General features: G+C 69.4%; 41 protein-coding genes (2 of these 41 cut by a window edge). 28 read left to right on the top strand and 13 right to left on the bottom strand.

The window, feature by feature from the left end; genetic code table 11:
• Nucleotides 1-92, bottom strand: partial view of an APC family permease gene (locus KIK09_RS30270; RefSeq protein ID WP_214322798.1) — the beginning only. It extends 1348 nt beyond the left edge of the window; the window shows 92 of its 1440 coding nt (coding positions 1-92); its start codon is at nucleotides 90-92; its stop codon lies beyond the left edge, outside the window.
• Between the two features lie 113 nt (nucleotides 93-205).
• Entirely contained in the window at nucleotides 206-1066 is an 861-nt protein-coding gene (locus KIK09_RS30265; protein ID WP_250573971.1) for a MurR/RpiR family transcriptional regulator, read from the bottom strand.
• Nucleotides 1067-1390: 324 nt separating this feature from the next.
• Here KIK09_RS30265 and KIK09_RS30260 point away from each other — a divergent pair, with 324 nt between their 5' ends.
• Nucleotides 1391-2866, top strand: coding sequence for a purine-cytosine permease family protein (locus KIK09_RS30260; protein WP_214322796.1), 1476 nt, complete (start codon nucleotides 1391-1393; stop codon nucleotides 2864-2866).
• A gap of 24 nt (nucleotides 2867-2890) precedes the next feature.
• Entirely contained in the window at nucleotides 2891-4057 is a 1167-nt protein-coding gene (locus tag KIK09_RS30255) for an agmatine deiminase family protein (protein ID WP_214322795.1), read from the top strand.
• A 165-nt stretch (nucleotides 4058-4222) separates the two neighbouring features.
• On the opposite strand, the gene KIK09_RS30250 is transcribed toward KIK09_RS30255, so the two are convergent.
• Together KIK09_RS30250 and KIK09_RS30245 are read right to left on the bottom strand one after the other, a co-directional pair.
• A complete protein-coding gene (locus KIK09_RS30250; protein WP_214322794.1) occupies nucleotides 4223-5317 on the bottom strand; it encodes an ABC transporter permease family protein in 1095 nt (364 codons plus the stop codon).
• Nucleotides 5318-5575: 258 nt separating this feature from the next.
• On the bottom strand, nucleotides 5576-7081 hold the full coding sequence (locus KIK09_RS30245) for an alpha/beta hydrolase (RefSeq protein WP_214322793.1): 1506 nt from the start codon (nucleotides 7079-7081) through the stop codon (nucleotides 5576-5578).
• Nucleotides 7082-7316: 235 nt separating this feature from the next.
• On the opposite strand from KIK09_RS30245, the gene KIK09_RS30240 reads away from it, so the two are divergent.
• Nucleotides 7317-8537 carry a sensor histidine kinase gene (locus tag KIK09_RS30240; RefSeq protein ID WP_214322792.1) on the top strand — a complete coding sequence of 407 codons (1221 nt, stop codon included), beginning with the start codon at nucleotides 7317-7319 and terminating at the stop codon, nucleotides 8535-8537.
• Complete coding sequence (locus tag KIK09_RS30235; RefSeq protein WP_214322791.1) at nucleotides 8534-9241, top strand: response regulator; 708 nt, start codon at nucleotides 8534-8536, stop codon at nucleotides 9239-9241. The genes KIK09_RS30240 and KIK09_RS30235 overlap by 4 nt, the downstream gene beginning before the upstream one ends.
• A 294-nt stretch (nucleotides 9242-9535) precedes the next feature.
• Here the strand turns inward: KIK09_RS30235 and KIK09_RS30230 are convergent, their stop codons facing one another.
• The 5 genes from KIK09_RS30230 to KIK09_RS30210 all read right to left on the bottom strand — a co-directional run bounded on the left by KIK09_RS30230 (nucleotide 9536) and on the right by KIK09_RS30210 (nucleotide 28780).
• A complete protein-coding gene (locus KIK09_RS30230) occupies nucleotides 9536-11698 on the bottom strand; it encodes an MMPL family transporter (RefSeq protein ID WP_214322790.1) in 2163 nt (720 codons plus the stop codon).
• Between the two features lie 22 nt (nucleotides 11699-11720).
• Nucleotides 11721-12269, bottom strand: coding sequence for a TetR/AcrR family transcriptional regulator (locus KIK09_RS30225; protein WP_214322789.1), 549 nt, complete (start codon nucleotides 12267-12269; stop codon nucleotides 11721-11723).
• A 238-nt stretch (nucleotides 12270-12507) separates the two neighbouring features.
• On the bottom strand, nucleotides 12508-24540 hold the full coding sequence (locus tag KIK09_RS30220; protein ID WP_214322788.1) for a hypothetical protein: 12033 nt from the start codon (nucleotides 24538-24540) through the stop codon (nucleotides 12508-12510).
• Nucleotides 24537-28019 (bottom strand): hypothetical protein, encoded by a 3483-nt coding sequence (locus KIK09_RS30215; RefSeq protein WP_214322787.1) that lies wholly within the window; start codon nucleotides 28017-28019, stop codon nucleotides 24537-24539. The genes KIK09_RS30220 and KIK09_RS30215 overlap by 4 nt, the downstream gene beginning before the upstream one ends.
• A gap of 56 nt (nucleotides 28020-28075) precedes the next feature.
• The gene (locus KIK09_RS30210) at nucleotides 28076-28780 is read right to left on the bottom strand and encodes a hypothetical protein (RefSeq protein WP_214322786.1); all 705 of its coding nucleotides are present in this window, start codon (nucleotides 28778-28780) and stop codon (nucleotides 28076-28078) included.
• Between the two features lie 652 nt (nucleotides 28781-29432).
• On the opposite strand from KIK09_RS30210, the gene KIK09_RS30205 reads away from it, so the two are divergent.
• Nucleotides 29433-30056, top strand: a complete 624-nt coding sequence (locus tag KIK09_RS30205) for a dihydrofolate reductase family protein (RefSeq protein ID WP_214322785.1) — start codon at nucleotides 29433-29435, stop codon at nucleotides 30054-30056.
• 407 nt (nucleotides 30057-30463) lie between these two features.
• A complete protein-coding gene (locus KIK09_RS30200) occupies nucleotides 30464-30838 on the top strand; it encodes a chorismate mutase (protein ID WP_214322784.1) in 375 nt (124 codons plus the stop codon).
• Between the two features lie 12 nt (nucleotides 30839-30850).
• Here KIK09_RS30200 and KIK09_RS30195 read toward each other — a convergent pair whose 3' ends face one another.
• Entirely contained in the window at nucleotides 30851-31789 is a 939-nt protein-coding gene (locus KIK09_RS30195; protein ID WP_214322783.1) for a LysR family transcriptional regulator, read from the bottom strand.
• A gap of 100 nt (nucleotides 31790-31889) precedes the next feature.
• Here KIK09_RS30195 and KIK09_RS30190 point away from each other — a divergent pair, with 100 nt between their 5' ends.
• Complete coding sequence (locus KIK09_RS30190; protein WP_250574047.1) at nucleotides 31890-32708, top strand: TIGR03619 family F420-dependent LLM class oxidoreductase; 819 nt, start codon at nucleotides 31890-31892, stop codon at nucleotides 32706-32708.
• A gap of 106 nt (nucleotides 32709-32814) precedes the next feature.
• Here the strand turns inward: KIK09_RS30190 and KIK09_RS30185 are convergent, their stop codons facing one another.
• Nucleotides 32815-33624, bottom strand: a complete 810-nt coding sequence (locus KIK09_RS30185) for an SDR family oxidoreductase (protein WP_214322781.1) — start codon at nucleotides 33622-33624, stop codon at nucleotides 32815-32817.
• 101 nt (nucleotides 33625-33725) lie between these two features.
• Here KIK09_RS30185 and KIK09_RS30180 point away from each other — a divergent pair, with 101 nt between their 5' ends.
• From KIK09_RS30180 to KIK09_RS30160, 5 genes are all read left to right on the top strand, one after another.
• Nucleotides 33726-34145, top strand: a complete 420-nt coding sequence (locus KIK09_RS30180; RefSeq protein WP_214322780.1) for a MarR family winged helix-turn-helix transcriptional regulator — start codon at nucleotides 33726-33728, stop codon at nucleotides 34143-34145.
• A gap of 94 nt (nucleotides 34146-34239) precedes the next feature.
• A complete protein-coding gene (locus tag KIK09_RS60170) occupies nucleotides 34240-35436 on the top strand; it encodes a sensor histidine kinase (protein WP_443678881.1) in 1197 nt (398 codons plus the stop codon).
• Nucleotides 35433-36104, top strand: coding sequence for a response regulator transcription factor (locus tag KIK09_RS30170; RefSeq protein WP_214322778.1), 672 nt, complete (start codon nucleotides 35433-35435; stop codon nucleotides 36102-36104). Before KIK09_RS60170 ends, KIK09_RS30170 begins: the two co-directional genes overlap by 4 nt.
• Before the next feature lie 163 nt (nucleotides 36105-36267).
• Nucleotides 36268-37515, top strand: a complete 1248-nt coding sequence (locus tag KIK09_RS59445) for a bifunctional glycosyltransferase family 2/GtrA family protein (protein WP_214322777.1) — start codon at nucleotides 36268-36270, stop codon at nucleotides 37513-37515.
• 26 nt (nucleotides 37516-37541) lie between these two features.
• Nucleotides 37542-39632, top strand: a complete 2091-nt coding sequence (locus tag KIK09_RS30160; RefSeq protein WP_214322776.1) for an ArnT family glycosyltransferase — start codon at nucleotides 37542-37544, stop codon at nucleotides 39630-39632.
• A gap of 105 nt (nucleotides 39633-39737) precedes the next feature.
• Here KIK09_RS30160 and KIK09_RS30155 read toward each other — a convergent pair whose 3' ends face one another.
• Nucleotides 39738-40529 (bottom strand): SDR family NAD(P)-dependent oxidoreductase, encoded by a 792-nt coding sequence (locus tag KIK09_RS30155; protein WP_214322775.1) that lies wholly within the window; start codon nucleotides 40527-40529, stop codon nucleotides 39738-39740.
• A 451-nt stretch (nucleotides 40530-40980) separates the two neighbouring features.
• On the opposite strand from KIK09_RS30155, the gene KIK09_RS30150 reads away from it, so the two are divergent.
• Entirely contained in the window at nucleotides 40981-41547 is a 567-nt protein-coding gene (locus tag KIK09_RS30150; protein ID WP_214322774.1) for a TetR/AcrR family transcriptional regulator, read from the top strand.
• A gap of 386 nt (nucleotides 41548-41933) precedes the next feature.
• Here the strand turns inward: KIK09_RS30150 and KIK09_RS30145 are convergent, their stop codons facing one another.
• Complete coding sequence (locus tag KIK09_RS30145) at nucleotides 41934-42689, bottom strand: GntR family transcriptional regulator (protein ID WP_214322773.1); 756 nt, start codon at nucleotides 42687-42689, stop codon at nucleotides 41934-41936.
• Between the two features lie 170 nt (nucleotides 42690-42859).
• Here KIK09_RS30145 and KIK09_RS30140 point away from each other — a divergent pair, with 170 nt between their 5' ends.
• From KIK09_RS30140 to KIK09_RS30070, 15 genes are all read left to right on the top strand, one after another.
• Complete coding sequence (locus KIK09_RS30140) at nucleotides 42860-44056, top strand: amidohydrolase (protein ID WP_214322772.1); 1197 nt, start codon at nucleotides 42860-42862, stop codon at nucleotides 44054-44056.
• Nucleotides 44057-44229: 173 nt separating this feature from the next.
• Nucleotides 44230-45672: an ABC transporter substrate-binding protein gene (locus tag KIK09_RS30135; RefSeq protein WP_214322771.1), complete on the top strand. Its 1443-nt coding sequence runs from the start codon at nucleotides 44230-44232 to the stop codon at nucleotides 45670-45672.
• Nucleotides 45669-46706 (top strand): ABC transporter permease, encoded by a 1038-nt coding sequence (locus KIK09_RS30130; RefSeq protein ID WP_214322770.1) that lies wholly within the window; start codon nucleotides 45669-45671, stop codon nucleotides 46704-46706. Before KIK09_RS30135 ends, KIK09_RS30130 begins: the two co-directional genes overlap by 4 nt.
• On the top strand, nucleotides 46706-47593 hold the full coding sequence (locus KIK09_RS30125) for an ABC transporter permease (protein WP_214322769.1): 888 nt from the start codon (nucleotides 46706-46708) through the stop codon (nucleotides 47591-47593). Before KIK09_RS30130 ends, KIK09_RS30125 begins: the two co-directional genes overlap by 1 nt.
• Nucleotides 47590-48453, top strand: a complete 864-nt coding sequence (locus KIK09_RS30120; protein ID WP_214322768.1) for an ABC transporter ATP-binding protein — start codon at nucleotides 47590-47592, stop codon at nucleotides 48451-48453. Before KIK09_RS30125 ends, KIK09_RS30120 begins: the two co-directional genes overlap by 4 nt.
• On the top strand, nucleotides 48450-49277 hold the full coding sequence (locus KIK09_RS30115; protein ID WP_214322767.1) for an ATP-binding cassette domain-containing protein: 828 nt from the start codon (nucleotides 48450-48452) through the stop codon (nucleotides 49275-49277). Before KIK09_RS30120 ends, KIK09_RS30115 begins: the two co-directional genes overlap by 4 nt.
• Nucleotides 49274-50332, top strand: a complete 1059-nt coding sequence (locus KIK09_RS30110; protein WP_214322766.1) for a sugar phosphate isomerase/epimerase family protein — start codon at nucleotides 49274-49276, stop codon at nucleotides 50330-50332. Before KIK09_RS30115 ends, KIK09_RS30110 begins: the two co-directional genes overlap by 4 nt.
• Nucleotides 50311-51729 carry an FAD-binding oxidoreductase gene (locus KIK09_RS30105; protein WP_214322765.1) on the top strand — a complete coding sequence of 473 codons (1419 nt, stop codon included), beginning with the start codon at nucleotides 50311-50313 and terminating at the stop codon, nucleotides 51727-51729. Before KIK09_RS30110 ends, KIK09_RS30105 begins: the two co-directional genes overlap by 22 nt.
• A complete protein-coding gene (locus KIK09_RS30100) occupies nucleotides 51726-52784 on the top strand; it encodes a sugar phosphate isomerase/epimerase family protein (protein WP_214322764.1) in 1059 nt (352 codons plus the stop codon). Before KIK09_RS30105 ends, KIK09_RS30100 begins: the two co-directional genes overlap by 4 nt.
• Nucleotides 52781-54010 carry a M24 family metallopeptidase gene (locus KIK09_RS30095; protein ID WP_214322763.1) on the top strand — a complete coding sequence of 410 codons (1230 nt, stop codon included), beginning with the start codon at nucleotides 52781-52783 and terminating at the stop codon, nucleotides 54008-54010. Before KIK09_RS30100 ends, KIK09_RS30095 begins: the two co-directional genes overlap by 4 nt.
• 112 nt (nucleotides 54011-54122) lie before the next feature.
• Entirely contained in the window at nucleotides 54123-54464 is a 342-nt protein-coding gene (locus KIK09_RS30090; RefSeq protein WP_214322762.1) for a hypothetical protein, read from the top strand.
• 124 nt (nucleotides 54465-54588) lie between these two features.
• Nucleotides 54589-55032, top strand: coding sequence for a DUF305 domain-containing protein (locus KIK09_RS30085; protein ID WP_214322761.1), 444 nt, complete (start codon nucleotides 54589-54591; stop codon nucleotides 55030-55032).
• A 99-nt stretch (nucleotides 55033-55131) separates the two neighbouring features.
• Entirely contained in the window at nucleotides 55132-56832 is a 1701-nt protein-coding gene (locus tag KIK09_RS30080) for a bifunctional copper resistance protein CopD/cytochrome c oxidase assembly protein (RefSeq protein ID WP_214322760.1), read from the top strand.
• Nucleotides 56833-56973: 141 nt separating this feature from the next.
• Nucleotides 56974-57453 (top strand): hypothetical protein, encoded by a 480-nt coding sequence (locus KIK09_RS30075; RefSeq protein ID WP_214322759.1) that lies wholly within the window; start codon nucleotides 56974-56976, stop codon nucleotides 57451-57453.
• A gap of 89 nt (nucleotides 57454-57542) precedes the next feature.
• On the top strand, nucleotides 57543-57671 hold the start of the coding sequence (locus KIK09_RS30070) for an ABC transporter substrate-binding protein (RefSeq protein ID WP_214322758.1). It continues 933 nt past the right edge of the window; the window shows 129 of its 1062 coding nt (coding positions 1-129); the start codon lies at nucleotides 57543-57545; its stop codon lies beyond the right edge, outside the window.

Genomic DNA, 57671 nt, shown 5'->3' with positions numbered 1-57671 from the left:
GCCATGGCGAGCGTGGGGCCCATGAGCCCGACAGACAGGGCGAGCGCCTCCCACAGTCGTAGCTTGCGAGGCGGGCGCAATTGTTCCGGCATGGCACCTCCCGAGAGGGGGCGGAGACGGGCCGGCGGTCGCGCGGCCCACTTCCCGACATGAAATAGAACATTCATGACACCCGTCAAGGGTCAACCATGAAATTTTTGTTTCACTAGTCCATCGTGACGTGCCCCGCGATCTCCTCGACCTGTCGCAGGCGGGTCTCGCCGACCTCGCCCAGCCGTTGGGTCACGCCCGCGACCACCGTCTCGACCTGTGCCATCGCCGGGACGAGGCTGTCGAACGGGCTCGGCGCCTCGACGCGGGCCGGGATGACGAGGTCGGCGACGTCCGAAGCGGGCGACAGCCAGGGATCGGTGAAGAGCACGATCTTGGCGCCCCGATCGTGCACGCGCCGCGCGAACTCCACGATGTCACGCTGGTAGCGGCGATAGTCGAACACCACGAGCACATCCCGGCGCCCCGCGTCCGCGCAGAACGCCGCCATGTTCTCCGGCCGCGCGTCGAGCACCCTGGTCGCCGGGCGGAGCAGTCTCAGGTGCAGGTCCAGATACTCGGCGAGGATGTACGAGTAGCGGCCGCCGATCATGGTGATCCGCCGCGTCGAGTCCGCCAGCAGCGCGAGGACCTCGTCGAGTTCGGCGTCGGACAGCGCGGCGAACGACTCGTCCAGCCGCTGGCGGAAGGCCGCCGCCGCGGACAGCCTCAGGGCCCCCTCCCCGACCTGCTGGCCGAGCGTGAGCGGCGACGCCCGCCGGGCCTCGATCTCCTCGCGCAACGCCTGCTGGAACGCCCGGTAGCCGGCGAAGCCCAGTCCTGCCACGAACCGCACGACCGTCGGCGCACTCACCCCCGCGCGCTTGGCCAGCCGCGCGGCCGTCTCCAGCCCGGCCGCCGGATAGTTGGCCAGCAGGGTCCGGGCGACCTGCCGCTCTCCCGGTGACGCGTCCGCGAGGCTCCGTCTCACCCGCTCCGCGACCGAGACGAACACCTCCGCGCTCTCTCCAGTCATCGACGCCTCTCGATCAGGGTTGTCCCGCCCATCATTCTGGCCGGTGACACCTCCGCGGGTCATGCAAGGTCGAGGCCGCGAGCGGCCGACCGCTCCGCAGCGGGAGGTCGATCAGGAGGTTACGAGCCTGCCGGGCGCTCCCCTCGATATCCCCACAGCGGGTTTCCCACCAAACGAATGATCAGAGGGCCGGCAGCGGAACCCGTCATAGATGACTGAAATTTTAGTCAGCGTACTCATTGTCTTTGACTGAATTTTCAGTCAGGATGCGGTCCACGGCACAGAGGGTTCCCGCCTGTGTGCGGGCTCATGCAGGGAGGCGTCATGACGGAGGCTGCGCAGGACGCGCGCGGGTCGTTACCGGCGGGCGAAGGGCCGGGACGGCATCGCCGGGACATCGAACAGCATTCGATCGACTGGGTACCACTGTCGGAAAGGCACGGCAGGGTCTCCAGCCTGGGGGCCATCTGGTTCGTGGGCAGCCTCAACCTCACCGGTTTCGCTACGGGCGTGGTCACGCTGTCCATGGGTGCCTCGCTGCTGTGGACGGTGGCGGCGACCGTACTGGGCTCGCTGTTCGGCACCTTCTTCATGGCGTTCCACTCGGCGCAGGGCCCGCAGCTGGGCCTGCCGCAGTTGGTGCAGTCACGGCCCCAGTTCGGATACATCGGGGCGGCCGTGACGGTGTGGGTGTTCGCCCTGGTGAATTACATCGGCTACAACACCTCCGACGCGTTGCTGTCCGGCGACGCGATGAACACGTTGTTCTCTGTTCCGAACTGGCTCGGATACGTGGCCTCCGCCGCGATCGCCACCGCGATCGCGTTGTTCGGCTACGACTGGATCCACGCCGTCAACAAGTGGCTGACCTGGCCCTTCGTCGTCATCATGGCGGTCATCAGCGGGGCGGCGCTGTTCGCGGGCGGGCTCCCGGCCGGGGTATGGGATCCGGGCCCGTTCGACCTGGCCCGCTTCATGCTGGTGTTCATCTTCGTCGCCGGGTTCCAGCTCGGCTGGGCGCCGTACGTGTCGGACTACTCGCGCTACCTGCGTCCCGACATCCCGGTGCGCAACACCTTCTGGTGGACCTACCTGCCCAGCGCGGTCTCCGGGATCTGGGTGTTCGTCCTGGGGGCAGTGGTGTCGGCGGCCGCACCGGCGGGAGCCACGCCCGTGGCCGCGCTGCGCCTGGCGGCCGACCGCCTGGTGACGGGGTTCGGCGTCATCGCGATCGCCACCCTGCTCGTCGGCCTGTTGTCGATCATGGCGATCAACCAGTACGGCGGAAGCCTCACGATGATCTCCATCGTCGACTCCTTCCGTCCAGTCAGGCCCACCAGAACGATCCGGGCCGTGACGATCGGCCTCATGCTCGTCACGGTGGGCACGATCGCCAACTTCGTCGGTGTCGAGCAGTTCAACTGGTTCTACGCCAACGTCGTGGTCATCCTGACCTACCTGTTCATCCCGTGGACCGCGATCAACCTGGTGGACTACTTCTTCGTCCGCAAGGGCCAGTACGTCGTCCGGGAGATCTTCAACCCGCACGGCATCTACGGCCGCTGGGGCTGGCGCGGCAACCTGGCCTACCTGGCCGGCCTGGCGGCGATGACACCCTTCGTGGTCATCGTGGGCCTCTACACCGGCCCCGTCGCCGCTGCTCTCGGCGGCGTCGACTACTCCCTGTTCGTCGGGCTGCCCGTGGCCGGCGGCCTCTACCTGCTCTTCGCCCGCGGCCTGGACCTGGCCGAGGAACACCGAATGGTCCAACAGGAAGGCCTGCTGAATCCTCCGCACTAACCTCCGCCGAAAGGAAGAACGACCATGGGTCAGACCGAGGACATCAAGCCCGTCATCACTCGCAGATCGATGCTGGCCCGCGCCGGCTTGACCGCTGCCGGCCTGGCGACCGCGCGGGTGCTCGGCGACGCCGCGCCGGCCCGCGCCGCCGCTTGGCGCGTGCCCGGCGAGGACGAGGCGCACAAGCGGACCTGGATGTCCTGGCCGCACAGCACGACGATCTGGGGCAACCTCCTGTCCAAGATCCAGGCGGATATCGCCAAGCTCGCCAAGGAGGTAGCCAAGTACGAGCCGGTGATCATGTGCGCCAACGGCTCCACCAACGCCTCCAAGGCCCGGACGATGTGCGGGTCCACCGTCACCGTGATCAGCTCGGTCCCGGTCTCCGATTGCTGGATGCGCGACACCGGCCCGCTGTTCCGCGTCGACGACGCCGGTGGGCGCGACGCGGTCGGCCTGAACTTCAACGCCTGGGGCGAAAATGCCACCAGCTTCTACGGCATCCCCGCCTCCGCCTACGACAACGACCGTACGCTCGCGCAGCACCTGACCGCCTACCTCGGCCTGCCGTTCACCAGAGCGGGTGTGGTCGGCGAGGGCGGCGGGATCGAGTACGACGGCGACGGCACACTGATCGCCACCGAGAGCTGCTGGGTCAACAACAACCGCAACCCCGGCAAGACCCGCGCTCAGATCGAGGCCGAACTGCTGGCCAGGTTCGGCGCCGGCAAGATGATCTGGGTGCCAGGTGTCACCGGACAGGACGTCACCGATGGCCATATCGACGGCACCGCCCGCTACATCGCGCCGGGCGTGGTGATGGTGCAGCTGGCGGGAGCGGTACGGCCCGACGTCTGGACTGCCAACGCGCAAGCCATCCACGACACCCTGGTGAACGCGACCGACGCCCGGGGACGCAGGCTGCAGGTCCTCACCATCGAGGGCCCTGACACGCTGCCCCGCATCCCCTCCGGTCAGCGCAAGAACTTCCTCAGCTCCTACATGAACTGGACGGTGACCAACCAGGCCGTCATCACCGTGCAGTTCGGCGACACCGCCAAGGACGCGGCGGCCAAGACTGCCATCGCGAACGCCTTCGGCCGCCCGGTGATCCAGCTCAACCTCGACAACCTGTACGGCAACGGCGGCGGCGGGGCGCACTGCGTCACCATGCAGGAGCCTCAGCCCTGACAACGGCCTCAGGGGCGATCGAATGCGACGTCGATCGCCCCTACCGGCAACCGCTGCGCCCGATGGTGCCGTTCGGCCGAGTCCATCGGCTCCGCCTTCGCCGAAACCGGACCGGCGGCGCGGCCTCGGAGATCAAGGCGGCCCTTACGGGTTTCGAGCCAAGCGTCAGTCGCCCCTCAGGGAGGGGAACTTTGGCCACCATGGCGGCTGATCACTCGATCGCGAGGATCGGCACTTGCGTGCGAGCACCACCACGGGCGCCGTGGAGATGGCCACGGAGAAGGCGATCACGGGCAGCAGCGTGGTGACCAGCGAGATGGAGTACACGCTGGCGCAGGGCAGGTCGGCTCCCATCATCGACAGCAGCACCAGGACCCCGGCCGTCAGCGCCATCCCGGCGATGATCGCGGTAACGAGGCCGACGACCCGGTCGAAGACGAGCAGCTTACGGATCTCGGCCGCGCCGTACTTGGCGATGACGTGGGACGCGTCGAGCTGGAAGGTGTCATGAATACGGCCGAAGGTGGCGCACGCGACCGCCATGGAACCCAGCAGCGACGTCACCCCCAGCGTGGCCAGCGCCAGCGTCAGCACCTGCGAGTCGGCGCTCCTGTGCGCGGCCACGTCCTGCAGGCTGAGCACGCTGTAGCGGTCGCCGACCACCGCTGCGATGCGGTGCCTGACCGGGGCGAGCGCCTGGGCGGGGTCGAGTGTCACCTGCAGGCTGTCCACTGTCAGCCGGCCGACGAGCCGCTGCGCCAGCTCGGGGCCGACGCCGAGGACACCTCGGTACAGCAGATCCTGGTTCGTGTCGACTTGGATGATGCCTGACAGACGCAGCCGCACTGGTGTGCCCGCCTTGCCGTCGGCTATCAGCGTGCTGCCGACGTGGACGACAAGCGTCTTGGCGGTCACCTCGTCCAGCACGGCCTCGTCGGGGCGGTTGGGCAGATCGCCCTCGATCACGTGGATCAGCGGCAGGCCACCTTTGTGCAGCATTGTCGCCTCCACGACGGTGGCTGAGGAGCCCTCGGCCTGTATCTTGACCGGGCCACTGAGGACTGTCCGCACGGAGGCGACACCGTCGATCGCGGCGACCCGCTTGAGCGGAAACTCGGGCAGCGACGGACGGGTGGTGGCCATGTCGGCGGGCACCACGGCAAGGTCGATCCGTTGCCCGCCGAAGCACTGCAGGAAGCGGTCCTCCGCGGCGCCGCCGCTGTGGACCGCGCCGCCGATGAGGAAGGCTCCTGCGAGCATGCCAAGCGCGCAGAGCGTGAGTGCCCAATAGTGAGCTCGGACCCTGCTGGTGCCCATAACGCTAACGTTCCGTGAAACCTTCGGGGATCTTCGCATAGCGGGTCAAGAAATAGCGAAATGTCGGCCTAGATAACTTCGCACTTACCGAGGTAGGAGTACATCGAGGAACCGCCGCGCCGTTGATTGCGACCGAGGCGAAGTTTGCGCGCTTGGGGTTGTCGTCGCGAGCTCGTCCGGCAACAAGTGGTGCTGGTCGTGTCAGCCGGCCGGGCGGCTGCAGGTGACGTCCGCCTCAGGCAGGTGGCCGTCGAGGAGGTAGCAAGTCACCTTGGTGTCGACGCAGGTGTTCTTGTCCGCGATGTAGACGGTGTGACGGTAGGCGCCGGTCAGTGTGATCATGCGGGAGCCGGTCAGGGCGTGGTGCATGGCCTGCTGGCCCGGATAGGGCGTCGCCGGGTCGCCTTCCGCGCTGACGATCAAGGCCGGTACGGAGTTGCCGATCGTGGTGGGCGCTTCAAGCGGCTTGACCGGCCAGAACGCGCACGGGGAAATGTTGCGGACGAGCGGCCCGAACAGGGGTTCCGCGCTGCGGTGGCGCTGGATGTCGCGGTAGTAGATCTCCGGGTCACGGGGTGCGGCCCGGTCGGCGCACAGGATCGCCGTGCCCGCCCGGTCGGAGGCCTCTCCGGCGCCGGTGAACAGTCCATCAAGGAACTCCTGGAAAGAGGCGGGCGGTGGCGTCTTGCCGGCGTGGCTCAGCGCACGCGCCTCCTTGGCGAGGGTGGCGGAGGCCTGCGGCCCGTCGTCGTAGAGGCGCCCCATCAGCCAGAGCGCCACGACACTGGAGTCGACGCGATATCCGCCGATCGTCACAGGCTGCCGGTTGATCTTCTCTACGGTCGCCAGGACGGCCTCGCGTGTGCTGCCCAGCCCGTACTCCTTGTGACGTGAAGCGGCCCAGGACGCCCAGCGACGGAGCGCGGCGTCGATCGCGGGCGCGGCGCGCGACAGCAGGCGCGGGCCGTACACCTGCGGGTCGACGGCGCTGTCGAGCACGACCCGGTCGGCCCGCGAGCCGAACATCTGCAGGTAGGTCGCGCCCAGGTAGGTGCCGTAGGAGTAGCCGACGTAGGACAGCTTCCGCTCGCCGAGCGCGGCTCTGATCACGTCCATGTCCCGTGCGGTGTTCCTGGTCGAGGCGTACGGCAGGGCCTGGAGGTTGCCCGCGACGCAGCCGGCCGCCAGGTGTCTGGCCAGACGTACGCTCTTGTCGAAGGTAGGCCGGTCGGGTCCCGCCGAGCGCAGGTAGGTGTCGGTCCGCCACCGGCAGCTGATCGGTGTGCTGCGGCCGACGAATCGGGGATCCATGCCCAGCAGGTCGTAACGGGCCCCGACCTCGGGCACTTCCTTTCCCAGGAGCGGCATCTGGAGGCCGGAGCCTCCCGGCCCGCCGGGGTTGAACAGCAGGACGCCGCGGCGCCGGGAGGCGTCGGTGGCCTTGACCCGAGAGATCGCGACCGAAACAGTCCGCCCGTCCGGCCTGCGGTAGTCCATCGGGACCAGGACGGTGGCGCATTGCGCACCGGCGGCATCGAGCGTCTTGCCCACCCGGTCATCGGGTCCGGTCGTGCAGGCGCGCCAGGTGATCGTCTGATGGTGAAAGCGATCCATGGGCGTGGCCGCCTGCGCCGGTCCAGCGGCGAACACTCCGACGGTGGCCATGAGCACTGCTGCCGCGGCTACTCCACGCTTGGAATCGGGCATGCGTATATCCCTTCGGGAAGGTGGCGGATGGCGCCTATGAGAGATTCCGGCTCGTGCGATGGCCGGAGGTAACTGAACGCTAGGGGCGCCGGTGCCCCTCGGGCATCGAGCGGAATGCTGATCTGCGCCTTGCGACCCGCACGCCAGCCGGCCCTGCTCTTACGACTGCTGCCCTAGCGACGAGCTCCTCCTCGAGGAGGACAAACCAGATCAGGTTGCTGGATACCGTCATTCCATGAACGTGGCGCGACGATGGGGCCGCTGGTGGCGTGGCTTGCCCGTGATGGTCACGGACAGCGTGCTGGCCGGTGTGCTCACCGCCCTCGCGGTGACGCAGGCCATCTTGTCCGCCCACAGCCCGGTCGCGCTGGCGTACCTGCTGGCGGTGCTCACCTCCGCGCCGCTGGTGCTGCGCAGACGCCATCCCGTCGCCGTCCTGGCAGTGATCACGGTGAGCCTGATCGGCTGCGGCCTGGCCGACTACCCCAACGGATTCCAGACCCTGTCGGTGCTGGTCGGCCTCTACACCGTCGCGGCCTACCGCCGGGAAGGCTACCGCGACGGCGTCCTGGCCCTGGCGTTGATGGCGAGCATCCTCGTTCCCGACCTCATCGGGTCCGGGCTGACCTTCGCGGCCGTCAACAACCTGTTCGAGAACGTGCTTCAGCTCGGGGCGAGCTGGGCGATCGGGGAGGTGGTACGCAGCCGCCGCCTGCGCCACCAGGACCTGGTCGAGCACGCCCGCCACCTGGAGATCGAACGCGAGGAGAAAGCCCTGCGCGCGGTCGCCGAAGAACGCGTGCGCATCGCCAGGGAACTGCACGACGTGGTCGCCCACCACCTGTCGGTCATCTCGATCCAGTCCGGCGCCGGCGGCCGCCTGATCGCCACCGAGCCCGACACCGCACGCGAGGCATTCTCCGCGATCGCCACCACCACCCGCGAGGCGCTGACCGAACTACGGCACTTGCTGTCGGTCCTGCGCCTCACGCCCGAGACCGGTGAGGACTCCTACGCCCCGCAACCGGGCCTGGCCCAGCTGGACACGCTGCTGGAACGCGCCCGCCTGTCAGGCCTGTCGATCCAGCGGGCAACCTCCGGTCAGGTACGCCCGCTGCCGCCCGGCGTGGACAGGTGCCTGTACCGCATCGCTCAGGAATCGCTGACCAACGTGCTCAAGCACGCCCCGTACGCCAACATGGCCCTTACCCTGACCTACCACCCTGCCGCGGTCACCCTGCAGGTCACCGACGACGGCCCCGCCACCACCGGCGCGGGCTCGCCCGGGCACGGGCTGATCGGCATGCGCGAGCGGGCCGCCCTCTACGGCGGCACCCTCACCGCCGGGCCACGCGAGCACGGCGGCTATACCGTCACCGCACATCTGCCCGCGTCCCCGCTCGCCGAGCCCGTCCTCGCCACGGCCCACCAGCAGCAGAGCGGGGTGCCCCGATGACCGGCCTCGACACTGCTACCAGGGCCATCCGCGTCCTGATCGTGGACGACCAAGCGCTGGTCCGTGCGGGCTTGGTCGCCCTCGTCCGCACCGACGCCGATCTCGCGGTCGTCGGCGAGGCCGCCGACGGCCACGAAGCCATCGCCCAAGCCGAGGCGACCGCTCCGGATGTCATCTTGATGGACATCCGCATGCCCAACCTGGACGGTGTCGCCGCCACCCGCCACATCCTCGCCCACGCCGACGACCCGGCACCGAAGATCCTCATCCTGACCACCTTCGACCTGGACGAACACGTCTTCGCCGCCCTGCGCGCCGGCGCCTCGGGGTTCATGCTCAAAGACACCCCCGCCGACCAGATGCTGGCCGCGATCGCCACGGTCGCCCGCGGCGACGTACTGCTGGCACCCAGCGTCACCCGGCGCCTGGTCCACCACTTCGCCACCACACCCGAACCCACCCGGCGCCGGCCCGCCGAGCTTGCCCAGCTCACCAGTCAGGAAACCGCGGTGCTCCGCTTGGTCGGCCAGGGCCTGACCAACCAGCAGATCGCCACCCACCTGAACATCGCCCAGGCCACCGTCAAGTCCCACCTGGGCCGCCTCATGACCAAACTCCGCCTGTCCAGCCGCGCCCAAGCCGTGGTCACCGCCTATGAAACCGGCCTGATCACCCCCGGAATCAGTCACCTGAGCCGCGGTTGAGCGGCGTGGCGGTATTCGCTGATCGTGCCTGCGACGACGGGTCTTCGCGCAGGTCTTGAGGCGGCTCACGTCGCGGGCGGGCCGCGTTCGCCGAGGATCAAGATCCGGTCCAGAAGTTCGCAGCGCAGGGTGCCGATGACCCGCTCGCAGATGGCGTTCATCCTCGGCGTCCGCGGCAGCGTGGTGATGGTCCGGAGCCCAGATCCTGCGCCGTGACTTGATCATTGAGGGCTGGCGTCGCCCTGGACCGAGCTGTGGGCGAAGCCCGTGCGGCTTCGCCCACTCGATGGGATGTCAGATCTTGACGGCGTCCCTGGAGTCGGCGCGCTGCCGGACGGCCAGGTTCGCGTGCAGACTCTCGCCTTCGATGTCGAGATTCGGCAGGACCCGATCGATGGGGCGGGGCAGCCACCAGGCCGCGCGGCCGAGCAGGGACATCGCTGCAGGCACCAGGGTCAGACGGACGACAAATGCGTCGACGAGCACGCCGACGGCCAGCGCGAAACCGATGGACTTGATGATCGGATCGTGCATGAACACGAATCCGCCGAACACGGCCGTCATGATCAGCGCGGCGGCGGTGACGACGCGGGCGTTGTGGCCCAGGCCGTTGACGGTGGCCTGCTTCGGGCTGTCGCCCAGAACGAAGTCCTCACGCATACGAGAAACGAGAAAGACCTCGTAGTCCATGGCCAGCCCGAACAAGATCCCGATGAGCAGGATCGGCAGGAAGCTCACCAGCGGCCCCGGAACGTCGACGCCGAACAGGTCGGCCAGGTGTCCCTGCTGGAAGATGGCCACGGTGATGCCGAACGTGGCGCCGACGGTGAGCAGGAAACCCAGCGCCGCCTTGAGCGGCACCAGTACTGAGCGGAAGACCAGCATCAGCAGCAGGATCGACAGCCCGGCGACGAGCAGCAGGTAGAGGGGCATCGCCTCGGCGAGTTTCGCCGACACGTCGATGCCGATGGCGGTGGCGCCGGTCAGGGCGATGGTGGCGCCCCGGATACCGGCCGCGCGCTCCCGGATGGAGTGCACGATCTGCTCTGTGGCCGCGTCGGTCGGACCGGTCTTGGGGATGATGGTCATCAATACGGTGGTGCCCTGCTGGTTGGGCTGCGGCGGGGAGACGTGGAGCACGCCGTCCGTGGAGTCGATCAACTGCGCGGCCTGCTTGGCGGCCGTGCCAGTGGCCTGGGCGTCCTCGCCGGAGACGACGGCGATCAGGCGGCCGTTGAAGCCGGGCCCGAATCCCTCGCTGATCAGGTCGTAGGCCTTGCGGGCCGCCGAGCCGGACGCCGCGGTGCCGGCGTCGGGCAGGGCCAGGCGCATGTCCTGGGCGGGCAGGGCCAGCGCGCCCAGCCCCACAACGCCGACCAGCAGAATCGGGACGCGCAGCCGGGTGACGAACCGGCCCCAGCCGTACCCGAAGCCCTCGCGCCCGAGGCTGGGCACCCGCCCGTCGCGCTGTCCGCGAGGCAGAACGCGGGCGCCGGCGAAGCCGAGCATCGCGGGGAGCAGGGTGAGGGCGACCAACACTGCCAGGGCGATGGTGCCGGCCGCGGCCAACCCCATGACGCTCAGGAAGGGAATACCGACCACGGAAAGGCCGGCCAAGGCGATGACGACGGTGACACCGGCGAAGACCACGGCAGAACCCGCGGTGCCGATCGCACGCCCCGCGGCCTCCTCTGCCGCCATGCCCTCGGTGAGGTATTGCCGGTAGCGGGAGGTGATGAACAGCGAGTAGTCGATCCCTACAGCCAGCCCCAGCATCAACGCCAGGATTGGCGCGGTGCCGGTCAGCTCCAGCACACCGCTGAGGGCGAACAACCCGGCCATCCCGGCCGCGACGCCGATCAGCGCGTTCAGCAGCGTCATACCGGCGGCGACCAAGGACCCGAAGGTGATGAGCAGGACAACGGCGGCGACCAGGACACCGAGCGCCTCAGTGGAGCCGATCTCTCCTCCGGCCTTCATGATCTCGCCGCCGTGCTCCACCCGAAGCCCGCGCACAGAGGCGCCGACCTGCTCGTACGCCGCGCGCTGGACGGCGGTGACCTCGTCGGCGGCGGTGTCGAACGGGACCTGGACCAACGCATGGCGGCCGTCTGGAGTGACCGAGCCGGCTTTGAAGGGATCGATGGCGGCGATCACACCGGGAACTCCGTCGGCCTCCCGCACGACGGCCGCGACCGAGGCCTTGTCGAGCTCCCGCCCTTCGGGTGCGGCGAGGACGATGGTGCCGGTCACGCCACCGGCCTGCGGGAACTGCTCCCGCAGGGAGTCGAGCGCCCGCTGGGACTCCGTACCGGGGATCGAGAAATTGTCAGTGGTGGGGCCCATGAAGGCGGCGGCCGCCCCACCCAGCAAAGCAAGCAGGACCAGCCAGACGGCGAACACACGCCCTCGGCGGCGGAAGGAGAGCCGGCCGAGCCGATACAGCACAGAAGCCATGAGGGATGTCTTTCTTCGAAGTTCAGCGGGGTTCGCGGCCGAGCGTGCGCAGGGCGCCATCGATCAGCTCGGTACGCAGGTCCTCGTCCGGCACCGGCACGTCGCTGGCGCAGGTGACAGAGACTGCGCCGATGACCATGTAGGCGGTGACCAGGCCCCTGGACTCAGTCGAGCCGTCCACCATCGCGGCCATCAGCCGTGCCACGACGGCGGGCACAGCGCCCAGAGCCGGATGTCCGGCCAGCACGGGAATGTCCTGGAAAAGGACCTTGACCTCGCGCCGGAACCGCATGGCCAGATCGACGAAACCAGTGACGGCCGCATCCACGGCCTGGTCGCCTTCCAAACCGGAGAGCCGGGCGTCCAGCTCGCCCAGCCCTTCGCCGGCAGGGGTCAGCAACTCGGCGAGGATCGCCTCTTTGCTGACGAAGTAGTAGAGCAAGGATGCCTTTGAACAGCCGACCACCTGAGCGATGTCGTGCAGCGAGGTGCCCTTGTAGCCACGCGTGGCGAAGAGATCCAACGCCGAGTCCAGGAGGTGGCCGCGCAAAGCAGAAGCAGGACGTGCCATACAGTCACAATAACTGTCCGATCGGTCAGACCTGACCGATCGGACAGGATTCGATTGTGGCCTTCCTCACGGCGCCATAGGCGATCCATGCGTCATCCGTGATCGCTGGAGTCGCCGCGGGCACGGTTCATGCGCTCGACCAAGCGGGTACGGCATGGGCCTCATCCATATCGAGCTGTCGGACGGACGACCTGCCGACGCATCGCCGGCGCCGGGCCTCCCCCTCTGTGACCGCCGGTCAACGGGTGGGCAGGGGCGGTACCACGTTCTTGACGGCCAAGGTGAGGTTCCGCAGGCGTAGCAGTGGCATGGGGTGGCGGGTGAGGTTCGACATGATCGTGAGATCGAACCGCAGCGTGCCGTCGGCGCTGTTCGGTGGCGCTTGTGTGAACCAGGAGAGGAGGGCCGTGTCCCAGTTGATGATCATATGTTTCAACGTGTGGTCAGGAACGTCGCCGGCCACGACCACGCTCAGCGGAGCCTGGAGAAAGATGGGCAGCTCGACCGGCTCCAGGCTCGGATTCAATCGATAGGTATAGACGGCCTCGACCTGGATCGTCACAGTGTCGACCCCCTCCGGCAGATCGGCGAACAGCGCGGAGAACAGGGCGCTGAGGTGCTGGTCGAGCGTGCGATCTGGTCCGCCGGAGCCGATCTGGGCGATGTCGACGGGTGTTGCGGAGTCGATGGTCGGCAGCAGGGGATCCGCGAAGCTGACATCGGGCGTCGTGTAGACGAACGGCGCGGCCGATGGCGGCCGGTCCGGCAGAATCCGCTCGTTACGGGTGATCCAGACACTCGACCAGGCGTCCTGCCGCTGGAGGATGTCGAGGCCGGGCACGACCACGGTGCGGCCGGGGACCTTCTGGCCGTCGGCCTGGGAGAGGTACTGCTTGGTCTTCGGGTCGACGTAGTAGTAGCTGAACGAGGGGACGGCGTCGTCCGGCTCTTCCGGGATGTACCTGCGCGGCTCGTACCGGTCGGGGGCGACGAGGACCAACGGAGTCCCCATGCCGTCCGGCACCGCGCCGATGATCGTGACGAGCAGGGCCGTGACCGTCTCTCCGGGATCGTCGGGGTCGGGCAGGTCGATGGAGCCCTCCTCGACCTGGAAGGAGTAGGTCAGCTCGGCCCGCCCGGCGAAGGGCCGGACCGGCGGGTCGAGGGTCAGGCCGGCCGCGAACCCGGGCGCGGAGGTGACGCGCTTCAGCAGGTCCGCGAAGGAGGTGAGGGCGACGTCGGCGTCATGGATGATCTGCTCGTCTTCGGTGGTGGCGTCGATTCCCGCAAGGATGGCGTCGAGGTCGGCCCGCACCTGCGGATAGACGGTCACGAACTCGGCCATGGAGGGGAACCAGTCAGCCCCCGAGGCGGCCGCCTCCGTCTGGGCGAGGTTGAACTCGACCTGGCCGTACACCTTGTCCTGCACGTAGTGGAAGGGCAGCGACCAGGTGAAGGCGTAGGTCCACTTGGTGAGCTCGGAGAGGTCCTGTGAGGCCGGATCGTCCGGAGTCCCGCTCTGGCCCACCATGGTGGGGCTGGCCGGGAAGGACCGCAGCACGAGCGGCACCGGGAAGGCCCCGAGTGGCCGGGTCAGCGGATGGGTGTCCCCGGGTACGACGAAACTCAGCCAGCTCGACGCAAGGTAGCCGTTGATCCCGTGTGGCTGGGCTATCTGGTGTTCGATCATGCTGGCGTTCCAGGCCAGGTCAAGGTCGATGGAGCCCACTACGGCCCCGTGTTCGCTGACGGTCTCGGGAGCCATGAGGAGGAACGGCAGTGCGGCGTCCTTCGCGGTCGTGAGCGGAAGCTTGGGCGAGGTGAGGGCGATCTCGCCGCGCCGCTCGCCTTCGGCCATCCTGTCGACGATGTCGCCGAACAGCCGTGGCGCCGTGGTCGCCAGCGGATCCTTGATGTCCGCGTCGACGTCGGCGGTGAACTGGATGCCGGCCCTCGTGGTGTAGGCGTTGGACAGCCGCGAGAGCAGGTGCTGGTAGAACTCGGCCTGTACGGCGGCCGGGTCAGGTGTCCGGCCTTCGTAGAGCGGGATCATCCAGGTGCTCACCGCGGTGGCCAGGAGCTTCTTCTGGTCGAGGATCTCCTGGAGGTGGTCGGTGCCGCCGGTCCTGGCCGTCACGATCCGCATGGCCGAGATGAACTCGGGGATGAGCGTGTCGTCGACGGTCGCGAGGAGCGTGCGGCCCCAGACGTCCATGTCGATGTCGACGAAGTCGAGATGGCGGGAGGGCGTCGTGGAGATGCCCTGGCCCGTCGTGTAGTCGTAGATCGCGACGCCGGTCCGGGTCTGGAGCTGGTTGGAGATGGGGCGGGGCGCGAACAGGTCGGGGTCGCCCACGTCGGTGACGGTGTAGGAGATGGGTTCGCCGGTGCCGGTGCCGACGCGTACCGCCCACAGGGTCGCGCCGTCGCGCGAGGTGGACGCCTGTGCCCGGTCGACGCCGACGGCCACCTTCAGCAGGTGCGAGCCCGGCACCGAGAGGGCGGCCTCGAAGTCCTGCGCGAACGCCGTCAGCCCGAGGGCGTCTCCGCCCGAGCCGAGCGGGGAGGACATGGGGGCGACCTTCGTGCTGGCCGACCGGATGCCGGGCATGGTCTCCAGGCCGCCGAGCACGGCGCCGCCGGTGCGGCGCAGTGTCAGTTCGACCGAGAGTTCGTAGATCTGAGACGGGTTCAGGTCTGCCAGGGGCCAGGAGATCGTGTGCGGGGACGGCGGCACCGGCACGTCGGTGGCACCGGCTGCCCGGCTCCGGAGGAAGGCGTAGACGGCGCCGACATCCGTGAAGAGCCAGCCGAGCAGCGCCGTCCACTGCGCGCTGTCGACGTCGACGGGTTTGTCGAGAAGCGAGGCGGTTACCGTGGCCGCCATGCCGTTGCGATCGGTGAGCTGGTAGTAGAGCGCGCTGTAGACGCTCACGTCCCTGGCCGCCGCGTCCGTCACGGACGACGAGTGGTCGCCCTGCTCGTCGGGGAAGCGGAAGGTGGCCGTACCCGTGTAGGAAGGCTGCGCCGTATCGCCGGACCGCACACCGAGCACGTTCGACACCGCGAGCCGGTACCCGAGGTTGGACAGGGGACGGTCGGTTGTCAGGGTGACGGTACGGCCGTCGCCACCGAGGGCGGCCGAGACGATGCTGACACCGCCGTCGAGACGGTAGTTGTCCACCCGGGTGGCCGAGGCGGGGTCGAGGGCGTCGGTGAAGGTCGCCCGTACGGTGTTCGCGTCGGTCGCCGTCGCGGAGATCAGGCCGCGGTATCGGCTCGGATCGAAGCTCAGCCGGAGGTCGAGTCGCGGCGCGTCGGACTGGCCCGTGACCTGCCACGCCGACGAGACCGACGGCCACTGGCTGAGGCCGATCAGGGTGTCGGTGTAGCCGACCCGGATGGGCGGTTGGTTGACGAGTCCGTTGCCGCTGACCGGTGGCGTGGTGAGCGTGGTGACCAGGGTGTTGCCGTAGTGGTCCTGCCAGGAGAAGTCGACCTGGAGAATCGAGCCGAGACCGCGGTAGGGGTCACCGTCCGCCGGCGGCAGGCCCGCAGCTGCCTCGGCCGGGGCGATGGCGAACCCCGGATACGGCAAGGACTGGCGGTACTCCCAACGTTCGCTGACCTGGGCGACCCGCACCTTGTCGTGAGTGGGCTGGGCGTCGGTGGGCGGTGGCGTGGGCCCGGCGGGCAATCCCATGTTGCTGGCGGAGAAGTACACGTTCTGGGCCACCCGGTAGCCCAGCAGGCTGAAGGTGTTGAGCAGGAACAGCTTCGCGTAGTCGCCACCCGGTTTGACCGGCACCTCGCCCGGTTTGTCCCGGGTGGCTGTGAGCGCGGCGACGCCGGCTTGAACGGTGGCGTCGCGCACCGTCGGCCCGCCCGCGACCGTGATCTGCTGCCCATCGGCGAACAGCCCCGTGACGTCGGCGTTGTGGGCGGCCAGGGCGGCGAGCTCCTCACCGTAGTAGCCGGCGATGTCGTCGAGGGTCGCGGTGTGCGGGCTGCTGCCTACGGTGACCTCCATGGCGGGCAGGTTGACCGCGGCCGGGAAGGGCAGCGGGTCGGGCAGACCACCGGTCCAGCGGGGGTTGGCCGCCTGCAGGGCGGCGAGGTCGGGGAGGTCGAAGTCAGCGACGATCGTGGCGAGGGGGATCCCGCCGGGCGGGGCCTGGAACACCCCTTCACTGATCAGCAGGCGGACCCCGGCGCGCAGTCGAAGCTTCCGGTTGTCGACGGCCAGATCGGCCACGTCGGAGTACGTGCGCTCGGCGAGGAGAGCGAGCGACAGGTCGGCCTTCGCGGTGACGGGTGCCTCCATCGGGGCGGCCTCGGCGAACACGACGGACCGCGAGGTGTCGATGCTGTCACCGGTGACGACGGCCGTCATGTAGTCGGTGACCCGGTCGCCGGCGGCTTCGGTCGACGGCTTCGCGTACAGCACGATCAGCGAGACCTTCGCCTCACCGCGGTCGTTGAAGATCCGCTCGGGCAGGCCGCGGCCGCTCCCGCCGTCGTAGTAGTAGAGGTAGAAGCCGCCGGTGCGGGTGATGCTCGCCTCCCACAGCAGCCGCACGAAGGCCGACGGGGTGTTCAGCAGCCCGCTGGGGGCGGCGATCTCCGCGCCGGTAAGGGGCGCACCTGTCGGCGGTCTCGTCTCGGTCGAGAGGTTCACCTGGGAGATGCCCATCGTGACGCCGTTCGGCGCGTCGCTCTGCACACCGCTGGGCGCGGACGTGGTGGCGTCGGGCGGATAGGCCAGCAGGAGCTGGGCGAACGCGCCGTCGTCGGCGCCGATCTCCTCGACGATCCGCTCGAGCAGCACCACGTCGGCACCACCGGCACCGACGATCTCGTAGGTGGTGGCGGTGGCCGGGCTCGTCGCGACGAGCGGCACCCGCTTGACGGTGAACTCGACGACCGTGGCCCAGCCGTGCGAGGCCACCGCCGACGTGGTCGTGCCGCCGGTGGCCTCGTCGTAGGTGGCCACCCGTACGGCGAAGCGCGGCGTCATCCCCCGACGGGGATCGGGCAGGTTCACGAGCGCGTCGGGCAGCGTCCAGACGCGCAGCGCCTGTACCCGGTCCCCGCTCGGGGGCGGGCCGTAGGGCAGGGTGACGCTCGTCGGCGCCTGCCAGACGGCGACGGTGGTGAGCGGGTAGGTGGCCAGGTGCCGCTCGTACATGGGGTCGGCGCCGAGAGAGGTGAGCCCGATGTCGAACGGCCTCGCCGTACAGGTGGTCACCAGGTCGCTGAGACGGGTCGCGTCGGAAGAGCCCGGCTTGACCTTGATCGACAGCGTGTCGGCCCCGCCGGCGAAGGCCAGCCACGTGGGGCGGCCGTCGCGTCGGAAGGTGACGGTGAAAGCGCCGCCGGCCTCGTCGACCAGGGGGACGTTGATCTGCTGACCGGTCAGGGCGTAGAGGCCCGCCTCCGGAGGCAGGGTGAGCTTGCCGTCCACGACGTCGACCCAGATGCCCTTGGCCTTCGGTGTGATGCCGGTGGTGGGCAGGCGGGTGCCGTGCATGGCGTAGCGGCCGGCCATCCGGGAGAGCTGGCGGATGGCCAGGGTGCGCTGGGTCTCGGCGATGATCTCGTCCACCCGGTACTGCGCCAGGTGCGGCACGTCGATCCACGGGGCCGGCCGACCGTCGACATCCACCGTGGCGAACAGGTCGGAGACGGCTCCGTTCGCCTCGGCCATCCCGAGCACCTCGACGGGGATCGCGAAACGGCGGGCCACCGAGGTGAGTGTCTCGTTCGCGCCGGTTTCGTAGCCGAACGGCGGCAGGACGACGAGGGCCACGTCGGCCAGCAGCCGCGGCTGGGTCAGCACGCCGCTGTTCTCCAGCAGGTCGGTCACGCTGATGGTGAAGTGCATGGCCACGTCGGCCAGGGTGTCGTTCGCCTGGACGGTGTACTGCCTGTCGCCGTAGCCGATCTTCTCTCCGATGCGCAGCACCGGGCGGCCGGCGTTCTGCAGCGCCAGGGCGGTGCCGGTGAACCCGGGTGAGCCGCCGGAGGAGTAGGCGGGCAGCGCGGCGATGCCGGCGAACGTGCTGTCGGTTCTGGCCTGGTAGGTGACGAGCGGTGCCGTCAGCGAGGCTCGGTCCGCGAAGAGGGCGCGGTCGGTCAGCAGGCCGGCGGCACCGCTGAGCAGCTCGGCGAGGCGTGCGCCGAAGTGGCGGGCCACCGTGATGAGCGTGCTGCCCGACGGGAGCAGGTAGGCGGTGCCCTTGTAGGTGATCGTCGCACCGGCCCGCAGGAGCCCGTCGGCACCGGCGTTGGCCATGGCCAGGTCGGTGGGGCTGACGACCGACTGCAGGGGACCGTCCGACACGCTCTGGAAGGAGTCGGTGCCGCTCACCGCGAGCTGCGCGCCGATGGTCAGACGGCGGTCGGCCTTCAGCGGGTGCGCCGGATTGGCTGCGAAGAGACCGGCAAGCGAGATGCGGTCCTCGCCGGTGAGTTTCCCGGTGGCGTTCACGTCCGCGACGATCCCGGCCGGTGAGGTCCCGTCGATCACGTACTTGAAGTCGCGCAGCGACTCCAGGGCCGCCTGCACCATCTGGCGGGCCAGCAGCAGGAAGTAGTCCGACTGAACCCACTCGGCCATCGACAGCGTGCCGCCCGGCGTCAGCCGCGAGGTGGCGGCCTTCTCATCGCCGACCTGTACGGCGAGCTGGTCGAAGTACGCGCGCAGGTCGGTCAGCGTGGCGTCGTCGACCTCGTTGTAGGCGGCCAGCACGTAGTCGTAGCCCGGATAGGACGAGCCGTAGGCGGGTGCCGTCAGCCGGAGGGCGGGCGGCATCGGGAACGCGGTGGCGCTCGCCTTCCCGGCGACACCGCCGTCGGGAACAGCGGCGGTGAAGGTGAACTGACGGCTGAGGAAGGAGTCGACGTCGTCGGGTGTGATGGGCAGCGGTGCGCCGTCGGTGCTGACGAGTACCTGTTCAAGGAGGTGCGCCAGATCGGCCTGCGTGACCACGAGCCGGTCGACCTGCTCGGGCGTCAGGTCGTCGGTCTGGCCTGCGGCGACGACCCAGCGCAGCACCATCTTGGCCAGCAGCTCGAAAGGCGTGTCCGAGGTGGCGGCGGCGGTCGCCGCCACCATCTCGGACACCGTGCCCTCAGTCTCGGGCACCGTGTCGATGAGCAGCAGGAACACCTGGCATGGCAGCTGCTTGGCAGGGGCCTGCGTCGTGTCGCGTTCGTCGTGGGCGACGGTGATGCCCGGCGCCAGCCAGCCGGTCAGGCCGGCTGTACCGGACGGTGACGGCTGCAGGCGCCGCCAGCGGTCCGGGTCGGTCGCGGCAGCGATCAGTTCGGGCCGGGGCGCGCGCCGGTGTCCGAGGCGGCGGTCGGCGGGCCCCGCGAGCCGATGCCCGGAGGCGGGCGCCGTGATCCACGGCGGGGTGCCCGCGTTGTCGATGGTGAACGTCTCCTTCAGCCGCATGGAGAAGCTGAAGGAGATCTTGATGGAGAACAGCCCGAGGTCGATCGCGATCGACACCGACACGTCGACCGCCACGATCACCGAGATCGCCATGGACACGTATGACTCGTAGCTGAGCTGGAGCAGCAGCTTCAGCGTCACGTTCACGTCGGCCTTCACGACGGCGAAGTCGACCCTGCCGTAGAGCCGGCCGACGATGCCGAACGTGCCCCGCAACCAGAAGTAGTAGAGGTCCTGGATCTGCGCGGGGTCCTGCGTGCCCTTGGCGGGCAGGTAGGGGTTGAACTTGCCGAGCACGCCTTCGGTGATGCCGACCGCCGTGACGCTGAAGCCGGCCTGCAGCACGCCGTACTCGATCGACTTGCCGAACCCGATCCGCATCCCGAACCCGAACACGAACACGGGGTTGAAAGTGCCGTTGAGCGCCTTCGGCACCTTGTCGGTGGTGGCGCTCGACAGCTTGCCGAAGTAGAAGCCGGCCGAGCCGAGCACGGGGATGCCGGGGGCGATGATCCCCTCGATGGTGAAGGATCGGGAGAAGTCCGTGTTCCACGGGAACCCGACGTCGACCTGGAAGTCGCCGTTGGTGTACACGGCGAGACCGAATACCGGCAGCGTGATCGAGTAGGCCCCGATGCTCAGGTGCCGCATGGCGTCGGGCAGCGTGATTTCGGCCTGGTAGACACCCACGGTGTCGCTCACCTGGCGGTACATGACCTGGAAGTCGAGGCCCTTGAGCACCTTGGCCGCGTCACCCGCCAGGGCGACGCGCAGCGCGTACAGGTAGGGGTCGTTGAAGACCAGTTGACTCGTCACCAGGTAGCCGACGGCGTCGGCCGTCGGGGATGTGGTGCTCTCGCCGAACCGCAGGATTCCGAGGTCGGCCCCGATGATCCAGCCCACGGCCGGGTCGAACGTGACGTCGGGGATCTTGCCGGGTTCGGGGTCCTTGAGCTTGGCCATCAGCTCGATGGCCTTCTGCACCGTGGTCGCCGAGGTGAGTCCCTGTATGGTCACGTGCTGGCCGAGGGCCAGCAGTCGCAGGTCGAGGTACTTGTTGCCGGAGCCCGGCGCGGCGGGGGCGGTGCCGGGTTGGCTGGCGTCCCACGGCCCGAGCGTGCCGGTGTCGCCGTTCGCGCCCTCGCCGACGTTCCACGGGAACGAGCCGATGAGGGTTACGGCGACCTTCTGGGCGGCCTGTGAGTTGTAGACGACGCTGATCTTGTCGATGCGGGCGAAGCCGAGTTCGATGGGCCCGACGTCGACGTTGAAGGCGACCTTGTCCCGGCTCGGATAGGTCTTGTTGAAGGTGTAGGTGAGTGACAGACCGCTCAGCGGGATCGAGTTCAGGACGCTCCACGGCGCTTCGAGCGCGAACTTGGAACCGGTCGCCCACGACACCATGGTCTCGATCATGCTGCCGACGCTCGTGTTCTTGGTGAACGTCAGCGTGGCGACCCAGTCGCCCTGCTCGCCGGGGCCTTCGACGGTGCCCTGGAGCCCACCCCACACGATGCCGTAGCTCTGCTTCGACGGGCAGTAGTCGAAGAAGACCTTCACGTCGATGTCCTGCCACGTCCACTCGGTCTCCAGCCGGGTGAACCACCCGGTGCCCTCGCAGCCGCCGGCGGCCTGGTCAAGCGGCACCGTCGAGCCCGACATGCCGGGGAGGGCGGCCAGCGACGCGGCGGTCCCGCCGTTGTAGCCGAGGGTGAGCGAGGCGGACACCTTGAGCCCGGAGATGAACGGCACTTCCCAGGGCTCGGCCGTCTGCCCGGTGAACACCCACGAACCCTTGTCGACGGCCACGGTGAGGCCGAGTCCGGTGATCCCGTAGTCGTGCTCGATGTGCCATGACGGCGGCAGGAACTGGTTGGCCAGGGTGGAGAGGTTCACGACCGAGTCGGGCGCCTGGACGACGGAGAACGTCCAGCCCGCGCCGGTGGCGTAGGTCGCGGTCAGTTCAAGTGGTACGGCGGACGAGCCCGAGCCGACGGTGACGTACCCATTCAGCGAGCCCGTGACCATCTGGGAGAACCGGCTGGCGGCGAACTGGATCCCGTCGATCGAGAAGATTTGCCGCCCGGCCACCACGACGGGCCAGTCGATGTTCAGCGCGCACGCCACGCTGTAGTCGCCGGTCGCCGGCGTGAACGAGCTCTGGAACTCGGTGACGGCCGGTTCCGACGGCGGGCGCAGTGCGACGCCTGGAGCGAAGGCGTTGATGATGTCGCTGATCCGCAGCACGCCGGACACCAGACTGCCGGTCAGCACCAGTTCGGACCCGGTCGCGCTGAGCATGATCGTCCCGGCGTCGTCGCCGGTGCCGAGGGTGAAGGTGCCCCGCACCGTCCAGTCGACCTGCCGCTCCTTCAGGTCGGCGGGTCCCTGCACGGCCACGTCGACGGACACGTTGTCGACCTGGACGTCACCGACCAGCTTGAAACCGGCGCTCGTGCTGAAGCGGAAACCGATGACCTCGACCTGGCCGGCCTTCGTGTCGTAGACCAGATTGACGTTCTGAAGCCCGAAGCCGGCCAGGCCGTCGAACGGCGCCGGAAGCGTCCGCACCAGGTCGACACCGCCGGCGAGCTGGTAGAAGCGGGCGATGCCAGGGTACGGCGGGGCGAAGGAACCGGCCAGCTGCCACTTGCCCTCCACCACCGGGAGCTGGAACGCCAGCTCCACGTCGACGCCTTCGAGCGTGCCGCCGACCGACCCGGCGGGCGCGGCGCCGCTGTCGATGACGCACAGTTCCACGAACGGTGAGCTGAAGCCGATCCAGGGGATCTCGTCGAGCGCCCAGCGTTGGTCGTGGGTGTAGCGGCCGTTGGCGATCACGACGCCCTCGGGGGCCGTGAATCTGATCTTCGCGGTCAGCGGCACACCGAGGAACGAGGTGGCTCCGGTGGTGAGGATGGCGGTCAGGGTGCCGTCCGTGTATTCGGGCGTGATGGTCGAGCCGGTGAGGACGAGTCCCGGATCGGTGCCGAGGAAGCCGGTGTAGAGGTCGTGGATCCCACCCCGTGAGAGGGCGCCCGGCGCGACCCGCAGGGTGCCGTCGACGGTGTTGTCCCGAAGGGCGGTCAGGAGGGTCTCCAGCACCAGGGGCGCGGCGAGGTCCCGCAGCTCGGCCTGCTGCGCGGCATGCAGGATGTACTGCATGAACCCGGCGCCGACCCGGAGCTTGTCATTGTTCGCGATGCGGTAGAACTGGCGGACGGAGGCGAAGTACTCGTGGAGCGGGCCGTTGGCGGGTTCGGCGTTGTAGGCGCGCGCGAACGCGCCTGCCTTCGCGGCCGGGTTCTCGGCGGCGACCGGGGTCCACTTGCTCACCGGGACGGTGAGCTGGTTCGCGGCGTCCTGGATCTTGCGGGGCAGCCGGGGCAGGACGACCACCGGCACGCCGGGCTCGTTGACGTCGACGGTCTCCCACGCCTCGTATCCGATGATCGTGGTCGGATACTGGACGCCGTGGCTGGTCGGCCGGGCGACGTGGAAGTACGGGTTGCCGATGTTCAGCGCGACGGTCGCGGTGCTCTGCCCCTCGAAGACGGGCGGCCACTTGCTGGCCTGCATCGACCAGATGAACAGGGGTTCGGGGATCTTGCCGAGATGGACGAACAGCACCCGGTCCGTGGTGCCGGTGAGCCAGGGTAGTGCCTGCTGGACGTCGTCCAGCGAGTCTCCCCATAGGAGGCCGATCCGGTCGCGGGCCCCGATCGACTGCAGCCATGCGGCCCGGAACGCCTGCGCCTTCAGGAAGTTGCGGTACTCCGCCTTCTCCCGGTCCGTAAGCGGCCGGTCGCCCCATTTTCCACCACGGTTCAAGTCCAGCAGACCCTTGTACATCTGCTCGGTTTCCGAGAGGCCGCCTCGGATGAGGCGGACCAACCCGGTCCTGTCCGGGGCGGTGCCGAAGACGTCGCAGGACAGCACCACGATCGACCTGGCGTTCGGGGCGGATCCGCCGCCAGGGGTGCGCTGGGAGGCCAGCACCGCCGTGAGCACCTCGAACATCCGCTCGTAGGCGGGCTTGGACAGCTCCATGTTGCCGCTCGACCGGATGCTGTACACCGGGCACACCCCCCACCGCGCGTCGTCGGGGGTGAGGGCGCGCACGATGGACGCCTGGACCGCGTAGGCGCCTCCGGCGTAGAGGTTCCAGTCCGGCTCCGGCACCGGTGTCCGTATGTAGTAGGCCCGCTGCCTGAAGCTGTCGTACCCGAGGACGCGCTGTTTCGTCAGGGTGATGAAAGGCCGGGTCGCGTCGGAGAACTGGATCTGGTCCGGGGCGGCCCAGAGGTACGGCTGGAGCCGCAGGAAGTACCGAGCGCCCACCCTCGCCGCGAAGTTCGGCGAGCTGATGTGCCCTCCCTGGTCGATGTCGTCGGCGCCACCGGTGAAACCGAGGTTGACGAGCGCCGGAGTGACCCCCTGACGCCACTCGATGAGCTGTACCTGGGCTCCGTCGACCGTACCTGCTGTGCCGCCGTGGACCTCCGGCAGGAGGCGCTGGAGCTTCGGCAGGGTGGGGTCGCGGTGGTCTCCTGGGTGGTAGTACACCTCGATGGTCCCCGCGTAACCGAAGCCCTTGCCCGGGTCGACGGGTGCGGCGAGCTGGCGCAGGATGCCGGTGGTCGAGGCCTGGTGGCCCGATCCCGGCGCGCTGTCGACCCACATCCGGATGATGGGGTTCTTCGTACCGTCATTGAGGTAGGTGCGGAAGGCCGCCAGGGACTGCGCCTGGCGGAAGTCCCAGTGGGGGTTGAAGTAGCGGTAGAGGCTGTCGTAGAGCGCGGTGAAGTTCATGCCCCGCTGCCTTTCTTGCGGTACATCGCATACCAGCCGAGCCCCGACGATGAGCCGGCGGCGGGGTTTCCGTACAGGTAGAACAAGGACGAGCCGGGCGGGATGGTGAGCAGCCCGAGCAACTTGAGGCCGATCTCGGTGAAGAGCAGCAGGAAGCCGTTCTTGTCCCGGTCGTACTTCAGCCAGATCTGCCCGAGCGACAGCTTCAGCACGGTCTGCAGGCTGATCAACTTGGCGCCCCCTCCGGTGCCCGGCAGCCGCAGGCCGATCGCGGCCCGGTAGGCGCCGGCCGTGCCGCTGGGCTCGGGTGCCCACGCAGTCACGAGATGGGAGACGAGCCCGGTCTTGCCGGCCAGGTTGCCGGGGGTTCCCATGGTCAGCTGATAGTCGATGCCCCACCAGGGGCCGCCGTCGACGCCGGTGAGGCGCGCGTCGGTGACCGCCGGGGCGTAACCGCTTTTCGACGGCGGGGTGCCGGCGCCTCCGGACACGAGTCCCTGCAGGTCGAGGGCGTACTGCTGGAACAGGCTGCCGGGCCGGGGCGTGCTCGTCGAGAGGTCGAAGCGGATCTCGCTCGCGTCGAACGTGAACTGAGCGGCGGCCGGGTCATCGGGCGGGAAGCCCATGGCGATGCCGAGGTTCGAGAACGCCAGTCCACGGCGCAGCTGCTCGCCCTGCACCGTGGGGTCGCTGCCGAATGAGAAGACGTCGAAGTCGAACGTCACGGGCGTCTTCCCCTCGGTCGCGGTGCCTTGGACGACCTTGAAGTCGACGAACCCGGACAGCCCGAACCAGGAGGAGACCTTGCCGCCCTGCTGCGTCCCGGTGCTGCGGGTGGACATCACGGCATCGGTGATCTCGACCTTGTTCACGACGTCGTTGGTGAAGTAGAAGGTCGTGTCGGTCGTGCTCGACAGGCTGTACACCGGCCGGCCGTTGTTGGTCTGCAGCGAGCCGTGGAGCACGATGGCCGCGTAGGGGTTTCCGCTCGCGCCCATGTGGTCCACGGGCATGCCGAACCAGGTCGTGGTCGTCAGTTGCGCGTAGCTGGTGAACGTGCGCACGGCCGTGTTGCTGAACAGCACCTTCAACTGCAGGAGCCGGAACTCGTACTCGGGGTCACCGGCCGGAGCCACCGGCTGCGCGGGCTTGCCGACATCGGGCGGGACGAAAGCCGGGTCGACATAGTCGATCAGCCCGAACATCGAGCTGGCACCGTCGAGCCGCGGCCCCGGCGGGACGCCGCCCGCGCCGCGTTCGCTGGTCATGGGAGAGATCTCTATGCCCAGGTGGTGGGCGTTGAAGCGGTCCATGTCGGTGATGCCGGCCGTGATACCCGCCAGGTCGTCGGGCACCTTGGAGATGTCCATGCGCAGCACCAGCACGCCGGTCCAGTTCTCGTCCGCGGCGATGGCGTTGAACCGGGCCAGGTCGTCGCCGCCGGAGCGCCAGGCGGCGTCGAAGTAGTCCTGGAGCCACTGCGACAGGACCACCAGCTCCGCGGAAACAGCGGACGACGCCGCATTCGGCCCGGGACCGGCGGGAGAGGAGAACACCTCCTTCTGGGTCCACCGCTCCGGATTCGACACGAGGCTGCCTGCGATGTCGGCGGCATCGAAGAGCTTGCCCTTGCGGCCCTTCACGATGAGCACATTGCGATAGTCGCCGTAGCGGTTGCGGGTGCCGACGCCCGCAGCCAGTCTCCAGCCGCCTATCTCCACGGTGTTGAGAAAGGTGGGGGCGATGCCGGAGCAGGTGCCGTCCCCGCTGCCCGCCGTACCGATCTGGTCGGCGTTGGCCACCACGAGGAAGAGCTGACCGGTCTGGAACGCCTGTTGAAGCGCGAGGGTGGGATTGCAGAAGCAGAGGGCGAGGGCCGGGTTGAGGGTCTGGCCGAGCAGGATGCGCGTCCAGCGCCCGTCCTCGACCGTTGCCAGCTGCCCGCTCGGCGTGGTTGTGGTGTACGGTCCCCCGTCCGCCTGACGCCGGGAAGCTCGCCCGTTGTCGGCGCCGATCAGCCGCCGCCTGGTGGGGCCGATGATCTGACGCTCGAAGTCAGCCGTGTCCGACGGCGAGAACCAGCGGCCGAACTGCCCGTGCGTGGTCTGCGGAAGCCCGGCGTACGGCGCGAGGGGCACGGAGACGCCGTCCGGGAGCAGGTTCGCCGGGTCCTTCCAGCCCATCAGCTGCGTGCCCTGATTCCAGATCGGGTTGTCCCAGCCGTAGAGCGCGGCCCCCTTCGGCTGAGCCACGTAGGGAACCGGGGTCGCCGGGTCGCCGGAAACGACCGTGGCCCACGAGGTGGTGTATGTGGCGTCGAGCAACGGCGCCGCCGTGTCCACCGGGGCGGCCACCGGCGACACCTGCTGGAACGGATAGCGGGGCGCGTATGCGGGCTGGTACGGGGTGAACCTGATGCGGTCGCCTGGCCAGGCGTCCCGCCTCGGCCTGAAGGTGATGACCTCGGTGCCGTGCAGCCCGCACAGGAGGTCGGCCGACTGGGGTTCGTCGGCGGTGGTGAGCACGAAGTCACCCATGGGGGCGAGCTGAAGTTCTTGGTCGGTGTCGGAGGTCGGTACCCCGCCGTTGAACACCAGGGCGGCGGGGTGCGGCTCCTCTGCGCCGACCACCGGCACGAAGGTCACGCCAGTGCCGCGACCGGTGCGGTACTGCGAGACGAGCGTGGTCGCGGAGCCGTCCGCGTTGCGTCCGGTGAAAGCCAGCACGGACCGGATCGAGTCGCCGTCGTTCGCGCGGTTCGCTGGGTTGCTCGGGTCGATGGTCGCCTCGAAGCCGAGGGCGTCGGGTGGGGTTCTCGCGGCCAAGGGCAGCCACTGGTAGGCGGCCGGCTGCGGCCCGCCGGTCACCGGGTAGAGGAACTGGAACCCCCACGACGAGGCGTCGTGCAGTGACGGACGGCTGAGGAAGATCCGGAAGGCGAGTGTGCCAAGCGCGGCCCCGTCGAGGGAGAGGACGGCCGACGCCGCGGGGGGCGCGGCGGTTGGTGCGCGTTCTCCGTCGAAGGAGACCACGCCACGGACCGTCACGCTCGTTTCACCCAACAACAGGGTCGATCCGTTGGCCACGGTCAGTCGCACCCCGGGCAGGATCGGTGCCACAAGACCCGTTTGTACTGTCGTCCCCGCCTCGTCCATGCCGAGCAGCGGTGCGTTGTCACCGTCGAGCGGCGGGTTCTGCCACGCGAGAGACTCGTTGAGCCAGACGAACCCCCTGGCCGGCCCCGCGGACACGACCCGGTTCAATATCGCGGAGACGAACGTCCCCGCAGTCCGTTCGCTGATGCCGGGGTCGGCCGCCGTGTACACGAAGTTCCCGAACAGCGTGGTATCCGACCATGCCGCCGCGAGGGTGATGGTGTCCTTCTTCGTGCCGGTCGGCAGGACCAGCAGGAGCCGGCCCGGACCGGCAGGTGAGGCGAACAACTGGTCATTGTCGAACTGCTTGAGAAACGCGGTCATCGCCGGCCCCTTCGGAGCTCGGGCGGGCCTTCGCCCGCCCGAGGCTCATCTACTGGTCAGCCTTTGCCCTGGGTGAACGTCAGCGAGGAGGCGAGCACCTTCTGGTTCCTGCTCGCCGGGTCGGTGGACCAGCCCGAGGCGAAGAAGCCGACGGTGTAGGTGAGCCCGACACCGATCGAGACGTCGTTGAACGCGGCGGTTCCGAAGTTGGAGTCGATCGTCACCGGGGTGACCCAGTTCGGCGGCTTCGTGTACGAGGCCACCTCTCCGCGCCACAGCCCCATCCACGCCAGGTTGGTCTCGGCGAGGTAGCCGGCCAGGCAGTCGAACTGCACAGCGACGGACGTGGGGCCGACGAACTTGAGCGACATGAAGTCGTGCTCCAGCTCCGCCGGGTCATTCGGGCTGGGCACGAACGCCGAAGCGACCACATTGCGGGCCTTCTGCGAATCGGTCTTCATGGGGCCGACCGACAGTCCGATGATGTAGGAGTTGTCCTGCACGCTCAAGCCGGAGAAGCTCAGGCTCCCGTGCTGCTGGGTACCGATCGGCTGGGTCGTCTTCGGGGTGTTGTCCCACGGGATCTGGTTCTGGTCCTGCCAGATGGCGACGACGCAGCCTGCGTCGGCGGGTCTGGCCCCCGGCATCAGGTTGTAGGTGAGGCCGATCGTGTCGGCTGTCACATAGTCGACCAGGAGGGTCGTGACCCGCTGGTCGTGGTCGGAAATCTGGCTGATGAGGTTGTTCTCGACGGTGGTCATGATTCTCCCTGGGTGAATGCCCCTTCAGCAGGCGGCCGAAGGAATCGGTGATCTGGTGATCCGGCTGCCGACCGTGCCCTGCTGTGCAAGGTTGTGGCGGGCGGACGGACGGCAGGAGCGGTGCCATATGCGTCGGGCAGAGCGGACCACGCTGCTCACTGAGCGAACATGCGTTGAATCGGGCAGCAAGCGTGGTCCGGGCGAGCACTCTCCATTTCCGATCTCATCCTCGATCTGCACGGAGCGATCCCGAGAAGAGGGCGGCCGACTGATCGGGCATCAGGTGATGCCCCTGTTGTGGTACCCGGCAACCTGGGAGTTCGACGGCGACGTACCGTTCTACCAGCAGGTTTTGGCCTTCACCACACAAACGAAGATCATTGAGTCGGGGTGGATCGAGCTAGCGCCACGGGCCGACAATTTCTCCATCATCCGGACGTGTTCCAGCCCGGACGGATCGGCGCCGATCATCTTCCAGCGGCTTGGCAGCGTCCGCGACGAACCGATGGACCCCTCAGGCGACTGCAGCAGCTACCCAGTTTGGACGCGGCCTGTGATCTATCGTGACGCTGGGTGCCGTCGCAGCGATGAGTCTGCCGGCGGCCACAGGTCTACCTTCCGACCGAGACGACCAACTCATCGGGAGTACGGCATGGGCCTCATCCATATCGAGCTGTTCGCAACCCTCGACCTCGTCGGGCAGGCGCCCGGCGGCCCCGACGAGGACCCGGCGGGGTTCCCGTTCGGCGGCTGGCAGGCGCCCCTGCTGGACGAGGTCGCCGGGGCGCAGGTCGGTGCCGCGTACGAGGGCACGGACGCCCTCCTGCTCGGCCGGCGGACGTATGACATCTTCGCCGCCTACTGGCCGCACCAGGAGGGCGGCGAGATCGCCACGCTTTTCAACAGCGTCCCGAAGTACGTGGCCTCCCGTGGCAGGCCCGACCTCTCATGGGCCGGGTCCACGCAGCTCGGCCCGGATCTGGCCGGCGCGGTGCGCGAGATCCGTGACCGGCACGAGCACGTGAAGGTCGTCGGGAGCCTGAACCTGGTGCAGACCCTCCTGCGAGAGAAACTCTTCGACCGTCTCGACCTCTGGGTGCACCCGATCGTGCTCGGCGTCGGGAAGAAGGTGTTCGACGGTGGCGCGGTGCCCACGAACGTCACACTCCTCGAACCGCCGGTAGCCAGTCCGAAGGGCACCGTGTACCTGCGCTACGGGCTCGCCGATGGCACGCCCGCGACGGGTGACATGAGCGCACCCGATCGCGGCAACTGAACGCCAGCTGGGTCCCTGAGCATGATCTGCCTATGTGAGGCGGAATTCTCCAGAATGGCGGCCGCATAGGTGGCCGTCCCCTGGATGCCAATGGCGTTCGGAATGTGACGGCCGGCCCGCGTATTTCAACCGCATCTCAAAATGGGAGCCCTCGTGAGGAAATATGCCGTGCTCACCGCGGCCCTCGCCTTGTCACCTCTGCCCGTCGCGGGCCTCCTCCGTGCAAGCCGCTGTGGTCCTCCTGTACCGCGCAATCCCCCGGCGCGCTGCTCTCCGTCCAGGGCGACGGCAACCTGGTGGTCTACAGAGCCGCTGTGGTCCTCAAGGACCTGATCCAGCTCAGCAGGCCGGGCGCTGCGTCTAGACATTTGATAACGATGAGGGGCTTGAGGCTAAGATGGAGCGGCATGAACGAGTTTGACGAGCAGCCTGCGGACCAGGAATCGATTGACCACCAAGTCGACGCTTGTGCTGCTAAACGAGAATTGCAGCGACTACGAGGAAGCATCGACAATCTCGATGCCGCCCTGGTCCACCTTCTTGCGGAGCGTTTCAAGTGCACCAAGAAGGTCGGTCGGCTCAAAGCGCGATACGGGCTTCCTCCGGCAGATCCCGAGCGGGAAGCGCAGCAGGTGCAGCGACTGCGCGCCCTGGCCGAGGAATCAAAGCTCGATCCCGTCTTCGCCGAAAGGTTTCTGGAATTCATTATCGAAGAAGTCGTCCGACACCACGAGTTGATCGCCGCCAGTGCATCGTTGGACACCGAGCTCCGCACAGATTGAAAGACCAGGGCTTCATGGACGAGCGCGAGGCGGGCTCGACCCTGGTAGCAGGCCGGCGCCACCGCAGGGATCTGCTGATGACCACCTTCCTGCGACGGAGGTCTCCCGCAGGCACCGGATGAACTCCGACTGGAGCGGCGCCACGCCCTTCCTGGTGGCCGCGTAGACGGTCCTGGTCGGCTCGTCCTCCAGGGGCACCAGCGTGATGTCGGGGCGGATGGCGCCCGCCGCCAGTGACGGCACCAGCGCCAGCCCGAGCCCCGCGGCGACGAAGCCCTGCTTGGCAGTCCACTCCCTGGCCGCGAAGGCGATGCGGGGCCGCAAGCCGGTGCGCCGATGGAGGGCGATCAACGTCTCCGAGCCTTCGGGGAAGCCCTCGATCCAGGACTCCCCCTCCAGTTCGGCCAGGCGCAGGCTCGTCCTGCCCGCCAGCCGGTGCCCTGCGGGCAAGGCCACCAGCAGCGGGTCGTCCAGGAGGTGGTGCAGGGCGAACGGGCCCGCCTCCAGCGGCCTGCCCGGGTAGGCGCTCACCACCGCCAAGTCGATCTCGCCGGTCCGGAGACGGGCCAGCAACGGGTCGGTCGTGCTTTCCACCAGCGACAGGACGACGCTCGGGTGTGCCCGCCCGAACGCGGCCATGGCGCCAGGGACCAGATCGGCGTCGGCGGTGTCGAACGCTCCGACGCGCAACTGGCCCACGTCGTGCACATCGTGCCTCGCCGCCGCCAGCCGGTCCAGGATGGCGATCGCGTGCTCCAGCAGGCGGCGGCCCTCCTCGGTGAGCTCCACACCGCGCGGATGACGATCGAACAGCGCGACGCCGAGCTCGCCCTCCAGGGACGCGATCTGGCGTGACACAGCGGACTGGGTGTAGCCGAGTGCCTCCCCTGCCGCCGTGAAGGACTTCCTGGCGGCCACCTCGGTGAACACCGCCAGCCAGGAGACATCCATGACGCCTTCCCCCAACAGTGGCTCGGTATGCGAGTTTCGCATGTTAGCCATGCCAGACATTCGCTGGTCACATCGCCAAGGAAAACCTACGGTGATCCGCATGAAGATCGGACTCTACGGGCTGCACCGCGGCGAGAACGTCGACCCGGATACGCTGGCCGGCCGGGCGCAGCTGGCCGAGAAGATGGGCTTCGAGTCGATCTGGGTGGGCGATCACATCGCGATGCCTCCCTCCTCGGACGAGCAGGGCCGCCTTGAGGCCGTGGTCGCCCTGGCTCATCTGGCGGCCCTGACCACCACGATCAAGCTCGGCCTCGGCGTCCTGGTGCTCCCCCAGCGCCAGCCGGTGCTGCTGGCCAAGCAGCTCACCTCTCTCGACCTGCTCTCGCGGGGGCGCCTGATCGTCGGCGTCGGCGCAGGGTATGTGGAACAGGAGCTGGCCGCCATGGGTGTCTCGCTGGACAGCCGCGGTGCCCGTACAGACGAGTATCTGGCCGCCATGCAGGCCCTTTGGGACGATCAACCGTTTGCCGGAAATTTCGTGGCCTTTGCGGATGTCGTACAGCGGCCGCGCCCGCAACGGCGCCCGCCGATCGTGGTGGGCGGCCACTCCAGGGCGGCCATGCGCCGGGCGATTCAGTCGGCCGATGGCTGGTACGGCGTCTACCTGACCCCGCAGGAGGCGGCCCGCTCGCTGTCCGACCTCCAGGACGCGGCCAAGCTCTACGAAAGGCCTGCGGGCCTGGGTGAACTAGAGATCACGATCACCCCGCCCCCGGGCCCCGTCGATCGGGACACTGCCCAGCGCTACGCGGCATTGGGCGTCCACCGGCTGACAATCCAGCCGCTGGATGCCGAAATGGAGGCCACGGTCAGAGCCGGCTCGGGGTTGGATGACGGCTTCAGACCGCGGTCGTGAGAGGCCGCCTGCGAGGTGCGCCGTCACAAGCTCACGAAGGATGCCGTCCGACAGGCGGGGTGCAGGGGTCGGGGACCTGGGGGGCAGAGTGCCGGCCGTACCGTTCCTAGGCGACCCACGCGCTGGTCAGCGTCTGCACGGCCGAGCCGTCGAGGTCCTTGAGCTTCGTCCCGGCGAAGGCGCGCGCGACATCGGAGGTGAGCACCCGGAAGGCGGGCCGCTCGGCCGCGAGCAGATCGACTATCTGCGCCGCCACGTCCTGCGGCGTCTGCGCGGCGGCGAAGGCGCCGCGGGTGCGCTCCAGATAGGCGGACAGGGCCGGCGCGTACGGCCCGGCCTGCTCCAGTGCGTTGTCCGCGAGGCCCACGTTCCTGACGAACTCGCTGGCCACCGCGCCCGGCTCGACCACACTGACGGACACGCCGGCCGTGGCCGCGACCGGCGCGAGGGACTCCATGAAGCCTTCGACCGCGAATTTGGCGGCGCAGTATGCCTCGTTGAAGGGCTGGCCGATCACTCCGCCGACGCTGGTCACGGTCACTACACGGCCCTTGCTCGCCCGCAGCAGGGGCAGTGCGGCCTTCGTGACGTTCAGCACGCCGAAGAAGTTGACCTCCATGACGGCACGCACGTCCTCGACGCTCTCCTGCTCCAGGGTGCCGACGTGGCCGGCGCCGGCGTTGTTGACCAGCGCGTCCAGCCGGTCGAGGCCGGCCAGGCAGGCCTCGACCGAGGCCGGGTCTGTCACGTCCAGGGCCCGGACGTCGACGGTGACTCCGGCTTCCAGCAGCGCGCCCGCCTTGGCGGTGTCGCGCATGGTGGCGATCACGTGCCAGCCGCTCCGCGCGGCGGCGACGGCGGTGGCCAGGCCGATGCCGGAGGAGGTGCCGGTGATCAGAACGGTCTTGGTGCTCATCCTTGGTGACCTCTCACTTACTTATGAGACATAACTAATATTAGACATAACTATGAGCCCAGATATTTTCGTTTGTCAAGCACATGGGTACGCTGGTCGCCATGCCGAACCCGCCGGACGAGCTCACCAGGGAGATCGTCAGCCTCTTCGCGGCCGTGAACCGCCGCTACACCCAGGAGTCCGAGGCCGCCGCGGCAGCCCACGACCTGACCCCGCTCCAAGCCAAGGCACTGCTCGCCATCGAAGGCCCGGTCCCGACGCGCCACATCGCCGACCGGTTGCACGCGGAGCCGTCCAACGTGACCGCGATCATCGACCGGCTGGAGTCCCGCGGCCTGGTCGAGCGCAGCCTCGACCAGGCCGACCGCCGTGTCAAGCGCGTCGCCGCCACCGCGGCCGGCCGTACCGTCGCCGCCGACCTCCGGGCCCGCATGCCCTTCGCCGCCGAACCCCTGGCTCGGCTGACCACGCAGCAGCGCGAGAGCTTGCGCGAGCTGCTGCAACTGATCCTGAAGGCATGACGGCAGCCGATAGTCATGCGTACCACGGTCGCAGTACAGCGGACCAGTACCACGGGATGAGGGAATGCGCCCAGGTCAGACCTAACGTGTAGGGGTGCGTCCGCTGACCTGGCTGAGACAGGAACTCCTTTCCCGACCTTATGTGGCGGACACGATCCTGGCCGTGTGCGTGTACGCGATGACGCTGCTGGCGCCGCTCCCACCGGGAGTTGGGCCGGACGGCCGGATACAGCCCCTCACCACGTCCGGCCTCGTGCTGGCTTCGGTAGTCTGCGGCGCTCTGATCTTCCGGCAGCGGTGGCCCCGCGCCGTTCTCGCCGTCACGGTCGCCGGGTTCGTCGCCTCCGTCGTGATCGACGGCGGGCGCGGCCCATTGGACCTGGGGCCGGCGATCGTGGTGTACACGGTGGCCTCGCGCTTCCCGCGCCGGAAGGCCTGGGTCTGCGGAGGGCTCGTGGCGCTTGTGGTCACCGTGACCAAGGTCGTGTTCGCCGGGAGTGCGTGGCTGGCACCGGAAGTGCTGGCACCGATCGCCTCGATCGGCATGGCCACCGCCGTCGGGGACGCGCTGCGCAGCCGGCGCGCCTACGTGGCCGCCGTCGAGGAGCGGGCGCGCAGGGCCGAGGAGACGCGCGAGGAAGAGGCGGAACGCCGGGTGATGGAGGAACGGCTGCGCATAGCGCGCGAGTTGCACGACGTTCTCGCCCATCACATCGCGCTGATCAACGTGCAGGCGCAGGTCGCCGCGCATGTGCTGGCGACAGAACCCGAGCAGGCCCGCGCGGCGCTGGGCCATGTCCGCACCGCGGGCAAGGAGGCGCTGGAGGAGTTGCGGACGACGGTGGGGCTGCTGCGCCGTCCGGGCAGCGGCGACGAACTCCTCACCGAGCCCGCGCCGGGACTGGACCGGCTGCCCGAGCTGATCGATTCCTTCACCTCCGCCGGGCTGAAGCTGGGCTGGACGGTCTACGGCGACCCGAGGCCGTTGCCCGCTCCTGTGGACCTCGCCGCGTTCCGGATCGTCCAGGAGGCGCTGACCAACGTGAGCAAGCACGCGCCACGGGCGACCGCGTCCGTACGGATCGACTACACCCCCGACGAGGTGATCGTGGAGGTGGTCGATGACGGCGAGAGCGATCCACTCGGAATCTCCCCCGGGACCGGACACGGACTGATCGGCATGCGGGAGCGCGCCCTGTCGGTCGAAGGGATCTTCCGCGCCGGGCCGATGGGTGACGGTGGATTCCGTGTGCGCGCTGTGCTCCCCACCTCCAGGAAGAACGAACCATGACGATCAGGATCTTGCTGGCCGATGACCAGGCGCTGGTCCGCGCCGGGTTCCGGGTGCTGATCGACTCGGCGCCCGACCTGACGGTGGTCGGCGAGGCCGCCAACGGTCATGACGCCGTACGGCTGGCGCGGCAGACCATGGCCGACGTGGTTCTGATGGACATCCGTATGCCCGGGATGGACGGCCTGGCCGCGACGAGGGAGATCACCTGCGATGAGGCGATGGCCGGCGTCCGGGTGCTGATCCTGACCACGTTCGAGGTCGACGAATACGTCTTCGCCGCGCTGCGGGCGGGCGCCGGCGGCTTCCTCGGCAAGAGCGTGGAGGCCGGCGAGTTGCAGGACGCCATCAGGGTGGTGGCCAGGGGTGAGGCGCTGCTGTCGCCGTCGGCGACCAGAGGCTTGATCACCCGCTTCCTGGCCGGCCCGGGCGCCTCGGTCGAGCACGTGCCCGCAGACCTGGCCGTGCTCACCGAGCGCGAAAGGGAGGTGATGATCCTGGTGGCACATGGGCGCACCAACGACGAGATCGCCGACCTGCTGGGAATCAGCCGGGTGACCGCCAAGACGCACGTCAACCGGGCCATGACCAAGCTGAAGGCGCACGACCGCGCCCAACTGGTGATCATCGCCTACGAGACCGGCCTGGTCCGTCCCCAGGCCCGCTGATCGGCCACCGCGGGCGCGGTAGCCCGCACCCGCGTCTACTGCGATCGCCGCAGATCAGGAACCTCCTCCAGGTGGACGTTCTCTTGGATCGACGGCACGAGTCTTGAGTAATGACCACGACGACGCAGGCCCTGGCCTTGCGCCTGACAGGCGGCGGAGGGCAATGACCAACACAATCCTTGGGGGCTTCCAGCTCTCCAAGCGACCGGATCCGCTCAGTCCACCGGGTCCCACGGTCGAGATCGTCATCCCCGTCCACAACGAGGAGCGGGCGCTCCCGGGGTGCCTGCTCACCCTTCACGCACACCTGCGTGAGCGGATGCCGTTCCCGTGGCGGATCACCGTGGCGGACAACGCGAGCGGTGACCGGACGCTGGAGGTGGCCCGGGAGCTGGCCGCCGAACTGCCCGGAACGGACGTGGTCCATCTCGACAGGAAGGGGCGCGGGCTCGCGCTGCGTACGGTGTGGGGCGCGAGCGAGGCCGACATCGTCGTCTACATGGACGTCGACCTGTCCACGCGCTTGGACGCTCTGCTGCCGCTGATCGCCCCGCTCGCCAGCGGTCACTCCGACCTCGCCATCGGCAGCCGGCTGGCCCCCGGCGCGCGTACCGTGCGCGGGCCGCGCCGTGAGCTGATCTCCCGCTGCTACAACGCGATCATCTGGCTCACCCACGGAGCCCGTTTCAGCGACGCGCAGTGCGGCTTCAAGGCCGCCCGTACGGATGTGCTCGGCCCGCTCCTCGAGCGGACGCAGGACGACGCCTGGTTCTTCGACACCGAGCTGCTGCTGCTCGCCGAGCACAACGGGCTGCGCATCCACGAGGTCCCGGTCGACTGGGTCGAGGACGTCGACACCCGGGTCGACGTCGTCAGCACCGCCGCGGACGATCTGCGCGGCCTGTGGCGGGTGGCCCGCATGAAGGCGTCGGGTGCCGCGCGGGCCCCGCTGCCGAGGCGCCCCGCCCCCGCCGCCGAGCACCCCGACGCCGTGCTGGCCCCCGCCAGGGCCCGCTCCCGGATCACCTGGGAGGTCGGCTGTTTCGCCGCCATCGGCGTGCTCTCGACGGCCGGCCAGGCCCTGCTCTATTGGCTGCTGCGCGCGTGGTGGCCGCCCGTGCTCGCGAACCTGGTCTCGCTGATCGTCCTCACCGTGCTCAATACCGAGGCCAATCGCCGTCTCACCTTCCGCTGGTCTGGCACGGGCGCCGGGCGGGCACATCTGGGGGCGGGCGCCCTGTTCGTGATCGGGTACGTCGTCACTTCCGCCGCCGTGCTGCTGTTCCGCCAGGTCCAGCCCGAGGCGTCGGCCGCGGCCGAGACGCTGGTGCTCACCGCCTCGGCCGTGCTGGTCACCGCCGTCCGCTTCGTGGTGCTGCGGCTGGCCGTCTTCCGCCGCACCACGCCCTGACCGTCTTCGGAGAAGAAGAAACACAGATGACCGACACCACTGAACTCCCATCGCTGCCGCGCGCCACAGGGCGTCCGCTCCCAGGCTGGGCCGCTCCGGCTGGGCTGGCGGCGATCCTGCTCCTGGCCGCTGCCCTGTACGGCTGGGCCCTGGGCTCCCTTGGCTGGGGCAACGGCTACTACTCCGCCGCCGTGAAGTCGATGGGCCAGAGCTGGACGAACTTCCTGTTCGGCTCCTTCGACCCGGCGGGTGTGATCACCGTCGACAAGCCGCCGGCGGCGCTGTGGCCGCAGGTCCTCTCCACCAAGATCTTCGGCCTGTACGGCTGGGCGTTGATCCTGCCCCAGGTGCTGGAAGGCGTCGCCACGGTGTTCCTCCTGCACCGAACCGTGCGCCTGTGGGCAGGCGAGGCGGCGGGGCTGCTGGCCGCGCTGGTCCTGACCCTGACCCCGATCACGGTGGCGATCAACCGTGACAACAACCCGGACACCCTGCTGGTGCTGACGCTGGTGGCGGCGGCGTACGCGTTGTCCCGAGCCCTGCGGACGGCTTCCGGCCGGGCTTGCCTGCGGTGGTTGTGCGCCGCCGGGTTCCTGATCGGCCTCGGCTTCCTGACGAAGATGCTGGCCGCCTGGATGGTGATCCCCGCTTTCGCGGCGGCCTGGCTGGTCGGCGCGAGCGGCCCCTGGCTCGGCCGGCTCGTCAAGCTGCTGGCCGGTGGCGCCGTTCTCGTGGTGTCCTCCCTGTGGTGGGTCGCGATGGTCGCGCTCTGGCCGGGAGACCGCCCGTACATCGGCGGCAGCACCGACGGCAGCGCCTGGGACCTGGTCATCGGCTACAACGGCCTCGGCCGGATCTTCGGCGGGAACGGCGCCCCGGGCGGCAGTCCGGGCGACGGCCTGGGCGGCGCAGGTAGCTTCGGCATCTCCTTCGGCGGAGCGGCCGGTCCGGGACGGCTCTTCAACGAGCAGGTCGGCGGGCAGATCAGCTGGCTGCTGCCGTTGTGCGGGGTGGCTCTGACGCTGGCTCTGGCCGTCGCCGTACTGCGCCGACGCGGCGTCGCGACGCCCGGTGAGCCGCTGGGAGCGGCCGGATGGGTGCTGTGGGGAACCTGGCTGGTGGTCTGCAGCCTGGTGTTCGCCACCCAGCAGGGGATCTTCCACCCGTACTACACGACGCAGCTGGCCCCGGCCATCGCGGCCATCACCGCCGGCCTCGCCACGACACTGGCCCGCGCCCACCGTGCCGGGGCCCGCTGGGCACTCCCGCTGGGAGCCGGGGCCGTCGCGGTGACCACAGCCTGGGCAGTCGCCATGATCGAGCGGGTCCCGTCCTGGAACGGCTGGCTGGTCTGGCCCGTGGGCATCGCCGGAGTGGCGGCGATCGTGCTGCTGCTCCTGTCCGCCGTCCGCCGACGGCTGCTTCCCGCCGCGCTCGGCATCGCCCTCCTGGCGGTGCTGTCGGCGCCGGCGGCCTGGGCGATCAGCGTCCCCGGCTCCACGTCGGCGATGGGCGGCGCCAACCCCACCGCGGGACCGCCGGCCATGCCCTTCGGCGGCGGAGGCGGCCCGGCTCCTGGCGGGTTCGAACTGCCAGGAGGGATGCAGCTCCCGCCAGGCATGAAGCTCCCCGAAGGGTTCCCGAGCGCGAACGGCGGCATGCCGGCCGGGTTGCCCAAAGGCGCGCTTGGCGGGAGCATCGAGCTCACCTCCGACCAGCGCAAGATCCTCGACTATGCCGTCGAGAACTCCGGCTCCGCCCGGATCAAGCTCGCCGTCGAGGGTGGCTCCATCTTCGCCTCCGGCTTCATCCTGAACAGCGACGCCACCGTCATCGGCATGGGCGGCTTCATGGGCATCGACGACGCCCCGACCGTCCGGCAACTGAAGGACTGGACGAGTTCCGGGCAACTGCGCTTCGTCCTGGGATCGGGCGGCTTCGGCGCCATGATGGGCGGGACGGCGAGCACGCAGCGGTCGCAGTGGATGAAAGAGAACTGCACCGAAGTTCCCGCCACCGCCTACGGGGGAAGTCCCGCCGCCTCCACACCGGGCACTCCAACGCCTGGCGGCCTGACAGCAGGCGGCCCCCTCTACGACTGCGCCGCGAAGCGCTGACGCACGGGGCAGCGCTACGGCCCCAGGTCTTCTCATGAACATTTCTCAGAACAGCGAAACTTCAGCAGGTGCGCCGCCCGTCCAGGCGGGGCGGCGCTCCGGCGGCTAACGCCTGTCCCGATGGGCCGCTGCGACCTCGCTGAGGGTGCGCTCGGCGCTGGAGCCGCGCTGCAGCTTCTCCGCGAAGCCGGGGAACTGCCCGGCGATGGCGCTGAGCACCCTCAACTCCACCGGCGCGACGTTGACTTCGCACAGATCGCGCTCGACGGCCCGAACCACCCCCGCCACCACCTGGCCCGGGGAGACCATGCGCACACCAGCCGGCGGGGTTGCGCCCGTGTCGGCGAACATGCCCGCGTCGCGTACGGCTCCGGGTTGGACGAGAGAGACCCCCACCCCGGTACCGTGCAGGTCCTGGCGGAAGGCGAGCGCGAAGCCGCGCAGCCCGAACTTGGTCGCGCTGTAGAGCGAGGAGTACTTGGTGGCCGCCTTCCCGGAGATCGAGCCGACGAGGACGATATGGCCCCGGCCCGCCTCGACCATCCGGGGCGCGAGCGCGCGGGCCAGCATGACGGGGGCGCGCAGGTTCACGGTCAGCGCACGGTCGATCTGCTCGGGCGTGTAGTCGAGTAGATCGCCGCTGGAGGGCAGAGCGGCGTTGGCGATCAGGATGTCCGTGTCAGGGCAGGCCTTGGCGAGGTGGTCGACCTGGTCCGGGTCGGCGAGATCGGCGATGACAGCGCGGGCACCGAGCTCGTCGGCGAGCGCCTCCAGGGCATCGGCACGGCGCCCGGAGAGGACCAGCTTGGCTCCCTTGGCAGCCAGTTCGCGGGCGATGGCCTGACCGATGCCTCCCGCGGCCCCGGTCAGGAGGACGGTTGATCCTGCGATGCGCATACGGCGAGCCTCCCGAAATCTGTTCGTTCGAACGAACAGTATGAAGCGCAGGCGACCATGTCAACCGACTGCTCCAGCATCGAAGCGACCCAGCGAACAACCCCCTCCGATACGTACGAGTCCAGAACGCGCTCCGGAAGGCGGCGGAGGCCGACCGCAGACGCACCACGGACGAGCGGTTGCAGGGGGCGGCCGCGGTCAAGGACGACACCGCTGTGGCCGGACTGCCCACGTGCATCGGCTGCGAGAGCGAAGCGCCGACGTCGAACCGGCTCAGCGACCGCATACCGCGCCCCGCGGATCGATGGCATCTACGACGCGTACGGCATTGCGCCAACCGCGACGACCGCAGCTATCCGCTTGTCGCCCAGTTTGAGGACGATCTGCGCTGGTCGGAGCGGCCCCCGGCCCCTCCCCTTGCCAGGTGGGCGCCGCTGGCAGAATGACTGCCATGTCCAAGCCCTCCGGAATCCGGCAGAGCATCATCGACGCCGTCCTGCACATCATCAGTGAGGACGGCGTCGCCGCGGTCACCAACCGGCGGATCGCCAAGGAGGCCGGGGTCTCCCTCGGCTCGGTCACCTACCACTTCGCGACCCAGCACGAGTTGCTGCGTGAGAGTCTGCTGCACTTCGTCGCGGAGGAGACCCGGCGCCTCACCGAGCTCGCCGCCGAGTGCCAGACCGACGGAATGGACGCCGATCGGGCCGCCGCCACAGTCGGCCAGGCCGCCGGGGGTACGCCGTTCGACAGCAGGCAGATCGCACCCTTCGAGCTCTACATCCAAGCCGGCCGCGACGAGCGGCTGCGCCCCGCGGCCGCGGAGTCCTTCGCCGCATACGATCAGTTGGCCGCCCGGATCCTCACCGGTCTCGGCGTACCTGACGCCGAGCGGCTGGCGAGCAGCGCCGTCGCCCTGATCTTCGGACTGCAACTGCGCAGCCTGGCCACCGGTCTGCCCGCCGAGGAACTCGTCGACGCCCTGATGCTGCTGGCCCGCGGGGCCCAGCACTCCTGACCCCCGGCGCCGGCCCAGGACAAGAACAACCGCCGCCGGTCGGGCGTCATCACCGCAACGACTGACCGTCCGCAGGTTCTGTTAGCCGGGACTACCAGCAGCGCACCGTCGTGCGGGCCGATCGCCGGCCACATCAGGACGCCGGCGGCCGCGACCAGCAGCGCCCGTACGATCAGGCGACCGGTGCGGGTCTCGGCGAGTTGGGGATACGGCTGGAGGGCTCAGTCTGCTATGGGAGTTCGATGCCGGCTGAGCGCATTCTTGCCTCGAACAACTCATCCAGCCGAGCCCAGGCCTGCTTCTGCGCCAGTCCGTGGCGCCTGAGCAGGCCGTACCGGATGGCACTGTCACTGGTAAACGTTGTCGAGCCCGTGGATCACGTAATCCTATGGTGTGCGCTTGATCATGTGACGTGCGCCCGTTGGTCGGGGTGTTTGTGCCTCGTCGAGAAGTGACTGCACGATCGGGAGGGTGTCGCGCCGGCTGTGCTCGACGTGCGCGAAGGCCAGAGCGGCGGCCAGCTCCGCCTGGCCGGACGAGATCGCCCGGTAGAGCTCGGCGTGCTCGTGGTGGAAGTTGACCTGGTTGCTCTCGGGCACGATGTAGAACAGCCGGTTCACGCGCCCGAGGATCGGCGCCATCAGATCCTGCAGCAGCTGGTTGTCGGAAAGCGTCAGGATCGCGGCGTGGAAGCGCGAGTTGGTGGCTGACAGCAGCGCGCCGTCGTTGGCGGCGACGGCACTCTCCGCCTCGTCGAGGAGCTCCCGGAGAACCTCGGCGGACGCGCCGAGCGAGCACCGCTCGGCCGCGAGCCGGGTGGCGAGCACCTCGAGCGAGCAGCGCACGTCGTAGAGCTCGTTCACGTCTCGCACCGTCAGCGAGGTGACCACCGCGCCGCGCCGGGGCACGCTGCGGATGAACCCCTCGCTCTCCAGCCGCGGGAACGCCTCGCGGATGGGGATGCGGGAGATGCCGAGCTCTTCGGCCACCGTCCGCTCGCGGATGCGCGCGCCCGGCTTGTAGGTGCCGTCGATGATCCGCTCGCGCACCCACTCGTATGCCAGCTGGTCGAGGGAGAGCCCGGGTGTGTCGACCGGTTCCCCCTCGGCCGGGAGCGGCCGGTCCTGCTCTGGAATGGACACCCTCAACCTCCGTGCTCTGGCGACTCATTCTAGGCGTGGCCGGACCTCTCCCGCCCAGCCCTTGATCTCCATTTTGGTATACAACAACGGCGTAACGAGCCCCAGGAACCGTGACAAACGGGATTCGCTCTGCAAATGTGTATGCCAACAGCGGGGCTGAAAGGATCGATGTGAGTCAAACGACCCTTCGGAACGGGCGCCTTCGAGACGGCGGCCTTGTCGACATCGAGATCGCGGACGCGGTCATCAGGGAGATCCGGCCGGCCGGCTCCCGCCCGGTCGCGGGACCGTCCGAGGACCTCGCGGGACGGCTTGTCCTTCCGCCGCTCGTCAACGGTCACGCCCATCTCGACAAGACCTTCTTCGGCGGGGATTGGCAGCCGCACGTTCCCGGTGGCAGCATCCGGGAGCGCATCGAGCTGGAGAAGGCGCGTCGCACGGCGCTCGACCACACCGCCGATGAGCGCGCGTTCAGCCTCGCCCGCACGATGGTCGAGTTCGGAACGGGTACGTTGCGCGCTCACGTCGACATCGACCCGGACGTCGGGCTCGGCGGGCTGAAGCGGATGCTGCGGCTTCGCGAGACGCTCGCCGGCTACCTGAACGTGCAGATCGTCGCCTTCCCGCAGAGCGGGATCGTCTCGGCGCCCGGAGTGGCGGACCTGCTCGAGGAGGCGCTGCGCCTCGGCGCGGACGTCGTCGGCGGGCTGGACCCCAGTTCCCTCGATGGCGACCTCGACGGCCACCTCGACGCGGTCTTCGAGCTGGCGGCTCGCCACGGTGCCGGAGTCGACATCCACCTGCACGAGGACGGGCTCGCGGCGCTGGCCGAGTACCGGGCGATCGCAGAGCGCGTCGCCGCGTACGGGATGCAGGGCTCCGTGGCGCTCAGCCACGCCTACGGGCTGGGCCGGCTGGGCGAGCGCGACTTCGACGAGATCGCCGGCCGGCTCGCCGAGCGGCGAATCTCGATCATGACCAACGGGCCCGCCGGTCCCGTCCCGCCCGTGCTCGCACTCGTGCGACGCGGCGTCAATGTCTTCTCGGGAACCGACAACATCCGCGACAGCTGGTGGCCGTTCGGCTCCGGGGACCCCCTGGACCTGGCGCGAACCGTCGCGTACCGGAACAGCCTGTTCACGGACGACAGCCTTGACCTCGCCCTCGGCTTCGTGACCGACCGCGCGGCCGCCGCCCTCGGCCTGCGGGACTACGGCCTGCGCGCCGGCGGTCCTGCCGACCTCGTGGTGGTCGGCGCCACCGGTGCGGCAGAGGCCGTCGCCGCCCCGCCCGTGGCGCGCGACGTGCTTCGCGCCGGCCGGTGGATCTCGCGGCGCTCTCTCACCACCCGGTCGGACATCCCCTAACCCTCCACACCATCCCCCCAGCACATCTGAGAGAGGAACCCGACATGAAAGGTCGCGCTACGAAGCGAGCCATTCTCGCGGTCCTTTGCGTAACAGCGGCACCGGCGCTGGCGTCGTGCGGGCTGTCCGCCCCTTCGACGAACGGCGGCACCGGAGCGAAGGCGGACACCATCGTGGCCGCCGGCCAGGCCTCGCTCGAAACCCTCGATCCCCTGCAGTCGTCCAACGCCGACAACGACATCTTCATCGACGCGTTCTACGACCGGCTGATCGGATTCGACGCCGAGTCGAAGATGATCCCCAAGCTGGCCACCTCCTGGAAGTTCAACGCCGACGCGACAGCCGTGACCCTCACCCTCCGCGACGACGTGGTCTTCCACTCCGGGAACAAGCTCACGGCCGAGGACGTGAAGTACACCCTGGACCGGGCGAAGCAGGTCGCCTCGGGAAGCGACGCCTTCATCCCTTCGTACGCGTCCTCGAAGGTCGACGACGACACCCACGTCACCATCTCGTTGACCCGGCCGAGCGTGAGCTTCCTCGCGGGACTCAGCTACCTCTACATCGTCGACTCCAAGGTCGTCAGGAGCAACGAGGGCGCCGACCACGCCCAGCAGTGGCTGGCGACGCACGACGCGGGGTCCGGCCCGTACGTGCTGAGCGGATACAAGGCGAACCAGGAGGTGAACCTCTCCCGGTACGGCAAGTACTGGGCAATGGACAACCGCCGCCCGCAGAACGTCGTGCTCCGCATGATCAACGAGAGCAGCCTGCTCAGGGACGAGCTCCTCACCGGGAACGTCGACCTCGGGTGGGGCCTGGCGCCCCTCGACGTCAAGCAACTCAACGGCAAGGCCGGCCTGGAGGGCTACGCGATGCCCTCGACGCGCGTGACCCTGGGCCTGATGAACACGCAGGGCAAGGTCACGGGCAACCCGCGCGTGCGCGAGGCGATCCAGCTCGCCTACGACTACGAGGGCCACATCAAGACCGCGCTGCAAGGCTCAGGAGAGATCGCCCAGAGCGTCATCCCCCGCGGCATGGACTGCGTCTACGACGGCCCCAAGCCCACACGCGACGTGGCCAAGGCGAAGCAGCTCCTCAGCGAGGCAGGAGCAGCCGGAACGACGGTGACCATCGCCTACGACCCGGCGGTCCCGGAATTCAAGCTCGCCGGGACACTCCTGGAGAACAGCCTGCGCGAGATCGGTCTCGTGGTGAAGGTCAAGACGGCGACCTTCCCCCAGTACCTGCAGCTGATCTCCACCGCGGCGACGACCCCGGACATCTCGATCGCGTGGGATTTCGCACCGTACCCTGACGCCGGCTCCGTCCTTGACCGCACGTGGAACTCCAAGGCGATCGGCCAGACGAACGGCGCGCGGTACGACAACCCGCGAGTCGACAGCCTTCTCGCGGCGGCCTCCACCGCGAAGGACCCGGCAGCGGCCTGCGAGGCCTACGTGAGCGTGCAGAAGCAGATCGTGGACGACCACGCCGCTATCTACATCGCCTGGCCGACGGTGAACGGCGCCAGGAACGCCAAGGTGGCGAAGATCCCGTACACGCCCACGAGTCCGACCTTCGACGTCAGCCAGCTGCTGCTGGCGAAGTGACCGGACGGCCGCTGATGTTCGTCTTCGTGATCCGGCGGATAGGGCTGGCGCTGCTGTCCGCCTGGGGCGTCGCGACGATCGTGTTCCTGATGTCGAAGCTGATCCCGGGCGATCCCGCCCGGGTGGCCGCGGGCCGCTTCGCCTCAGCCGAGCAGGTCGAGCAGGTACGGCACGCGATGGGTCTCGACCAGCCCCTGGTCGCCCAGTACGGCAACTACCTGGCTCGCGCGGCCGCCGGTGACCTCGGCAGCTCCGCCTACACGCATCAAGGAGTGACCAGCGATCTGGCCGCGGCACTCCCCAACACGGTTCAGCTGGTACTGGCCGGGATGTTGATCACCGTGCTGGTGGCGGTCCCGCTGGGCGTCGTCGCGGCGGTCTCGCAGGGGCGGGCGGCGGACGTCGCCGCCCGGCTCATCCTCGTCCTGGCCGGCGGAGTTCCGATCTTCTGGTTCGCGATCATGCTCCGCTGGACGCTCGGGTTCCTCTTCGGCTGGTTCCCGCTCTCCGGCACGAACGGCGTGGGGATGGCGCCACCCGACGTGACCGGGTTCACCGTACTCGACTCGATCTTGTTCGGAAACCTCGCGAACGTGCTGGACTCGGTCGCGCACCTCGTCCTTCCCGCCCTGGCGTTGAGCGTGCCGTTCATCGCCACGCTGGCGCGGAACGTGCGGTCGAACATGATCTCCGCTCTGCACTCCGACTTCATCGACTTCGCGATCTCGAAGGGCGTCCCGCGTCGGCGGGTGGTCGTGCGCCACGCGCTCCGCTCCGCCATGGGCTCGACGCTGACGATCTTCGGCATGCAGTTCGGCTGGATGGTCAGCGCCTCCGTGCTCGTGGAGGCGGTGTTCTCGTTCCCAGGGATCGGCAGCTACATGTACAAGGCCATCGTCAACAACGACACGTTCGCCGTGCTGGGCGCGGTGCTCGTCGTCGGTTTCGTCTTCATCGTCTCCTCGGTGGTCGTCGATCTGCTGCAGATGGTCCTCGACCCGCGGGTGCGGACCAACCACCTGAGAGCCGCCTGATGACCGGGATCGAACTGTCCACGGCCGGGGTCGGCCGGAGCATCGGCGGCACGGTCCGCCGGCTCTTCGGCCGGCGCGTCGCCCTGGTCGACCGCTTCGCGTTCGGCACCGTCGCGCTGCTGTTGCTGCTCGCCGCGGTCGGCCCGTTCGTCACACCGTTCTCGCCCTACGAGGTCGACCCAGCCCAGGCGCTCATGTCACCCGGCGCCGGTCACCTGCTCGGGACCGACGACGCCGGGCGCGACGTGTTCTCGCGCATCCTGGCCGGCGCGGGGACGACGCTGCTCGCGGCCGTGGGCATCGTGGTGCTGTCGATGATCACCGGCGTCCTCGTCGCGAGCGTCGCCGCGCTGCTGCCGCGCTGGGCCGACGAAGCCGTCATGCGCGTGTGCGACATCTGCATGTCCATCCCGTCGCTCGTGCTCGCCCTCGGCCTGGCCGCCGCGATCGGCCCGTCGCTCCCGTCGATCATCATCGCGATGGTCGCGGCCTCCTGGCCGGGTACGGCCCGCCTGGTCCGGGGCATCCTGCGCGAGACGATGTGCGGCTCCTACGTCGAGGCGGCCCAGGTGCTCGGGGTCTCACGGCTGCGGCTCATGCTCCGGCACGTGCTGCCCAACTCGATGGACGCGGTGTACGTGCAGGCGAGCATGGAGATCTCCGGCACCATCGTGATGATGTCGGGCCTCGCCTTCCTCGGCGTCGGCGCTCCCCCGCCGAGCCCGGACTGGGGGTCGCTCGTCGCCCAGGGGCAGCAGTTCATCACCAGCGCGTGGTGGGTGGCCCTCTTCCCCGGCATCGCCATCACGATCTCCGCGATCGCCTTCGGCCTCGTCGGCGACGCCGTACGCGGCTTCGTCGACCCGGCCTCGAGGAGCACCCGATGACCGAGCCCGTGCTCAGCATCCGGAACCTCAGCGTGCGCGTGCCCGAGCGCGCACGCGTCGGAGGAGGCGCCGGCGACCTCACGGTCGTCGAGGGGCTCACCCTGGCGATCTGCCCGGGCGAGCGCGTGGCGCTGGTCGGCGAGTCCGGCTCCGGCAAGTCGGTCACCGCTCGCGCCATCCTGCAGTTGAACCGTTCGCTCGTCTACGACGGCTCGATCGAATGGGACGGGAACGAGCTGCTGGGCGCCGGGGAGCGCCGGATGCGGCGCGTCCGCGGGAGCGAGATCTCCATGATCTTCCAGGATCCGATGACCGCCCTCAACCCCGTGCTCACCATCGGGCAACAGGTGGCCGAGCCGCTCGTCGTGCGCGGCGTCGCGCGCCGCGAGGCGCTGCGGCGAGCGGCCGAGATGCTCGACCGGCTTGGTGTGCCGAAGGCGAAGGAACGGCTGAAGGCCTATCCCGGCCAGTTCTCCGGCGGCATGCGGCAGCGCGTCGTCATGGCGGCCGCCCTCATCGCCGAGCCGCGCCTGCTCATCGCCGACGAGCCGACGACGGCCCTGGACGTACGGGTCCAGGAGCAGGTGCTCGACCTCATCGAGACCATGTCGCGGGAGATGAGCCTGTCCGTGCTCTTCATCACGCACGACCTCGCGATCGTCGCCGGCCTGGCCAACCGCGTCGCGGTGATGTACCGGGGACGCCTCGTGGAGGACCGCCCGGTCGACGAGCTGTTCGAGAGCCCACGGCACCCGTACACCCGCGGGCTGATCGGCTCGATCCCCCGTCTCGACGCGGACCCGGACACCCGGCTGCAGACGGTCGAGGACTTCATGGCGATGGAGGGACCCCCGGTATGAGCAGAGTGCTGTTCCAGGTCGACGGCCTCTCGAAGCGGTTCGGCTCAGGCCGCCGCGCGCACCAGGCGCTGGACGACGTGAGCTTCGAGATCGCCGAGGGCGAGATCGTCGGCCTCGTCGGCGAATCCGGCTCGGGAAAGTCGACGATCATCCGCTGCCTGATCGGCCTCGAACGGGAGGACTCCGGCAGCATCCGCTACGACGGCATCGATCCGGCGCGGCCGGGCCGCGGTGAGCTGCACCGCTACCGCCGCGAGGTGCAGATGGTCTTCCAGGACCCGTACTCCAGCCTCGACCCGCGGATGACCGTGCGGCAGCTGCTGGAGGAGCCGATGCTCGTCATGGGCGGCTTCTCTGCCCGCGAGCGGATGGAGCGGATCCTCGACCTGCTCCACCTGGTCGGGCTGCACGCCGAGCATCTGAGCCGCTATCCGCGAGACTTCTCGGGCGGCCAGCGGCAGCGCATCGCGATCGTTCGCGCGCTGGTCGTCGGGCCGCGGGTGCTGCTGTGCGACGAGCCGGTCTCCGCGCTCGACGTCTCCGTGCAGGCCCAGGTGCTCAACCTGCTCAAGGACATGCAGAAGCAGCTCGATCTGACCGTGCTCTTCGTCTCCCACGACCTCGCGGTCGTGAAGTACCTGTGCAGCCGCGTCGTCGTGCTCCATCACGGCCACGTCGTCGACTCGGGCAGCGTCGCCGAGATCTACGACAGCCCTCGTGCCGACTACACGCGGGCGCTGCTCGAGGCCGTGCCCATCCCCGACCCCGGGTACGAGCGCAGGCGCCGGGAGCTGCGCCGGCTGCGGGCGGAGGCGGCGCGATGACCAGGATCGGCGCCGACGTCAAGTTCTCCGGCGGCTCCTCCCTGCTGGGGGCGGACCCGCTCGCGGCCCTCGACGCCGTGGCGGGGCTCGGGTTCGAAGGCATCCTTGTGCGTACGGTCGACGAAGCCTTCCCCGAGCTCGACCAGGGCGCGATCGGCGCGTTCGCCGAAGCGGCCCGGGAACGCGGGATGTTCGTCCAGCTCGGGCTCGGCAAGGTCAACCCGTACATGACCGCGGAGCTTCCGCGCGTCCGGGATCTCGGGGGCGGCAGCTACCTGGCCGGCATGGAACGGCTGATCCGCTTGTGCGCGGAACACGGATGGACCGAGGCCTGGACGGCCACCGGCGGCTTCAAGGCCTACCCGGGGCTGCTCTGCTTCGATCGCTTCCGCACCGACGTGGACTGGGACGACCAGCTCGCCGCGACCCGCGACTTCCTGCTCGCGCTCGCGCCCGTGCTCCGCGAGTACGGCGTGCGCCTCAACCTCGAGACGCACGAGGAGATCACCACCTTCGAGATCCTGCGCCTGATCGACCAGGTCGGCCCCGACGTCCTCGGCGTTTGCCTCGACCCCGCGAACCTGCCCGTCCGCGGCGAGCCCATCGGACCGGCCGTGGCCCGCGTCGCGCCGTACACCCACATGACCCATCTGCGCGACGCGGTACTCGCCGAGGCGGAGCAGGGGCTCTCGCGCTTCCTCATGCCGATCGGCCGCGGGATGACCGACTGGCCGCGGCTCCTCGGCACGCTGCTGGCCGTACAGCCGGAGATCGACCTCGTCATCGAGGGCGTCGGCGGCACGCGGGCGGAGATGTCGCTGCTCCCCGACGACCCGCGGTGGTGGCCGGCGCATCCCGACATGACCCGGTCCGACCTGGAGGAGCTGCGCTCGCTCGCGGCCGACGCCGGCCTCCGGCCGGGGCTCGACGAGCTGCGACGCTGCGGCCCGGACCTGCGCGCGTTCCTCGGCGAATCGCTCGCCGAGCTCCGCGCGCTCCTCGAAACCCTCGCCAGTGAAGGAGAACGCACCCCATGCCCGAACCCGACGTCCTGACCAGCCTCGCATCCGCCGTCGGCTGCGACGTGGTGTACCCGGGTCAGCCGGGGTACGAGTCGCTGCGCCGCGTCTGGAACGCCGACATCGACCAGCACCCGGCGGCGATCGTGCGCTGCACGAGCACGGCAGACGTCGCGGACGCGCTGCGCTGGTGCGTGGCGAACGCCTTCCCGCTGACCGTCCGCGGCGGAGGGCACAATCTCGCCGGGACCAGCGTCGCGGACGGCAGCGTGCTCATCGACACCGGGCTGATGCGTTCGGTGTCCGTCGACACGGAGACGCGAACGATCACGGTGGGCGCCGGCTGCCGCTGGGGCGACGTGGACCGCGCGGCGGAGCCGTACGACATCGCCCTTCCGGCCGGCGTGGTCTCCCACACCGGCGTGGCCGGCCTCACCCTCGGCGGCGGGATGGGCTATCTCTCCCGCATGTTCGGCTCCACGGTCGACTTCCTGCGCGAGGTGGAGCTGGTCACCGCGGACGGCAACGTGCGCCGGGTCAACGCCGAGAACGACCCCGACCTGTTCTGGGCGCTCAAGGGCGCGGGGCACAACTTCGGCATCGCGACCGAGTTCGTCTTCGGCTACGTGGACCTCCCAGGCCTGGCGACGGTACGCCTCGCCCTCTACCCGGCGGAGTCCCGCAAGCAGGTGCTGCGGCTGTTCCGCGAGCAGGGCCCGGCGATGCCGGACAACGTCGGGACCTATGTGCGGCTCTACCGCAGCCCGGAGTACTGGTCGCAGCTGCCCCGGGAGCACCGCGGCAAGCCGATCGTCTCGGTGGCGACCGTCACCTACGGCGATCCGGCCGACGAGCCGGCGCTCAGCGCGCCGATGTTCCAGGCGGGCGAGCCGATCCATCAGACGGTGCGCTCCATCCCCCACGTGACGCTGCAGCACGCGACCGACGACGAGTTCCGGTACGGCATCGCGCACTACTGGCGGCACGTCGCCTTCGGCGAGCTCCCCGACGAGCTGCTCGACCTCGCCATCGAGCACGTCGACGCCTACCCTGGGCGCTCGCTCAACTCGAGCTCGTTCATCACGCATCAGACGATGTGCCCGTTCGAGCTCATCGCGGGCCGGCTCCAGCCGCGCGACCACGCGAACGACTCCACCTCGGGCATCCACTCCCGCTGGGCCGGCAACATCGGCGCCGACTGGGAGTACCCCGACGAGCGCGCGCCACTGGTGGCGTGGGTCAAGCGGTTCTCAGCCGCCGTCGCGGGGTGGGAGAACGGCAGTTACGTCAACTTCACCTCCGAGCACGAGGACGAGGGCGGCGCGCGCGAGATCTACGGTCCGAAGTACGACCGGTTGGTGGAGCTGAAGCGCCGCTACGACCCGCTGAATGTGTTCGACCACGGCCTCGTCGACCTCGCGGCCGCGGAGTGAGAGTCGGTGTCGACAGCTCCAAGTTCCCGGACGCCCCAGGGAAGGGAGCGGTCTGGCTGCTCGAGCAGGCGGCGGCGCTCGGCCTGGACGGCGTGTTCTTCCGGTCGGTGCTCGAACTGAGCCAGGCCCTCGACCCGGCGGAGTTGCGTGACGCCGTGCAGGCCGCGCAGGCGCTGGGCCTGCGGGTCCAGGCGGGGGTGGGGAAGGTGAACCCGTTCGCCAACCCCGAGTCGCCCGCGGTCCGCGCGCTCGGCGACGGCGACTACCTCCTCGGCATGCGCCGGATGATCACCGCCGCGGCGGACGCCGGCGTCCGGGAGCTGTGGACCGCGACGGCGAACTACCAGTTCCGCTTCAGCGGGCTGTACGCCTGCGACCGCTTCCGTACCGACGTGAGCTGGCCGCGGCAACTGGCCGCCATCGAGCGCTTCCTCGGCAAGGTCGCGCCGATCGCCCGGGACGTCGGCGCGCATCTCGACCTCGAGACGCACGAGGAGATCACGACGTTCGAGCTGGTCCGGATCGTCGAGGCGGTGGGCGCCGACGTGCTCGGCATCACCTTCGACACCGCGAACGTGCTCGTGCGCTGCGAGGATCCGGTGCGCGCGATGCGCCGTGCCGCGCCGTACGTGCGGGCCACTCACATCCGCGACGTCGCCCTGGCGTTCACCGACGAGGGCATCGGCCGGTTCCTGCTCCCCGTCGGCCAGGGCGTGATCGACTGGCCCGCGCTGCTCGCACCGCTCGCCGGCCGCGACGTGATGCTCTCCATCGAGGGCATCATCAGCAGCCGCGCCGAGATGTCGCTGCACATCGACGACGAGCGCTGGCAGCGGGCGCATCCGGATCTGACCGCCGCGGAGGCGCTCGAGGTCGTACGGCTGACGCGGGCGTACGAGGCGCGCGCCGCGGCCGGGTCCGCGCCGGACCTGCACCAGCTCAGAGCGCCGGTCACACCGGGCGAGCCGCTCGAATTCATCAGGGAGAGCGCGCGTCGCCTGCGCGAGCTCGTCGCGTCCCTCCCGCCGTCCACCGAAAGAGAAGCACGCATATGACCGACATCTTGGAGTATCCGACCCTGAGCCTGCGCGAGCGTGACCGCCGCTGGGCCTCGATCCGGGCTCTGCTGGAACGTTCCGGGCTCGACGGAGTAGTCGTGTTCGGCTACGGCCGGGACTCCGCCGACTCCTACATCACCAACGAGGTCACCCACTCGGTTGTGCTGTTCACCCGTACCGGCGACCCGCTGCTGCTGGTCGGCGACGTCCCCCTCGGCCGCTTCGACGAACCGGGCGCCCGCTGGGAACGCTGGGTCGACGACTGGGCGCACGGCGACAGGCTCGCCAACCTCGCCGGCGCGGTGCGGGAACGCGGACTGGACCGGACGGCGCTCGGCGTCGTGGGCCTCACCAGCCGGTTCGTCGGCGACTGGGCCGGAGTCATCCCGTTCGGCGAGTGGACGCGCGTGCTCTCGCTGCTCCCCGACGTGACCTGGGTCGACATCTCCGCCGAGTACGAGTCGCTCGCGCTCGTCAAGAGCGCGGAAGAGCAGGTTCTCCTCCGCCGGGCCGCGCGACTCGGCGAGGCGGCCTGCGCGGCGTTCGTCGGCAAGGTGCGCGAGGGCGCGAACGAGCACGAGATCGCCGCCGCCGCCTTCCACGCGATCATCTCCGGCGGCGGCTGGATGCGCTGGCCGTTCATGCTGGAGCGCGCGGGAGGGTCGCGCTTCGCCTGGACCATCCCCGAGTGGTTCGGCATGGGAGGCGCCCCGCACGTGATGCGCCGCGGCGACACCATCGCGGCGGAGATCTTCGCGTTCTACGCGGGCATGGAATCACAGCAGCAGATCGACGTGTCCCTCGGCGAGCCGTGCGCACTGCTCCGTGAGCTGGAGGAGGTCTGCCGGGAGTCCTACGAGGCCGGCCTGGCCGCGCTGCGTCCCGGGCTCCGGTTCTCCGAGCTCGCGGCGGTCATGGAGGAGCCGCTGCACCGCTCCCGCACCTGGAACACCGGCCCGATGGTCCAGACGGTCTCGCCGCTCTACAACAGCGCCACCCGCCTGCACCCGGAGGTCGACCCGGCACTGTCGCGCCTGGAGAAACTGCCGAGCGGTGTGGACCTCGACGGCGACTTCGAGATCACGGAGGGACACGCCTTCGCGTTCGAGCCGAACGCTCTGCGGGACGGCAAGCGCGTCTGCATCGGCGGCACCGTGCTCCTTACAGCAGACGGCCCGGAGGAACTCAACACCATCCCGAACCGGCTGAACGTAGTCGATTGACCCTGCCCGGGCGCCGCGGCCCACAAGGCCGCGGCGCTGGTCATCCTGCTTACACGGCTACGTCCACGATGGGGCTTGCATGCGGTACCGGGTACAGGCTTAACGTCGAGGCATGGACCTCCCATCGTGGGTGCCGCAGGCGTGCACGCTGCCGACCGAGGAGCAGCCGCTGCGAGTCGCCGAGTTCGATGCCCTGTTCTCGCAGGCCGTACTGTCGGTGACCTGGCCGCGGCCGGAACTGCTGCGGCTGGGCCTGACCCGCCATCCAGAGACCGCCGCCCGGGCGGCCGAGCTGGCGGCCAGGGAAACCGGGTGCTGCTCCTTCTTCACCTTCACGCTGACCATCGCGGACGAGGTGACCCTGGACGTGGCCGTCCCCTCCGAGCACATCCGGGTGCTGGACGCGCTGACCGGACGCGCGGCGGGCACCGGCAGTACCCGGCCGAGGCCGTGACGCTGCCGCGCGCGATCAAAGCCGCGCCACGGACGCAGGAGCGTTCACCACCTTGAACCGCCGTGCCGCACTGCGCGTATCCCCGTTCATGCGATGGAAGACCGCCATTGCCGCGGTGTGCCTGATGACGACGGTCGCGTGCGGCTCGTCCGCCGATCACGACCAGGCGGACGTGCGCTTCAGCGAGGACATGATCGTCCACCACCGCCAGACCATCCAGCTGGCCAAGCTGGCGTCGGGACGTGGCGAAAGCGCCTACGTCCGCGGCCTGAGCGCGAAGCTCGTTCCTGCCGAGGAAGCCGACATCGCGACGATGTCGGCGTGGTTGCGTTCCTGGCAGGCACCCCCGCCTCCGGTCCCGGTCGCGCAGGTAGGCGCGGAACTGCGGGCGGGCCCGGGGTTCGATCGCCGGTGGATGGCGGCGCTGTCCACGCAGCTGGAGCACGGCATCCAGATGGCCGAAGCAGTCAAGGCGGCGGGCAGGCACGGGCCGACGCGCGAGCTGGCGGACCGCATCATCACCGAGCACCGCGCGACGCTGGCCGACCTCGCCAAGCGGCCGGCGTGACCATCGCCACACGGGAGCAATCCGCCATGAGGGTCGGTGCCGCATTGGGCGCGAGCGTCGTCACGCTGGTCGTCGTGCTGGGGTTCGGCGGTGGCGCGGGTGTGCCGGAGATCGCCGGGCTGCCCACCGCGGGACCTGACCGACTGGGGCCTGCCGCTGGCGCGGTTCATCTATGACGTGTGCGCCGTCGCCTGCGTGGGGACGCTGCTCGCCGCGGCCGTGCTGGCTCCGGCCGGCTCGCCGGAGTCCGCCAGGTGCCTGCGCGCGGGCGGCCGGTGGGCGCTCGGCTGGGCGCTCGCCGCGCTGCTGAGCTACGTGCTGACGCTGTCGGACTTCCTCCCGATTCCGGTGCCCGAGCTGCTCGCCAAGCCCGAAGTCCTGGCCTACGGCCCGTCGCTGCCGCAGACGCAGGCGCTGCGGGTGGTGTCGGCCGTGGCCGTCGTGGTGCCGGCGGCCACGCTCGTGCGGCGGCTGCCCCGGTGGATCCCGCTGGTGGTCGCTGTGTTCGGGCTGCTCCCGCCCGTCTACGTGGGCCACGCCGCCTCGGCGGGCGACCACGATCTGGCGATCTCCGCGCTGATGGCGCACCTGGTGGCGGTGTCGCTCTGGGTGGGCGGGCTGGGCGCGGTCCTGGTCTGCTTCCGCCGCTCCGAGGATCTGACCGTGGTGCTGCCCAGGTTCAGCACGATCGCCCTGTGCTGCTTCGCCGCGGTGGCCTTCTCCGGCGTGGTCAGCGCGTGGGTGCGGCTGAACACGCCGTCGGACCTGTGGCAGAGCAGGTACGGCGTGCTCGTCCTGGCCAAGGTCGCGGCCCTGGCGATCCTCGCCTGGTTCGGCTGGAACCACCGCGACCGCACGGTCACCGGTATCGCCGACCGCGGCGTGCGCCACACCTTCGCCCGGCTGGCCGCGGGCGAGGTGACCGTGATGGTGGCGACCATGGGTCTGGCCGTGGGCCTGTCCCGCACCCCGCCGCCGCCCGGCGACGGCGGTGGCCATGAACACCTCGTCCTGGAGTACGCGCTGGCGCCCTTCTCCACAGGCGCGCTGATCAGCCAGGTGCGCCTGGATCCGCTGGTCGTGCTGCTGCTGGCGTTGCCCGCCGCCGGTTACCTGGTCGGGGTGCACAGGCTGCCCGCGTGGCCGCCGGGCCGTACCGTCGCCTGGTATGCCGGGCTGGGGCTGACGGCGCTCGTCCTCCTCACCGGGTTCGGCGGCTACGCGCGGGCGATGCTGTCGATCGACGCCATCCAGCACGTCGCGCTGGCCGTCGTCGCTCCCGTCCTGCTGTGCCTGGCCGCTCCGGTCACGCTCGCCGCGCAGGCCACCACGACCGCCTCGCAGTACGGTGACCTGGGCTCGCGCGCCTTCGGAAAGCGGATCACCCACCCCACTGTCCTCCTGGTCGCCTACCCAGCGCTCTACCTCCTCCTGTACGGCACGGCATGGCTGCCCTGGTCGTTGGCCGGTTACGCCCCCCACCTGATCACCGAGACGGTCTTCCTCTGCCTGGGGCTGCTCGTGTCCTGGGTCCTGGTCGGCGTCGATCCGCTGCCCCGCCCGTTCCCGGGGGCCGCGCGGGTCCGGCTACTGGCGTCGATGGCCGCCGTGCACCTGGCCCTCGGCACGTATCTGCTGGTCGGACCGAAGGTCGCACCGGACTGGTTCGCCCTGGCCGCGCCGCCTGGCGTGCCGGACCTCGTCGCCGACCAGCGCATGGCCGGGGCCGTGTTCCTGCTGGTGCCCCTGGCCGCCTGGGCGCCGCTCGCCGTACGGCTGGCCGCCCGGGCTCGCCTGTAGACCGCGGCAGAGGTATGGGAGGATCTCGGCGGGATGAGTCCGTTCTCGGTGGTGCGATGGGTGCGCGCGGCAAGTTTCGCCGCCACGTGCGCCGCGTTGGCCGCGCTCGGACACCTTGTCGGTGGGGGCACGTTCCACCCGGTGGCGCTGCTGGGCGGTTTCCTCCTTCTGCTGGCGCCCGCGATCGCCCTGACCGGGCGAGAACGCTCGCTGGCCGGCATCCTGCCCGCCACGGGTGCGTCGCAGGTCATCCTGCACATCCTGCTCGGCCAGACCTCCGGCTCTCACATGGTGACGCCGGACATGGCCGGAATGGGCCATCAAACCCCTGCATCTGGCTTCGGGATGTTCGCTCTCCACGCGGCGAGCGTTCTGGTGACCTCCGTGTGGTTGCGCTGGGCGGAGGCGGGCCTGTGCGCCCTGGTCCGGCATCTGGCGGGCTGGGCGCTGCGCCCGCTGCTGGTGCTGTTCTTCCTGCTGACCGGATGGATGACGTCCCGTCCGGGCGCGATCACGCGTGCGCGCGAGGACGAGACCGCGCGCATCCGGCTGTTCCTGCGATACGCCCGGGTGCTCCGGGGACCCCCGGAAGGGCAGCCCAGAACCGCAGCAGCGGCGTGATCCCCCAAGCGCGCCGCTGATCCAGGCGTGCGCGCCATCGCTGGTTCTGGCATGCGTTCCTTCCGACTCGTCATGAGAGAGCACATTCCATGAATCTTCGTTATCCCCTGGCGATCCTGCTGGCCGTGGCCCTGGGCGGGTGTGGCGCCGAGGGTGGATCCCCTGCCGCCACCGCTACGCTGCCCGTCTCGGCCGGCCGTACCGGCTATCCCTTGAGC

The organism is Nonomuraea sediminis (assembly GCF_018531495.1).
GTDB lineage: Bacteria > Actinomycetota > Actinomycetes > Streptosporangiales > Streptosporangiaceae > Nonomuraea > Nonomuraea sediminis.
The sequence above is the reverse complement of the archived record's forward strand: the minus strand, read 5'-3'. Positions and strand labels throughout refer to the sequence as shown.

Bases quoted from the DNA above. Each gene is read 5' to 3' on its own strand.
- KIK09_RS30265 (WP_250573971.1), bottom strand. From the start codon at position 1,066: ATGACTGGAGAGAGCGCGGAGGTGTTCGTCTCGGTCGCGGAGCGGGTG.
- KIK09_RS30260 (WP_214322796.1), top strand. From the start codon at position 1,391: ATGACGGAGGCTGCGCAGGACGCGCGCGGGTCGTTACCGGCGGGCGAA.
- KIK09_RS30255 (WP_214322795.1), top strand. From the start codon at position 2,891: ATGGGTCAGACCGAGGACATCAAGCCCGTCATCACTCGCAGATCGATG.
- KIK09_RS30250 (WP_214322794.1), bottom strand. From the start codon at position 5,317: ATGCTCGCAGGAGCCTTCCTCATCGGCGGCGCGGTCCACAGCGGCGGC.
- KIK09_RS30245 (WP_214322793.1), bottom strand. From the start codon at position 7,081: ATGCCCGATTCCAAGCGTGGAGTAGCCGCGGCAGCAGTGCTCATGGCC.
- KIK09_RS30240 (WP_214322792.1), top strand. From the start codon at position 7,317: ATGAACGTGGCGCGACGATGGGGCCGCTGGTGGCGTGGCTTGCCCGTG.
- KIK09_RS30235 (WP_214322791.1), top strand. From the start codon at position 8,534: ATGACCGGCCTCGACACTGCTACCAGGGCCATCCGCGTCCTGATCGTG.
- KIK09_RS30230 (WP_214322790.1), bottom strand. From the start codon at position 11,698: ATGGCTTCTGTGCTGTATCGGCTCGGCCGGCTCTCCTTCCGCCGCCGA.
- KIK09_RS30225 (WP_214322789.1), bottom strand. From the start codon at position 12,269: ATGGCACGTCCTGCTTCTGCTTTGCGCGGCCACCTCCTGGACTCGGCG.
- KIK09_RS30220 (WP_214322788.1), bottom strand. From the start codon at position 24,540: ATGAACTTCACCGCGCTCTACGACAGCCTCTACCGCTACTTCAACCCC.
- KIK09_RS30215 (WP_214322787.1), bottom strand. From the start codon at position 28,019: ATGACCGCGTTTCTCAAGCAGTTCGACAATGACCAGTTGTTCGCCTCA.
- KIK09_RS30210 (WP_214322786.1), bottom strand. From the start codon at position 28,780: ATGACCACCGTCGAGAACAACCTCATCAGCCAGATTTCCGACCACGAC.
- KIK09_RS30205 (WP_214322785.1), top strand. From the start codon at position 29,433: ATGGGCCTCATCCATATCGAGCTGTTCGCAACCCTCGACCTCGTCGGG.
- KIK09_RS30200 (WP_214322784.1), top strand. From the start codon at position 30,464: ATGAACGAGTTTGACGAGCAGCCTGCGGACCAGGAATCGATTGACCAC.
- KIK09_RS30195 (WP_214322783.1), bottom strand. From the start codon at position 31,789: ATGGATGTCTCCTGGCTGGCGGTGTTCACCGAGGTGGCCGCCAGGAAG.
- KIK09_RS30190 (WP_250574047.1), top strand. From the start codon at position 31,890: ATGAAGATCGGACTCTACGGGCTGCACCGCGGCGAGAACGTCGACCCG.
- KIK09_RS30185 (WP_214322781.1), bottom strand. From the start codon at position 33,624: ATGAGCACCAAGACCGTTCTGATCACCGGCACCTCCTCCGGCATCGGC.
- KIK09_RS30180 (WP_214322780.1), top strand. From the start codon at position 33,726: ATGCCGAACCCGCCGGACGAGCTCACCAGGGAGATCGTCAGCCTCTTC.
- KIK09_RS30170 (WP_214322778.1), top strand. From the start codon at position 35,433: ATGACGATCAGGATCTTGCTGGCCGATGACCAGGCGCTGGTCCGCGCC.
- KIK09_RS59445 (WP_214322777.1), top strand. From the start codon at position 36,268: ATGACCAACACAATCCTTGGGGGCTTCCAGCTCTCCAAGCGACCGGAT.
- KIK09_RS30160 (WP_214322776.1), top strand. From the start codon at position 37,542: ATGACCGACACCACTGAACTCCCATCGCTGCCGCGCGCCACAGGGCGT.
- KIK09_RS30155 (WP_214322775.1), bottom strand. From the start codon at position 40,529: ATGCGCATCGCAGGATCAACCGTCCTCCTGACCGGGGCCGCGGGAGGC.
- KIK09_RS30150 (WP_214322774.1), top strand. From the start codon at position 40,981: ATGTCCAAGCCCTCCGGAATCCGGCAGAGCATCATCGACGCCGTCCTG.
- KIK09_RS30125 (WP_214322769.1), top strand. From the start codon at position 46,706: ATGACCGGGATCGAACTGTCCACGGCCGGGGTCGGCCGGAGCATCGGC.
- KIK09_RS30120 (WP_214322768.1), top strand. From the start codon at position 47,590: ATGACCGAGCCCGTGCTCAGCATCCGGAACCTCAGCGTGCGCGTGCCC.
- KIK09_RS30115 (WP_214322767.1), top strand. From the start codon at position 48,450: ATGAGCAGAGTGCTGTTCCAGGTCGACGGCCTCTCGAAGCGGTTCGGC.
- KIK09_RS30110 (WP_214322766.1), top strand. From the start codon at position 49,274: ATGACCAGGATCGGCGCCGACGTCAAGTTCTCCGGCGGCTCCTCCCTG.
- KIK09_RS30105 (WP_214322765.1), top strand. From the start codon at position 50,311: ATGCCCGAACCCGACGTCCTGACCAGCCTCGCATCCGCCGTCGGCTGC.
- KIK09_RS30095 (WP_214322763.1), top strand. From the start codon at position 52,781: ATGACCGACATCTTGGAGTATCCGACCCTGAGCCTGCGCGAGCGTGAC.
- KIK09_RS30090 (WP_214322762.1), top strand. From the start codon at position 54,123: ATGGACCTCCCATCGTGGGTGCCGCAGGCGTGCACGCTGCCGACCGAG.
- KIK09_RS30085 (WP_214322761.1), top strand. From the start codon at position 54,589: ATGACGACGGTCGCGTGCGGCTCGTCCGCCGATCACGACCAGGCGGAC.